This window comes from Streptomyces calvus (assembly GCF_006782915.1).
GTDB lineage: Bacteria > Actinomycetota > Actinomycetes > Streptomycetales > Streptomycetaceae > Streptomyces > Streptomyces calvus.
Genome location: NZ_VCNP01000008.1, coordinates 54749 through 112050 on the forward strand (window position 1 = coordinate 54749; position 57302 = coordinate 112050).

Below are 57302 nucleotides of genomic sequence, written 5' to 3' on the forward strand. Positions count from 1 at the left end.
AGCCGACAAAATTGTCAACAATTTCGTTCGCGATATTGCTGACGTGCGTGGGCGGGCTGCTCACGCCCGCACTGCCGGGCGGTTGTCCTGTCAAACGGTTGACATGACGCCGGGTGCCCGCAGAAGGTGAGCGGGCAGAACAGGGACCGGGCCGGAGAGAGGCTTTTCATGGTGGATGCGCTGGGTGTCGCCGTCGTCGGATTCGGCTGGATGGGGCGGGTGCACACCCAGGCGTACGCGCGCGTGCGGCACCACTATCCGCAGCTGGCCGTCCGGCCCGAGCTGGTCGCGGTCGCCGAGGAGGTGCCGGGCCGGGCCGAGGAGGCCGCCGCGCAGTTCGGCTTCGCCGCCACCACCCGCGACTGGCGCGAGGTGGCCGCCGATCCCCGGGTGAAGGCCGTCAGCATCACCGCCCCGAACTTCCTGCACCGCGAGATCGGGGTCGCGATGGCCGAGGCGGGCAAGCACATCTGGATCGAGAAGCCGGTGGGCCTGAGCGTCGAGGACGCCCAGGCCGTCGCGGACGCCGTCGCCAAGGCAGGCGTCCAGGGCGCGGTCGGCTTCAACTACCGCAACGCGCCCGCCGTGGAGGCGGCCCGCGACCTGATCGCCTCCGGTGGGATCGGCACCGTCACGCATGTCCGCGTCCGGCTGTTCAGCGACTACGCGGCTCATCCGGAAGGCGCCCTGACCTGGCGCTACGAGCGGGAGCGCGGCGGCAGCGGAGTCCTCGGCGACCTGGCCTCGCACGGCGCCGACCTGGCCCGCTTCCTGCTCGGCGACATCGCCTCGCTGACCGCCGACACGGCCGTCTTCCTGCCCGAGCGGGCCCGGCCGACGGGCGCCACGGCCGGCCACGCCCGCGCGGCCGGCGGCGAACTCGGCCCGGTGGAGAACGAGGACTACGTCAGCTGTCTGCTGCGCTTCGCCTCCGGCGCGCGGGGCGTGCTGGAGGCCTGCCGGGTGTCGGTGGGCGAGCAGAACAACTACGGCTTCGAGGTCCACGGCACCAAGGGCGCGGTGTTGTGGGACTTCCGCCGGATGAACGAGCTCGGCGTCAGCCGCGGCACCACCTACCAGGACCAGCCCGTCAGCACCGTGTACGTGGGCCCGGGTCACGGCGAGTTCGGCGCCTTCCAGCCGGGCGCGGCGAACGCCATGGGCTACGACGACCTGAAGGTGATCGAGGCGTACCGCTTCCTGCGCTCGGTCGCCGAGGGCGTCCCGCACGGCGCGACCCTCGCCGACGCGGTGCACAGCGCGGCCGTGCTGGACGCGATGGCACGGTCCGCGCAGAGCGGCACCTGGGTCACCCCGTAGCCGTGGCGGGCATGTTGTAGGGGGTCACGACCTGGATCGCGGACGGCAGGGTGGGGCCCGCGGGCGGCAGCGCGCCGTGGGCCCGCATCACCAGGTGGCAGGCCTCGCGCAGGTCGTGACGGAGATCGTGGTGGAGCACGGCGGACAGCCGGTGCTCGCGCAGCAGTCGCGTGTTGTCGTGGTCGAGGTCGTGCGCGAGGAACACGGCGCACTCGCGCCCGGCGTCCTCGAAGGCACGCAGGGTGGCGATGTTGCCGCCGCCGATGGAGTAGACCGCCCGGATCTCCGGGTCCCGTTCCAGCGCGGCCCTGACCAGGTCGTACTGGGTGGCGTCCAGGCCCTGGCCCTCGGTGATCTCGACCAGTGTGCGCCCGGGCCGGCGGGCGCGCATGGCGCTGCGGAAGCCCATCTCGCGCTCCTCCTCGTTGCGGAAGAAGCCGCTGGAGAGGCTGGTGAGGACGTTGCCGGGCCGCTCGCCCAGCCACTGCTCCATGAGGTAGGCGGCGGTCGCGCCGGCGGCCCGGTTGTCGCTGCCGACGTACCCGATCCGAGCGCTCGCGGGCAGGTCCGTCACCAGCGTCACCACGGGAATGCCGGCCGCGGCGAGCCGTCCGACGGCGGCGGTGACCTCGGGCACGTCGGGCGCCTTGAGGATCACTCCCTGCGAGCCGCGCCGGCGGATCCGGTCGAGCACCGCGACCAGTGCGGCGGCCGGGCCGGTCTCGCGAAAGTGGTGGCGGGAGCGGACCACCGCCGGGTGCAGGGAGGGCAGTTCGGCCTCCAGGGCGGTGCGGACGGCGGTGGAGAACCGCTCCGGCGACTGCATCACGATGTCCAGCATGAACGTCCGGCCGACGAGACGGACCTGGGTGCGCTGCCGGTCGAGGTCGGCGATGGCCCGGTGCACCTCGCGCGCGGTGCTCTCCCGCACCCCTCCCCTGCCGTTGAGGACCCGGTCCACCGTGGCCTCGCTCAACCCTGCCTGACGTGCGATTTCCCGGATCGGGAAGGGGTGGCCCATGCGGTGGCTCCTGAGGGGTTTTTGATGGCTTCCTGCTGGTTGTTCGAGGGGTTTGTACTGACAAGAATGACAGAGCCGCGTCGCTCCGTGACCCGAAGGGACGGCCTCATGTCCGTATCCACTCCGCAGCAGACCCCCGCGCCGGCCGCCTGGCTGTCCGAGCGGGACTGCGACCTGGATGCCTTCCGCGCGCTGGTCGAGCAGTCGACCGACCTCGCCGCCCACCCGCACGCCTCGGCGGTGGAGCGCAACGTGCTGCTCTACGACGCCGACCGGCTCGCCCGCGCCGACCGCCGGGAGGTCCAGGCCGAGTTGGTGCGGGCCCTCGCCGACGGCCCCGGCGTCGTGGTCGTCCGCGGTGCCTTCCCCGACCCGGCGGTCGTCGACCGGACCACCGCCGTCTTCGACGCCCTGATCGCCGAGCAGCGCGCCTCGGGCGCCACCGCCGGCGACCACTTCGCCAGGCCGGGCGCCAACGACCGGGTGTGGAACGCCCTGGAGAAGGCCGCCCTGTACGACCCGCAGGCGTTCGCCGACTACTACGCCAACGACGTGATCGCCCTGGTCTCCTCGGCCTGGCTGGGCCCCGGATACCAGGTCACCTCCCAGGTCAACGTGGTCAACCCGGGCGGCGCCGCGCAGACCGTGCACCGCGACTACCACCTCGGTTTCCTCTCCAACGAGGTCGCCGCCGCCCACCCGGCGCACGTGCACCGCCTCTCCCCCGTGCTCACCCTCCAGGGCGCGGTGGCGCACTGCGACATGCCCGTCGAGTCCGGGCCGACGCTGTACCTGCCGCACTCCCAGAAGTACGGGCCCGGCTACCTCGCCTGGCGACTCCCGGAGTTCCGTGCGTACTTCGAGGAGCACCACGTGCAACTCCCCCTGGCCAAGGGCGACGCGGTGTTCTTCAACCCGGCGCTGTTCCACGCCGCCGGCGCCAACCGCTCGGCGGACATCCGGCGCATGGCCAACCTGCTCCAGGTGTCCTCCGCGTTCGGGCGGGCGATGGAGACGGTGGACCGCGAGGCGGTCACCGGCGCCGTCTACCCGGTGCTCCTGGGCCGCAAGGCCGAGGGAGCAGACGAGCGGTGGCTGGAGAACGTGATCGCGGCGAGCGCCGAGGGCTACCCCTTCCCCACCAACCTCGACAACGACCCGCCGGTCGACGGCCTCGCCCCGCCCTCCCAGGCCGACCTGGTGCGCCGCGCGCTGCGCGAGGGATGGACCGCGCGGACCCTGCGCAACGAACTGCGGGCCGGCGCCCAGCGGCGCGAGAGCTGAAAGGAAACCGGAACACGTCATGGGACTTCTCGACGACAAGGTCGTCCTCGTCAACGGCGGCAGTCAGGGCGTGGGGGCCGCCGTCGCCCGGGCCGCGGTCCGTGAGGGCGCGGTCGTGGCCGTCACCGGGCGGCGCCCGGAACCCGGCGAGGCGCTGGTGGCGGAACTGACCGCCGCGGGCGGCACGGCGGTGTTCGTCCGGGCCGACCTCGCGGACGCGGAGCAGGCGAAGGATGCCGTCGCGCAGGTCGTCACGGCGTACGGCCGCGTCGACTGCCTGGTGAACTCCGCGGGCCTCACCTCCCGCGGGACGCTCCTCGACACCACGCCCGAACTGTTCGACCAGCACATCGCCGTCAACCTCAAGGGCCCGTTCTTCGCCATGCAGGCCGCGGTCGCCGACATGGTGCGGCGCGAGGCGCCCGGCACGATCGTCAACGTCATCACCTCCTCGGCGCACGGCGGTCAGCCGTTCCTCGCGCCGTACGTCGCCGCCAAGGCCGGGCTCGCCGGCCTGACCCGCAACGCGGCGCACGCCCACCGCTGGGACCGGATCCGCATCAACGGCCTGAACATCGGCTGGACCGCCACCGAGGGCGAGGACGCCACCCAGCGCGCCTTCCACGGCGCCGCGGACGACTGGCGCGAGCAGGCCGCGGCACGGCTGCCGATGGGCAAGCTCGGCCAGCCGGACGAGATCGCCGACTTCGTGGTCCTGCTGCTGTCCGACCGCTCGGGCGTGGTCACCGGCTCCGTGATCGACTGGGACCAGAACGTCCTCGGCGGCCTCGACTGACGCACCCTCCCCCGTCTCCGCTCTCCGCTCGTACGACACCCGCAAGCAAGGAGCACCGTCCCCCATGCGCATCGGAATCCTCGGCCTCGGCCGTATCGGCGCCTTCCACGCCGAGACCCTGTCCCGGCTCGACGCCGTCGAGTCCCTCGTCGTCTCCGATCCGTTCGCGGATGCCGCGAAGGCCGCCGCGGAGCGGTTCGGCGCCGAGGTCGCCGACTCGCCCGAGGCGGTGCTCGCGGCCGGCGTGGACGGCGTGGTCGTCGCCGCCGCGACCGACGCCCACCCGGGGCTGATCCTCGCCTGCGTGGAGGCCGGCGTGCCGGTCTTCTGCGAGAAGCCCGTCGCCCGCACGATGGCCGAGGGCGTGGCGGTCCTCGAGGCGGTCGAGGGCCGCGACGTGCCGATCCAGATCGGCTACAACCGCCGCTTCGACGCGGGCTTCGTGGCCGCGCGGGCGGCCGTGCGGAGCGGGGAGCTGGGCACCCTGCACACCGTCCGCTCGACCACGCTGGACCCGGCGCCCCCGCCGGCCGCGTACATCGCCGCCTCCGGCGGCATCTTCCGCGACTGCTCGGTGCACGACTTCGACATCATCCGCTGGGTCACCGGCCGCGAGGTGAGCGAGGTGTACGCCGTCGGCGGCAACCGTGGCGCCGACTACATCAGGGAGGCGGGCGACGCCGACACCACCGGCGCGGTCCTCACCCTGGACGACGGCACCATCGCGGTGGTCTCCAACAGCCGCCACAACGCCCGCGGTTACGACGTGCGCATGGAGATCCACGGCTTCACCGACTCCATCGCCGTGGGCCTGGAGGACAAGCTGCCGCTGCGGTCGGTGGAGCAGGGCGTCGCCTTCCCGGCGGGCGTCCCGCACGACTTCTTCATGGACCGCTTCGCGGCCGCCTACCGTGCCGAACTCACCGCGTTCACCGAGGTGGTGGCGGGTACGCGGCCCTCGCCGTGCACCGTCGCGGACGCCCTGGAGGCCGGCTGGATCGCCGAGGCGTGCACCCTGTCCCTGCACGAGCACCGTCCGGTGACCGTCGAGGAGGTACGCCGGGCCTGAGCGGCCGTCCCCGGCCGCGCGGCCTCTCCCGGTCCCGTCCGGGCGGGTCGCCGGCCGGATCACTCGGGCGGGCGGCCCGGCTCGCGCGGCTCCCGGTCACCGGCGTGCGGTGCCCGGGTGGTGCGGGGCGGCTCCGCCGCCGGGCCGCCCGCCTCGTCGGCCGCCTGCCGCAGGAACGGCAGGATGCCGCGCTCCAGCAGGGCCGTGAGCCAGGCCTGCCGGGCCCGCTCCACCTCGGCGTACGGATCGTCGTTCCGCCCGGCGGGGAGGGTGCGGCGGTAGTGCCGTCGCCTCGGGCGCCGCAGCAGCGCGCCCAGGACCAGTCCGGCCGTGGCCGAGGCGAGGCACAGGCCGACGGTCACCAGACCCGGCGCGAGGTCGTGTTCCAGGCCGGCCGGCCCCAGGGCGAGGAGCAGCAGCGTCACCGCTGCCGCCCCCAGCAGCACGGCAGCCACCGCCGGGACGGACTTCCGGCGCGCCCGGCCACGAGGCGCGTACGGGACGGGCTGGGGCGCCGGTCGCCGGGCTGCGCCGGGCGGCGGGCTCGCCGCGCCCGCCGCAGCCACCCGTCGTGTCCGGGCATCGGCGGGCCCGCCCCACCCGAACATCCCCGCCGACGTCCGCAGTCGCTCCGCCCTGACCCGGAGGAAGTGCTGGTACTCGGCTGCCGCCACCGCCATGACGACCTCCCGGGCCTGGAGCGCCATGGTGCGCAGTTGCTCGGGTCCTGGCCACGGGCCGGCTGCGGGCTCCGAGGAGTGGGCGAAGGACGTCAGCGCCTGGTCGAGGAGCCGCTCGTACGCGATCCGGTCCTCACGCAGCAGGGCGGCGGGGTCGGCGTACCGCTCCGCGGGACGGACGGCGGAATCCGGAAGGGTGCGCGGGCCGAGGCCCGCCTCCCCAGGCCGCCGTTCGCTCACCTGCGGTACGGATGCGGGGGCGGTAGCGGACCGGTCGGGGCGGACCCGGACGCCGAGGAGGGAGACGAGCAGGCGCCGCCCGAGCGGGAGGTGCCGCTGCTGGACGATCGTGGGCGGCCGGTGCGCGGGACCGCCCGCCCCGACGACACCGGCGGCGGCCCGGCGGAACACGGACGGTCGCTCGGTCACGTCGAGCCCTCCTCTCCCAGCGCCGGGCCGCGGGTCAGCGGCGGCCGGTCGGCACCGCCGGCCGCGGTGTCGGCCCCGTCGCCGCCGTCCCCCGGCACGCCTCGGGACGGCGGGCGCGGCGGCTGCGGTACGGAGGCGGCGGACCGCGCCGACGAGCGGGGCCCGTCGGGCGCGCCCGTGCCGACGGCTCCGGCGGGCCCGGGCGGTTCGGGCGGCGCGGCGGGTGACGGTACGGTGCCGGGCGCCGCCTCCGTGCCCGGCGGGCCGGCGCCGATGGCCGCCTCGGTGGCGGGCGGGCCGGTCAGCGCCTCGCTGACCGACTGGACGCGGCCCAGCTGCGTCAGGATGACCGGCGCGGAGATGCCCACGACCAGCGCCGCGTACGCGCCGCTGATCTGGCCCGTGGTGCCGAAGAGCACCGCCGCTCCCGCGCCCATGGCGCTGTGCACCACGGCGGCGACGGAATCCCCGACCGGGTCGAAGTGGTCGGCGAAGCGCGGTGGCGGGTCCGCCTGTTCCGGCGGTGATCTGCGGTGGGCCCTGCGGTCCGCCTGCCAGTCGAGGAAGCGGATGTAGACGTCCAGCAGGCCCCTGAGCGCACCTCCGGCGGCGCCGAGGACGAGCAGCGTCGTCACCTCCACCGGATCTCCCGGGGGCTTCGGTTCGCTGGGTCCTCACCGGCTGCGCGCACGGCACGAGGGTAGGGCGTGGCGTACGGCGGCGCAAAGCCCCCACTCTCACCGGGAGTTGGTTCCGCTCACGCCACGGCGTCGCCCGTTCACCGGTACAGCGGCGGCTTCTCCACGAGGTCGACCTCGACCCGGCCGCCCTCCTCCAGCGCGCGCACGCCGGCCTCGCACACGGCCGCGGCGGCGTAACCGTCCCAGGTGCTCGGGCCGTCGACCTCGCCGCGGCGGGTGCTGTCGACCCAGGCCTGGACCTCGTCGTCGTAGGCCTGGGCGAAGCGTTCGGTCCAGTCCTGGGTGATGGTGCCGCCCCAGTGGCCGGCCGTGTGGGTGACCAGGGCGTGGCCGTCGCCGATGCGGGCGGTGCCGCGTTCGCAGACCGCTTCGGCCTGCACCTGGTAGCCGAAGCCGCAGTTGACGAAGATCTCGACGTCGGAGATCGCGCCGCCGTCGGTCTCCAGGAGGACGAACTGCGGGTCGCGCAGGCCCTCGGGGGCGCCGGAGGAGGGGGTGGGGCGCAGGACGGTGACGGCGGAGATCTCGTGGCCGAGGAGCCAGCGGGTGGCGTCGACCTCGTGCGCCACGGAGTCGCTGATGAGCATCGCGCTGGTGAAGAAGGGCGGGCTGGCGACGTTGCGGTGCCGGTTGTGCAGCATCAGCGGGCGGCCCAGCCGACCGGAGTCCAGCAGGGCCTTCAGGCGTACGTACTCGGCGTCGTAGCGGCGCATGAAGCCCACCTGGACGCGGCGGTGGCCGAGCGCCTGTTCGGCTTCGAGGACGCGCAGCGCGGAGGCCGCGTCGGGGGTGAGCGGCTTCTCGCACAGGACGGGCAGGTCGTGCTCGAACGCGGCGAGCAGGGCGGCCTCGTGGGCCGGTCCCGGGGAGGCGACGAGCACGGCGTCGACGTCGGCCGACGCCATCGCGGCGGCCGGGTCGGTGTGGGCGGTGCAGCCGTCGACGCCCGCGGCCACGGACTTGGCGCGCTCGGCGTCGACGTCCACGACGGCGGTGACCCGCGCGCCGTTGACGACCCGGTCGATCCGGCGTACGTGGTCGGCGCCCATGCGGCCGGTGCCGACGACGGCGATGCGCAGTGGCTCGCGCGGTTTCATCTCTCGCCTCCCCTCGGGACCGTCAGGCGCCGCAGGAGCGCAGGAACTGACGCGTGCGCACGGCGATCGGCAGCGGCTTGTCGGGCTCGCACGGGTACATGTCCTGCTCGACGATCGCGAACAGGTCCACGCCCAGCTTCTGCGCGGCCGTGAGGACCGGTCCCAGCTCGGGCACGCCGGCGGGCGGTTCGCACATCACTCCGCGCTGCACGGCCGGCCCGAACGGGACCTCGTTCTTGACCACGTCGGCGAGGATGTCCGGGTCGACCTGCTTGAGGTGCAGGTAGCCGATGCGCTCGCCGTAGGTCTCGATCAGCTTGACGCTGTCGCCGCCGCAGTAGGCGTAGTGGCCGGTGTCCAGGCAGAGGTTGACCAGGTCGGAGTCGGTCGAGTCGAGGAAGCGCTCGACGTGTTCCTCGGTGTCGATGTGGGTGTCGGCGTGCGGGTGGACGACGATGTCGAGCCCGTACGTCTCCTTCACCTCGCGGCCGAGGCGTTCCATGCCCCCGGTGAGGTGGCCCCACTGCTCGGTGGTGAGCTCGGGGGCCTCGAGGATCTCGGCGGTCTTGTCGTCGCGCCAGAACGACGGGATGACCACCAGGTGCTTCGCGCCCATGTCACGGGTGAGGGCGGCGACCCGGCTGACCTGCTCCCAGGTGCTGTCCCACTCGGACGGGCCGCGGTGCAGGCCGCAGAAGATGGTGCCGGCGGAGACCTTGAGGTTCCGCCGGCTCACCTCGTCGGTGAGGCGGGCGGCGTCGGTCGGGAGGTAACCGTAGGGGCCGAGTTCGATCCAGGAGTAGCCGGCCTCGGCGACCTCGTCGAGGAAGCGCTGCCAGGGCACCTGCTGCGGGTCGTCGGGGAACCAGACGCCCCAGGAGTCGGGGGCGGAGCCGACCCGGATGCGGTCGAGCGCGAGGGCCATGTCAGGACTTCCCTTCCGGTGTTGCGGCCGCGGGGGCCCGGAGGTCGCCCTCCTCGGGCAGTTCCTCGGTGTCGACGCCGCCGACCTGCGCCAGCTCGTGCTTGAGGGCGGCCAGTTCGGCGCCGCCCGCCATGTGGTTGGTGAGTTCCTCGAGGCCGACCTCGCTGCGGGCGGCGCTCAGTTCGAGTGTGCCGAGGCGCAGCACGCTGAAGTGGTCGCCGACCATGTAGGCGTGGTGGGGATTGTGGGTGATGAAGATGACGCCGAGGCCGCGGTCGCGGGCCATGGCGATGTACTTCAGCACCACGCCGGACTGCTTGACGCCGAGGGCGGCCGTGGGCTCGTCCAGGATCAGCACGCGGGCGCCGAAGTAGACCGCGCGCGCAATGGCGACGCACTGGCGCTGGCCGCCGGAGAGGGTGCCGATGGGCTGCTCCAGGTCGTCCAGGACGATGCCCATGTTGCGCAGTTCCTCGTCGGCGGTCTTCTTCATCCGCTCGATGTCGAGGCGGCGCAGCGGCCAGGGGCCCTTGGTCATCTCGGAGCCGAGGAAGAAGTTCCGCCAGACCGGCATCAGCGGGACGACCGCGAGGTCCTGGTAGACGGTGGCGATGCCCTTGTCGAGGGCCTCGCGCGGGGTGGAGAAGCGCACGGGTGCGCCATCGACGAGGAACTCGCCCTCGGTGTGCTGGTGCAGCCCGGAGATGATCTTGATGAGGGTGGACTTGCCGGCGCCGTTGTCGCCGAGGACGCAGGTCACCTTGCCGGGGTGGACGGTGAGGTCGACGCCGTGCAGGGCGCGGATGTTGCCGTAGGACTTGCCGGCGGAGCGGAGCTCGACCAGGGGGTGCTCGCCGCCGGGCGCGGTGTCCTCGGTGCCGGCGATGTGGCTGCCGGTGGTCTTGTCGGTCATTGCGGTCACCTCCGGGTCGCCGTGCGCTGGACCCACAGATTGATGAGGACGGCGCCGAGGAGCATCACGCCGAGGAAGGCCTTGAACCAGTCGGGGTTCCAGCCGGCGTAGACGATGCCCTGCTGCACCATGCCGAACATGAAGGCGCCGAAGACCGGGCCGATCGCGCTGCCGGCGCCGCCGGTCAGCAGGCAGCCGCCGATGACCGCCGCGGCGATGTAGATGAGTTCCTGGCCCACGCCCTCGCCGGACTGGACGGTGTTGAAGGAGAACAGGTTGTGCATGCCGACGAACCAGGCGCCGAAGCCGACGAGCATGAACAGCGAGATCTTGGTGAAGGTGACGGGGACGCCGACCGCGCGGGCGGAGTCCTTGTTGCCGCCGACCGCGAAGACCCAGTTGCCGTACTTGGTGCGCAGCAGCACCCAGGTGGCGAGGGCGGCGAAGACGAGCCACCACACCACGGTGATCTTCACCTGGACGCCGGCGACCTCGAAGCTGGACGCGAAGATCGCCTTGGCCTGGTCGAAGCCGTCCATGTCGCCGATGCTGTCGGTGGCGACGTTGCCGGTGACCAGCTTGGTCACCGCGAGGTTGACGCCCTGGAGGATCAGGAAGGTGCCGAGGGTGACGAGGAAGCTCGGCAGCCCGGTCCTGACCAGCATCCAGCCGTTGAACGCTCCGATGCCCAGGGAGACCGCCAGGGCGACGATCACGCCCATCCACACGTTCAGGGTGAGCTGGTAGCTGAGCATGCTGGCGGTCAGCGCCGAGGCCACGACGGCGACACCGGCCGAGAGGTCGAACTCGCCGCCGATCATCAGCAGGGCCACGGGCAGTGCCATGATGCCGATGACCGACGACTGGTACAGGATGTTCGCCATGGAGCTGCCGTCGCGCACCGGCGGCGCGGCGAACAGGAAGAACACCACGACGGCCACGGCGCCGAGGAACACGCCGACCTCGGGCCGGGCGAGCAGGCGCAGCGGCAGCGGGCGCCGCGCGGTGCGGCCGTCGGTCTGTTGCGGGCCGGGGGCCGGCGGTGTGTTCACCGCCGGCTCAGCCTGTTGGGCCATGCTCATCACCGAGTGCCCTTCGCGGCGTACTCGGAGACCGCGTCGACGTTGGACTTGTCGACGAAGGCCGGGCCGGTCAGCACCGGCTGCTCGCCGCCGCCGCTGTAGTTGCCGTTGTTCTTGTAGAGCCAGAGGCCGTCGACGGCGAGGTAGCCCTGGAGGTAGGGCTGCTGGTCCACGGCGAACTCGATGTCGCCGGCCTCGATCGCCTTGGTGAGGTCCTTGTTGAGGTCGAAGGTGGCGACCTTCGCCTCGCTGCCCGCGTCGCCCACCGACTGCACGGCGGTCGGCGCGAAGGGGGCGCCGAGCGTGATGACGTGGTCGATGGCGGAGTCCTGCTTCAGCTTGGCGGTGATCGTCGACTTCACCGACGGCATGTCGGTGCCGTTGACGTTGAGGATCTGGGTGTTGCCCTCGAAGGTCTTCTTCACGCCGTCGCACCGCTGGGTCAGGCCGACGTTGCCCTGCTCGTGGATGACGCAGACGGCGTTCTTCGCGCCGACCTCGTTGAGCTTCTTGCCGAACGCCTCGCCGGCCACCGACTCGTCCTGGCCGAAGAACTCGAGCAGTCCGAGGTCCTTCCAGTCGCTCAGGCCGGAGTTGAGGCCGACGACGGGGATGCCGGCGGCCTTCGCCTTGGCTATGACGTCCTTGAGCGCGTCGGGCTTGGCGAGGGTGACGGCGATGCCGTCGACCTTCTGGTCGATCGCGTTCTGCACCAGGGTGGCCTGGCTGCCGGCGTTCGGGTCGGCGGAGTAGACGAGCTTGACGTTGTCCTTGGCGGCCGCGGCCTCGGCGCCCTTGCGGACGATGTCCCAGAAGGTGTCGCCGGGAGCCTGGTGGGTGACCAGGGCAACCGTCATGCGCGGCGTGTTCGCCTTGCCCGCCGAGGCGTCGGCACCACCCTCCTCGGCCTTCTTGCCGCCGGAACCGCTGGAGCAGCCGGCGAGGGCCAGGGCGGCTGCCGCCGCGACCGCGGTGAACGGCGCGACTCTGCGGAGGCGGATGTGAGAAGAGCGGTCCATCTGTCCTGCACCTCACTGTGCTACGCGGGGGAAAGGGCGGGAGTCCGAGGATCCGGTGCCCGGAGCCTCGGGAGTCCGGGTGGTGTGCCATGGAACACGGCGGTCGTGCTGGGACGCGATCCAATCCCCAGAACCGCCTGCTGTCAATACTTTGTTAAGACATCATTTCACGAGCTAGTCCGAATGTAAGTACAAACTATTGACATCGCCGCCCTCCGAGACCTACACCTGGGAGGCAGCAGGTCCCTGGAATGCTCGTCCCCACCGTGGCAGGGCGTCCTGGGACCCGCATCCCCAGCACCTCGAGGAGCGTCGATCGATGGCCGACTCACCACAGTATTTCGACCTGATCACCATGGGCCGCATCGGGGTCGACCTTTACCCGCTGCAGACCGGCGTTCCGCTGTCCCAAGTGGAGACATTCGGGAAGTTCCTGGGCGGTTCCGCGGCCAACGTGGCCGTTGCCGCCGCCCGACTGGGCCGTTCCGCGGCACTCGTCTCACGCACCGGCGCAGATCCGTTCGGCAGCTACCTGCACGACGCCTTGCGGGAGTTCGGCGTCGACGACCGCTGGGTCACGCCGGTCGCCGCGTACCCCACTCCCGTCACGTTCTGCGAGATCTTCCCGCCGGACGACTTCCCCCTGTACTTCTACCGCCGCCCCAAGGCCCCCGACCTGGAGATCCACCCCGGCGAGCTGGACCTGGCCGCCGTCCGCGCGGCCGGGATCCTCTGGGTCACCGGCACCGGTCTGAGCGAGGAGCCGAGCCGCTCGGCCACCTTCACCGCGCTGGAGGCCCGGAACCGGGCCGGCACCACCGTGTTCGACCTCGACTGGCGCCCGGTGTTCTGGCGCGACCCCGAACAGGCCCGCCCCTACTACCGCGAGGCCCTGCGGCACGCCACGGTCGCGGTCGGCAACGTGGCGGAGTGCGAGGTGGCCACCGGGGAGCGTGAGCCCGGGGCCTGCGCCGAGGCGCTGCTGGCGGCCGGCGTGGAGCTGGCCGTGGTGAAGCAGGGGCCGAAGGGTGTCCTCGCCGTGCACCGCGACGGCACCCGGGCCGAGGTGCCGCCGGTGCCGGTGGAGGTGGTCAACGGCCTCGGCGCGGGCGACGCCTTCGGCGGCTCGCTCTGCCACGGGCTGCTCTCGGGCTGGGACTTGGAGCGGACCGTGCGCCACGCCAACGCGGCCGGTGCCCTCGTCGCCTCGCGCCTCGCCTGTTCGTCCGCCATGCCGACCGTACCGGAGGTCGCGGACCTCCTCGCGCGGGCCGCGTCGCCGCACGCGGCGGGCCTGCCGAGCCAGCCCTGAACGGAGCCCTTCGTTGAACCTCAGCATTCCCGATCTGACCGCGGTCCGGGCCCGCAACCCGGAGGCCGTCGCCGAGGCGGCCGCCCGGCGGGCCCGTCGTCCGCTGATCGGCGACAGCGGCCGGCTGATGATCGTGGCCGCCGACCACCCCGCCCGGGGCGCCCTCGGCGTCGGCGGCCGGTCCCTGGCCATGGCGGACCGCGCCGACCTGCTGGAACGTCTGTGCATCGCCCTGTCCCGGCCGGGCGTGGACGGGGTGCTGGCCACCGCCGACATCCTGGAGGACCTGCTGCTGCTCGGGGCCCTGGAGAACAAGGTCGTCATGGGTTCCATGAACCGCGGCGGCCTGGCCGGGGCGGACTTCGAGATGGACGACCGCTTCACCGGCCACCGGGCCGAGGACATCGCCCGGCTCGGCTTCGACGCCGGCAAGCTGCTGCTCCGCGTGGACTATGCCGACCGTGGCTCGCTGACCACCCTGGAGTCCGCCGCCCGCGCCGTCGACGCCATGGCGGAGCACCGGCTGCCGGTGTTCGTGGAGCCGTTCATCTCGCACCGGGTGGACGGCCGCGTCCGCAACGACCTGTCGGCCGAGGCGGTCACCCGCTCCATCGCCATCGCCTCCGGTCTGGGCGGCACCTCCGCCTACACCTGGCTGAAGCTCCCGGTCACCGACGACGTCGACGACATGGAGGCGGTGCTGCGCACCTCGACGCTGCCCGTGGTCCTGCTCGGCGGCGAGGTCGGCGACCAGGAGGCGGCGTACGAGCGGTGGGGCAAGGCGCTGCGGCTGCCCACCGTGCAGGGCATGGTCGTGGGGCGCTCGCTGCTCTATCCGGCCGACGGCAGTGTGGAGACGGCGGTCGACACGGCCGTCGGCCTGTTGTGAGAAGCCCGTTCGAAGACGGAGGCATGGCATGACGTATCACCTTCCCGCGGGCAAGGCCCGCTCCGGCCCCCACCTCGTCGACGTGACCCCCGAGACGGCGGGCTGGGGCTATTCGAGCCTGCGCGTGCTGGAGCTGCCGCCCGGTGGCACGCACGCCTTCGACACCGGCGACAGCGAGTGGATCGTGCTGCCGCTGAGCGGCGGCTGCACCGTCACCGCGGCCGACGACTTCGGCCACGAGAGCTTCGAACTCACCGGCCGCACCGGCGTGTTCGACGGCGTCACCGACTTCGCCTACGTGCCGCGCGACGCCCGCGCGACGGTGTCCTCGGCGGCCGGCGGACGGTTCGCGCTCACCGGCGCCCGCTGCACCCGCCGGCTGCCCGCCCGCTACGGTCCGGCCTCCGCCGTCCCGGTGGAACTGCGCGGCACCGGCAACTGCTCCCGACAGGTCAACAACTTCGGCGCGGCGGGCGTGTTCGAGTGCGACAAGCTGATCGCGGTCGAGGTCATCACGCCCGGCGGCAACTGGTCCTCCTTCCCGCCGCACAAGCACGACGAGCACCGGCCGGGCGAGGAGTCCGTGCTGGAGGAGATCTACTACTTCGAGTTCGCCGGCCACGACGGCACGCCCGGCCTCGGCTACCAGCGGGTCTCTCCCTCCGGTCCGGGCCGGGAGACGGACGTGCTGGCCGAGGTCCGCGACGGTGACGTGGTCCTCATCCCGGACGGCTGGCACGGGCCGTCCATGGCCGTGCCCGGCCACCACATGTACTACCTCAACGTCATGGCCGGCCCCGAGGCCGAGCGCGCCTGGCTGATCTGCGACCACCCCGACCACGCCTGGATCCGCGGCACCTGGCCGGACCAGCCGGTCGACCCCCGACTGCCCCTCTACACCGCCCCGGAGAGGTCCGCATGAGCGCCGCCACCCGCCGACTGACCACCGCCCAGGCACTGGTGCGTTTCCTGGCCGTCCAGTACACCGAGCGGGACGGCGTGCGGCGCCGGCTGATCGCGGGCACCTGGGGCATCTTCGGCCACGGCAACGTGGCGGGCGTCGGCCAGGCGCTGGTCGAGTGCGCCGACGTCATGCCGTACCACCAGGGCCGCAACGAGCAGGCGATGGTGCACGCCGCCGTCGGCTACGCCCGCCAGCTGAACCGGCTCTCGGCGCAGGCCGTGACGACGTCCATCGGGCCCGGCGCGACGAACCTGGTGACCGGGGCCGCCCTGGCCACCGTCAACCGCCTGCCGGTGCTCCTGCTGCCCGGCGACTACTTCGCCTCGCGGGTCGCCGACCCGCTGCTCCAGCAGCTGGAGCACCCGGTGTCCGCCGACGTGTCCGTCAACGACACGCTGCGGCCGGTGTCGCGGTACTTCGACCGCGTCACCCGCCCGGAGGCGCTGATCCCGTCCGCGTTGAACGCCGTGCGGGTGCTCGCCGACCCGGCCGAGACCGGCGCGGTGACGCTGGCCCTGCCGCAGGACGTGCAGGCGGAGGCGTACGACTGGCCGGAGGAGTTCTTCGCCGAGCGTGTCTGGCACGTCCGCCGTCCCGCCCCGGACCCGGTGGAGCTGGCGGCGGCGGTCCAGGCCGTACGGGCCGCTCGGCGGCCGCTGGTCGTGGCGGGCGGCGGCGTCCACCACAGCGAGGCCGAGGAGGCACTGAAGTCGTTCGCGGACGCCACCGGCATCCCGGTCGCCTCCACCCAGGCCGGCAAGGGCTCCCTGCGCCACGACCACCCGGCCGACCTCGGCGGCATCGGCCACACCGGTACGGCGGTCAGCGACGAACTGGCCCGCACCGCCGACCTGGTGATCGGCGTCGGCACCCGGTACACCGACTTCACCACCGCCTCCGGCACCCTCTTCCAGAACCCGGACGTGCGCTTCCTCAACCTCAACATCACCGGCTTCGACGCGCACAAGCTGGCGGCCCGCACCCTGGTGTGCGACGCGCGGACCGGTCTGGAACAGCTCACCGAGGCGCTGGCCGGACACCGGGTCGACGAGGCGTACGTGTCCGCGTACCGGGCCGGCAAGGAGCGCTGGGAGCGGGTCGTCGAGACCGCCTACCGCGCCGCCGACGACAACGCCGTGCCGACGCAGACGCAGGTGCTGGGCGCGCTCGACGACGTCGTGGGCGACGAGGACGTGGTGATCAACGCGGCCGGTTCGCTCCCCGGCGACCTGCACAAGCTGTGGCGTGCGCGCAGCCCGCGCCAGTACCACCTGGAGTACGGCTACTCCTGCATGGGTTACGAGATCCCGGCGGCCCTGGGCGTGCAGCAGGCGGCTCCCGGAACGCCGGTGTGGGCGCTGGTCGGCGACGGCACCTACCTGATGATGCCGACGGAGATCGTCACCGCCGTCCAGGAAGGCCTGCCGGTCAACCTGGTGCTGATCCAGAACCACGGCTACGCCTCCATCGGCGGTCTGTCCGAGGAGACCGGCGGCGAACGCTTCGGCACCGCCTACCGGCACCGGGCCGCCGACGGCACCTTCACCGGCGCCCCGCTGCCCGTGGACCTGGCCGCCAACGCGGCGAGCCTCGGCATGGACGTGGTGCGCGCCAAGACGGTACGGGAACTGCGGGACGCGCTGGCCGGCGCCCGCGCCTCCGACCGGCCGACGTGCGTGTACGTCGAGACGGACCCGGCCCCCACCGCTCCGCCGGCCGAGGCCTGGTGGGACGTGCCGGTCGCCGAGGTCGCCGGCCGCGAGGCCGCCGTCCGGGCCCGCGAGCGGTACGACGCGAAGGTCGCCGACCGCCGCCGCCACCTGTAGCACCGCCCCGCCCTCACTCCCGTCCGCGTCCGCACCAGGAAGGTACGTCCATGGCGAAGACCGGTGACCCCGCACGTGCCGCGGCCGAACCCGCGCTGAGCACGCTGGACTTCGCCCTGGACCGGGGCAGTCCGGTGCCGTTGTACTACCAGCTCGCACAGCAGCTGGAGGCGGCGATCGAGAACGGGGTCCTCGCCCCGGGCAACCTGCTGGGCAACGAGGTCGACCTGTCCGTGCGCCTCGGCCTGTCCCGTCCCACCGTCCGCCAGGCCATCCAGTCCCTCGTCGACAAGGGACTCCTGGTCCGGCGGCGCGGGGTGGGCACCCAGGTGGTGCACAGCCAGGTCAGACGTCCGCTGGAGCTGAGCAGCCTCTACGACGACCTGGAGGCCGCCGGGCAGGCCCCGGCCACCCGGGTGGTCCGCAACGAGACGGTCCCGGCGTCCGCCGACGTGGCGGCGGCCCTCGGGCTGGCCGAGGGCGCCGAGGTGGTCCTCCTGGAGCGACTGCGCAGCACCCACGGCCAGCCGGTCGCCCTGCTGTGCAACCTCCTCCCGCCCGGCCTGCTGGCCCTCGACAGCGCCCGTCTGGAGTCGACCGGCCTGTACCGGATGATGCGTTCGGCCGGCATCACGCTGCACAGCGCCCGCCAGACCGTCGGTGCCCGCTCGGCCACCGCCGACGAGGCGGCCCGCCTGGACGAGAAGGAGGGCGCGGCGCTCCTCACCATGCAGCGCACGGCCTACGACGACACCGGGCGGCCGGTGGAGTTCGGCACCCACATCTACCGCGCGTCCCGGTACTCGTTCGAGTTCCAGCTGCTGGTCAGGCCCTGAGGCGCGGGCCGACGGCTCAGTGGGCCGCGTCCAGCCGGGCGCGCTGCTCCGCCGACAGCTCCAGGTCCACCGCGGCCAGGTTCTCCTCCAACTGGGCGAGCGACGACACGCCGGTCAGCGGGAGGATCGGCATCGTGTGGCCGATCTGCCAGGCGAGCACCACCTGGTTCGGCGTGGCACCGGTCTCCCGGGCGATGTCGTGCAGCACGGCGAGGCGGGCCGGGGTGCCCGGGTGGTCGTAGTCGCCGGGGATCCGGTCGGGGCGGGTGTAGGCGCCCTTGAGCAGCGGTGAGTAGGCGACCAGGGTGAGGGCGGGCTCGGCCCGCAGGTAGCCGGCCAGTTCCGGGCCGGCGTGGCCGAGGCTGCCGTCGGGGAAGAGGGCGTCGGGGATGTCGGTGCGCGGGCGCAGCAGGCTGTGCTGGTACTGGAGGACCTCGTAGCCGGGCAGTCCGGCCGCCGCCGCGAGGGCCCTGGCCCGTTCCACCCGCCACACGGCCTGGTTGCTCACCCCGAGCAGCCCCACCGTGCCCTCGGCGACCAGCGCCCCGAAGGCCTCGACGGTCTCGCGCTGGGGGACGGTGTGGTCGTCGATGTGCGCGTACAGCAGGTCCAGCCGTTCCGTGCCGAGCCGTTCGCGGCTGCGTTCGGAGGACTCCCGGATCACCTTCGCGGACAGGCCCTCGGGGTTGTCGGTGAAGCTCGTGCCGGGGGCGAGGGGGCGGGCGCCGAGCTTGGTCGCGACGACGATCCCGTCGCCGACGCCGCGGCTGCGCCGCCAGCGGCCGAGCAGTTCCTCGCTCTGCCCGCCCTGGCCGCCGTCGACCCAGAAGGCGTAGTTGTCCGACGTGTCGATGAAGTTCCCGCCGGCCTCGACATAGCGGTCGAGCAGCGCGAAGGAGGTCTTCTCGTCGGTCACCGACCCGAACAGCATCGCGCCGAGCGCGAGCACGCTCACCCGGCGGCTGTGCGGGCCGGTGCCGATGGTGCGGTACTTCATGGCTGGTGTCCCTCCTGTTCGGCGCCCCCTGGTCGGGGCAACCGAACGGGAGTCTTCCTGTTGGAGCGCACGCGAAGTCAAGCGTGGCGGGGCGCCTGGGGATTCAGCGGGCGAAGGGGCCCTCCAGGGCCGCCCACTGGAGCAGCATGATGGTCTTGGCGTCGTTGATCTCTCCGGTGCGGATCATCTCCAGGGCCCGCCGGAAGGGCAGTTCGAGGATCTCGATGTCCTCGCCCTCCTCGTCCAGTCCGCCGCCCTCGTGGGTGCGGGTGGCGGCGCCGTAGGCGGCGGCGTAGAAGCTGACGCGTTCGGTGACCGAGCCGGGGCTCATGTAGACGTCGAAGACGTGCTGGACGGGGCCGATGGTGTGGCCGGTCTCCTCGACGACCTCTCGGCGCACGGCGACCTCCGGGTGCTCGTCGGCGTCGTCGAGCAGACCGCCGGGGGTCTCGATCAGCATGCCGTCCGGGTGGCCGTTGACGTACACCGGGAAGCGGAACTGGCGGGTGAGCAGGACGGTTTCGCGTTCGGCGTCGTAGAGGAGCATGGTGGCGCCGTTGCCGCGGTCGTGCGTCTCGCGTTCCTGGGTGCTCCAGGTGCCGTCGGCGTGTTGGAATTCGAAGGTCGTGGTCCGCTCCACGTACCAGTGGCTGGAGAGCAGTTGCACGTCGCGGATGCGGACGCGGGGGTTGCCGGTGAGGTCGCGACCGGTGCGGTCGAGTCCGGTGCGGCCCCGGCGGTCCGGGGTGTCGACTCCGGCGGTCATCGCCGGGCCGCCTCACGGGAGGACGCGCACGGGCAGGTCGTGGGACAAGTGGTCATGCCCGCCTTTATATCCGGGGCGCGACGGACGTGGCTTGATCTCGTCGCCTGCCCGGACGGCGGGTCCGTGATCAGCGGAGGCAAAACAGCACTTCAGACCTCAACCTCCGCGCTTTTCGGGTGAGTTGGGCGATTGGTCCGTGTGATTGACATGCACAGGGTGCTCTTTGTTAGGACCTCGGCTGCCGACTGCCGTCCGGCAGCCGGTCCTTGGTCCCTCGAAAGGGAAACCGATGCACAGACCACGGGCCGCACGGCTCCTGGCCTCGAGTGCGGCGCTGGCGGTCCTCGCGACCGTCGCGCCGATGACACCGGCGTTCGCGGCGCCACCCGACACAGGTCGGCTCACCACGGGACTCCGGGACTTCTTCTCGGGCCGGGACACCGATCCGCCTGCCCCGCCGGAACTCCCCGACACCGACGTCCCCGCCGACGACAAGCTCGCCAAGCCGAGGAACGCGCCGAAGGCCAAGCGCGTCGAGGAGCTGACGGAACGGCGGACGCCGCACTCCCGTCACTGGCGCATGTCGGACGGGCGGATCCAGTCCGAGGTCTCCGCCACGCCCACCGCGTACCGCAAGGGCAAGGGCGAGGACGCCGAGTGGAAGCCCATCGACACCGCGGTCACCGACACCGGCCGCAAGGGCTTCGAGAAGGCCAACACCACCAACCTCGCCCGCACCTACTTCGGTTCGCGCCCCGGTGAGCTGGTCCGCTTCGAACTCGACGAGGGCCACTGGGTCGCCATCGGCCTGAAGAAGCCCGGTGCCGCGAAGCTGACCCCGTCCGTCGACGGCAACAAGGTCACCTACCGCAACGCCCTGGGCCGGGGGATCGACCTCTCCTACACCGTCGGCAACGGCAGCGTGAAGGAGGACATCGTCCTCAACGAGCGTCCCGAGGACACCCCGTCCTTCGAGTTCACGCTCACCACGGGCGGTCTGACCGCGAAGTCGGAGAAGAACGGCACGATCTCGCTGTACGGCGAGAACTCCCCCGTCGGCACTCCCGCGCTGGTGATCCCCGCGCCGTTCATGACGGACGCGAAGAAGGACACCGCCTCGGCCTACGGCACCGCCGGCACCGACGCCGTCCGCCAGGTCCTCACCGGCGGGGATGGATCGTACGGCGTCACCCTGAAGCCGGACGCGAAGTGGCTGGCGGCGCCGGAGCGCCGCTACCCGGTGACGGTCGACCCGACGGTGACGATCGCGCCGACGCCGTCGCAGTCCGCCGACGCGATGATCTCCTCGGACGATCCGAGCGCCAACTACGCCGACCTCTGGCGCCTCTCGGTCGGCAACACCAGCACCGGCTCCTCGCGTGCGCTGCTGCGGTTCGGACTGTCCGGCATACCCGCCGGCACGCGGCTGGATTCGGCCGAACTGAAGCTGTACTACGACCAGACCCACACCACCGGCGCCACCGAGGTCCGACTGGAGGCGCACCGCGCCACCACGGCGTGGACCGAGTCGGGCGCCACGTGGGCCAACGCGAACGGCATCACCGGTGAGCTGTCCGGCACGTCGGTCGTCGTCGACGACGGCGACTCCGGCACCACGGCCGCCCGGGGCGCCTGGCCCACCTCCGGCAACACCTCGTACACCCAGTACGCCGTCGGCCAGGACTACCGGTACAACAAGGACACCACGGCGGGTGACACGTACACCTGGCAGCCGAGCCTCCCCGAGGACGGCGAGTACCAGGTCGACGTGCACTACGTCCCGGCCTCCGACCGCGCCGCCGACGCGCCTTACACGGTGGCGTACGACGGCGGCAGCAGGACGTACCAGGTCGACCAGCGGGCGGGCACCGAGGGCGTCTGGAAGCCGCTGGGCAAGCACCCGTTCAAGGCCGGCACCACCGGCCGGGTCGTGCTCGGCGACGGCCCCGCCTCGACGTCCACGGCCGTCCTCGCGGACGCCGTGCGCTTCACCAAGGGCGGTGTGGTCACCAAGCAGCCGCAGGCGGTCAACACCTGGCACTCCTTCCCGGTGACCAGAACCGTCCAGCAGTGGCTCGACGGCACGTACGACAACCACGGCTTCGTGGTGAAGGCCGCCGACGAGTCGGCCAGCGCGCCGAAGGGCGGCCCGCGTTACGAGGCCGCCGAGTACGCCTACAAGGGCGAGGTCGCCAACTATCCGAAGCTGGTCCTCACCTGGGGCGACCAGGGCGTCGACGTCGACCCGCCCAAGGTCGTCCACTCCACCGGTGCCGAGCTGAGCTGGCCCGCGTACACCGACCCGTCGACCGCCCCGGGCGACGACATCGTCGAGTACCAGGTCCACCGCAGCGTCTTCCAGCACTTCACGCCGTCCTCGCAGACCCTGGTCTCGCCGGTCCCCAAGGACACCCGCGCCTACACGGACACCTCGGCCCGGCCCACCCCGGCCGACTCCGCCGAGGAGTTCGGCGACGCGTACTACTACATGGTGGCGGTGAAGACCCGCAGCGGACAGGTCCTGCCGTCCGCCACGGAACTGGTCCGGCTGCCGAAGGCCGGCCGCACCACGGTGGTGCTCCAGTCCGGGCAGAGCGACACCACGCTCTCCTCCGCGCAGCCGACCACCGGTCACGACACGCTCACCGACGCGGGGGTCTCCCACCCGTGGCTGTCGGTGGGCAACAACTCGGCCACGTACGGCACCACCCGCGCGGTGCTGAAGTTCCCCTCCGTCGCCGACATCCCGGGCAACGCCCGGGTCCTCGAGGCGCAGCTGAACATGTGGGGCTTCCAGACCTCCACCGACTCGAGCGGCGCCGTCTACGAAGCGCACGGACTGACACGTGACTTCGACGAGGCGACCGCGTCCTGGACGAAGGCGGACGCCACCACCGCCTGGACGACGGCCGGTGGCGACATGGACGCGGCCGTCTCCGACACGGTCGGCACCGTCACCAACGACCCGGCACGGCAGTCCTGGTACATCACCTCGCTGGCGCAGAGCTGGATCTCCGACCCCTCCGGCAACCACGGCGTGGCGGTCAGGCTGCGCGACGAGTCGACGGCGGGCCCGCGGGAGCGGACGCTGTTCCTCTCCTCGGAGGCCGAGGAACCGCAGCTGCGCCCGCAGTTGGTCGTCACGTATCTGACGAAGTCGACGGAGGCGACGTACCACGCCCCGTACACGCCGTCCCGGATGATCCCGGGTGACGAGTACACCGTCGACGTCACGCTCACCAACACCACCACCAGCACCTGGGCGGCGGGCAGCCACGCGCTGTCCTACACGTGGTCGCTCCCGGACGGCACCGACGCCACCACGGGCGGCAACCAGCTGCAGACGGCGCTGCCGGGCGAGGTCCTGCCCGGCGACTCGGTCACCGTGCCGGCCAGGCTCAAGGCCCCGATCAACTCGGACTCCGGCAACAAACGCCTGGACTACGTGCTGAAGTGGGACCTGAAGAACACCACCACCGGCACCTGGCTGTCCGGCGCCGAGGGCATCGCGCCGCTGGCGCAGAACATCCGCACCGAGGACCCGACCTCCAACCAGCTCGGCCTGGAGAAGTTCTACTCCTACGCGGGCAAGAACACCGGTGCCGGCTCGTCGCTGATGACGAACCTGTACGCGGGCAACAGCGTCTGGCAGTACAACGCGTTCTCCAACCCGGGCCGCGGCATCGCCACCTTCGCCCGGTTCGCGTACAACTCGCAGGACACCTCCGACACGGTCCTCGGCCACGGCTGGTCGGCCCAGGCCGCGATGCCGCTGCGCCTGGGCGCCGCGCTGGACTTCCATCCCAACCCCGACCCGACCGAGGTCACCCTTCCCGACGGCGACGGCACCGCGCACGTCTTCCGCAAGCAGGACGACGGGACGTGGCGGGCCCCGGCGGGCGTGCACTACCTGCTGCGGCAGGGCACCGGCACGGACTGCGTGCCGAACAAGGACGGCGACCCGAGGGCCTGGTCGCTGACCCGCCCCGACCGCACCCAGTTCTTCTTCGACTGCGACGGCTACCTGACGTCGATCGTCGACAAGAACGGCAACACGCAGACGTACACGTACGCCGAACGCCGGTCGAACAACAAGCCGGTCAAGTTCCTCACGTACATCGAGGACCCGTCCGCGCGTCAGACCCTGACGGTCGAGTACTACACGAAGGCCGACACCAACAACCCGAAGATCATCGACCACGTCAGGTCGATGACCGACGTCTCCGGGCGGAAGATCACCTTCGGGTACTCCGACCAGGGCCTGCTCACCACCCTCACCGACGGTGCGGGCAGTGCGCAGCCCAAGGTGTTCCGCTTCACGTACGACATGGAGCAGGGCAACAAGAACGCCAAGCTGGTCGCCGTCACCGACCCGCGCGGCAACTCGACCTCGCTGGACTACTACTACCCGAGCGAGGGCGACGACCCGAAGTTCCACTGGAACACGCAGACCATCACCGACCGCCTCGGCCATGACACGGGGTACGTGTACACCGACCCGGACGGCACGGCGGGCTCGTTCGTCCAGACCCGGGTGACCGACGCCGAGGGCAACGCCACCGTCCAGTCGCTCGACGGTTACGGCCGGCCCAACACCATCACCAACGCCAAGTCGGAGACGACGAAGCTGGGCTGGGACGCGGACAACAACGTCACGCGTCTGGAGGAGGCCAACGGGGCCGTCACCACCTGGGCGTACGACCCCAAGACCGGTTACCCGCTGGAGCAGAGGGACGCCGAGGCCAACAAGAACGGCACCGAGGCGCGGACGTTCACCTACTCCTACGGTCTGAACGGCCACATCGCCGACCTCCACCAGAAGACGTCGCCGGAGGGCCGCGCCTACCGGTTCGGCTACGACACCAAGGGCAACCTGACCTCGGTCACCGACCCCAAGGGCGTCGCCAGCACCGAGATCGGCGGTGACTACACCAGCCGCACCGAGTACGACGCGTACGGCCGGGTCACCAAGGAGATCGACGCCAACGGCCACGACACCGAGTACCGGGACTACGACCCGGTCGGCTACCCGGAGACGATCCTCGACCCCCTCGACCACCCCTCGCGGTTCGAGTACGACGTCCGGGGCAACGTCACCAGGGTCGTCAACGCCAAGGACGCCGAGGTCACCCAGACCTACGACGTCTACGGCCGGCCGCTGGAGAAGAAGGAGCCGGTCAAGCAGAGCCAGGGCCGGTTCGTCGTCACGCCGGCCCCGGAGTACGACGCCAACGACAACATCACCACGGCCTACGCGCCCAACGGGTCGGAGACGACCTCGGTGTACGACAAGGCCGACCAGGTGACCGAGACGGTCGCCCCCGGGGACGAGGCGACGGATCCGGGCCGCACGACCACGACGACGTACGACAAGGTCGGCAACGTCCTGACGGTGACCGAGCCCCAGGGCAACCTGACGGCGACCGCCGGGGACTTCACCACGACGACCCGCTACGACACGGTGTACCAGCCGGTCGAGGCGGTGGACGCCGAGGGCCACCGGGCCACCTTCGAGTACGACAGCGTCGGCAACGTCGTCAAGGTCGTCGACCCGCGGAAGAACGCCACCGCCGACCCCGACGACTACACCACCAGGTACGAGTACGACCTGAACCACCGGGTCGTGCGGACGATCGACGCGCTCGAGTGGGCCACCTCCGTCCGGTACGACAAGGACGGCCTCCAGGTCGCGTACACGGACGCCGAGGGCAACGAGTCGCTCGCCACGTACGACGAGCGCGGCGCCCTGGTGGAGTCCAAGTCGCCGGTGAGCGAGAACGGTTCGGGCGAGATCACCTACCGGACGACCCGGTACGAGTACGACCAGGTCGGCAACCAGACCAAGACGATCACTCCGCGCGGTGTCGCCACGACGGACGACACCACGGACTTCACCGCGGAGACCGTCTACGACGAGCTGAACCGGGTCAAGGAGGAGCGTTCGCCGTTCGACAAGGACGACGTCCGCTACTCGTCGCCCGACTCGACCTTCTACTTCTACGACGAGGTCGGGAACCTCAGCCAGGTCTCCGCTCCGCCGTCGGACGGGCAGTCGGTCCGCAACGTCACCAAGTACACCTACTTCGACAACGGGTGGACGGAGACCACCACCGACCCGTGGGACATCACCACGTCCTACGACTACAACGAGCTCGGCCAGCAGACCAGGAACACCCTGACCTCGGCGGGCGGTTCCCAGCAGCGCACCATGCTGTGGGAGTACTACCCGTCCGGCAACGAGAAGGCCCGCTCGGACGACGGTGTCCCGGTCGGCCGGCACGTCGTCCTGGTCGACAGCTCGGACTTCAACAACACCGCGACCCAGGGCAACTGGTCGCGGACGCAGGCCGAGCAGGAGTACGGCTACGACACCTACTCGCACGCCGCCGGTGACGGCTCCGCCTCGTTCTCCTGGCAGCTCAACATCCCGCAGGACGGCACGTACGAGGTCTTCGTGCGGCACCCGAGGATGACGGGTGCGGCCACGGACGCGAAGTTCCGGGTCGACCACGACGGCGGCAGTGCCACGAAGACGGTCGACCAGACGCAGCGCACCGGTGAGTGGATCTCGCTCGGCTCGTACGCGTTCGTCGAGGACGGCCCGCAGAAGGTCACCGTCACCGACGCGGCGAACGGCACCGTCCTGGCGGACGCGGTGAAGCTGGTCCGCTCCAACTCCGGCGACACCGACGACGAGAAGAAGTCCTTCACCTACAAGTACAACGCCAACGGCAACAAGGTGGAGGTCAGGGACCTCTCGCCGGGCGCGAAGATCGACACCTACCGGATCGCGTACGACGGTCTCAACCAGATCACCAAGGTCGAGGAACTCGCGGCCGGCACGGTGAAGAACACCACCGCGCTGACCTACGACGAGAACGGTCACCCGCTCACGTCCACCCACGACCTGACCTGGTCCAAGATCGAGTACGACGAGCGGGACCTGGTCAGGAGGGTGACCAACGCCGATTCGCCCACCGCGGGCAATCAGCAGATCACCACGATGACCTACACCGGCCGCGGGCAGCTGCTGAAGCAGACCAAGCCCAACGGCAACACGCTCGACATGGCGTACTACCTCGACGGCGCGGTCAAGCAGTCGCTCGAGAAGACGTCGGGCGGCACGGTGGTGGCCCAGCACGACCTGGAGTACTCCCTCAACGGGCACCGCTCCAAGGACACGCTGAAGCTGATGAACGCCGACGACAACTCGGCCTACATCAACAACACGTACTCCTTCACCTACGACCCGCAGGACCGGATCACCGAGGTGGACAAGGCCGGTGACGACCCGGCGACCGAGTCCTACCGGTACGACCGCAACAGCAACGTCGTCGAGCAGACGGTCGACGGTGCCACCACGACCCAGCGGTACGACCGCAACCGGCTGCTGTCGGCGACGACCAACGGCGTCACGGCGACGTACAACTACGATCCGCTGGGCCGTCTCGACACGGTCAGCGCCGGCGGCCAGACCAGCGAGAAGTACTACTACGACGGTTTCGACCGCACGGTGAAGGTGCGGGCGGGCGTGGGCGACGCCGCGGTGACCACGTCGTACGTCTTCGACCCGTTCGACCGGACGGTCTCCCAGACCACCACCGGCACCGAGGGCAGGACCACGGCGTTCACCTACCTCGGCCTGGACAGCACGCTCCTGCGTGAGGCGGTCGACGGCAAGCCGGACAAGGACTACCAGTACCTGGCCGGTGGTCAGCGCTCCACCCAGGTCAAGCACAAGGACGACGGCACGAAGGAGTACTCGCACTTCGTCACGAGTCCGCGCGGCGACGTCGAGGCGATCACGAAGGAGGACGGCAGGACCCGCGCCACCTACGGCTACACGGCCTACGGCTCGGCCGACGAGTCCCAGATGACCGGCGCGGACAAGCCGGGCACGGACGGCGGCGAAGAGGGGGCGAAGGACGACTACAACTCCTTCCGCTTCAACTCCTCCCGCTGGGACGGCCCTTCGGGCACGTACGACATGGGCTTCCGCAACTACGACCCGGGCCTGAACCGCTTCCTGACCCGGGACTCGTACAGCGGTGCCATGTCGGACATGGCGCTGGCCACCGACCCGTTCACCGGCAACCGTTACGCCTTCGCCGGCGGAAACCCGATCACGTTCGTCGAACTCGACGGCCACCTGTTCGGGCTCTCGCTGTCCGACATCGGCCACGCGGCGCTCGACGTCGTGGGTCTGGTCCCCGTGGTCGGCGAGGTCGCGGACGTGGCCAACGGCATCTGGTACGCCGCCGAGGGCAACTACGCCGACGCCGCGCTCTCCATGAGCTCGGCGATCCCGTTCGCCGGGTACGCGGCGACCGCGGTGAAGGCCGGCAAGTACGCCAAGAAGGGCATCGACGCCGTCGACTCGGCGAACGACACCCGCAAGACGGTGGACAACGCCGGTGACGTGGCGACCCCGCCGAAGCCCAAGGCGGAGGAGCCCGCCGCTCCGAAGAAGCCCGAGGCGAGTTGCCCGGTGGGGCAGAGCTTCGTGGCGGGCACCCGGATCGTGCTGGCGGACGGCGGCTCGAAGGCCATCGAGTCGCTGGAGCTGGGTGACGAGGTCCTGGCCACGGACCCCGAGACCGGGGACACCCGGGCCCGGACGGTGATCGACACCCGCAGCCACGACACGGACGAGCCGCTGGTCACCCTGACCGTCGACCGGGACGGCGAGGACGGGAAGGCGAAGCCGGGCAAGATCACGGCGACGGCGGGCCACCCGTTCTGGCTGCCGGACTACGGTCAGTGGGTCGAGGCGGGTGACCTCGAGTCCGGGATGTGGCTGCGCACCGCGTCCGGCACCTGGGTCCAGATCACCGCGATCGACCAGGCGCACCGCTCCGAGCGCGTCCACAACCTCACGGTTTCGGGCGTCAACACCTACTTCGTGCAGGTCGGCGGGACCCAGGTCCTCGTCCACAACGCCACGAACTGTGAAGTCCAGGCCGAACTGGCCCAGATGCGCAAGGACATGGGCATGAAGTCGGTCGCGGACGAGGACGCGGCCCATGCCCTGAACAGCAAGACCAAGAGGAACACGCTCGGCCGGCTGGACTTCGACGGCGGCCGACCGTCGGTCTACGGGCAGAACGGCCGGTTCGAGCGGCCGGTCCCCTTCCCCGGGAAGGGACACCGGATGACCGCCACGTCCTACGAGGACCACGCCGAGGGCGACATGGTCACCCAGGCTCTGGCCAAGGGACTCAAGGGCGGCAACGCGAAGATGTACACCGACCGCGGCACCTGCAACTTCTGCAGGAACTCCATTGCCGGGTACGCGGAGCAACTCGATCTGGACAGCCTGGAGGTCTATGGTCCGTCCGGTCTGCTGGGCCGGTACACCAAGCAGGCCGGCAAGGTCGAATGGTTCTGATTCCCCGGAGACAGGGGCCCGGCGGCCCCTGTCCCTGACATAGGACCGTGGGCCGGTTCCCGACCGATCGGGAGCCGGCCCACGGCATGACCGGCTGTTTCATGAAAGGTAGGCTTTTTCCATGTTCGACGTGGCGGCTGAGCTGAGGGGCGGGGTCAAGGGCCCTCGGCACGCCTGGGATTTCCTTCGTGCCTTCGCCGCGGAGTGGGTCGGCGTCCCCGTCGCCGCAGGGCACGGTTCACCGACGGAGGACCTGGACGCGGCCGAACAGGAACTGGGTTTCGTCCTGCCCTCCGCTCTCCGCGAGGGCTTCCTCCTGCTGGGCTCGCGCGACGACCTGACGAGGAACCAGGACCCGCTGCTCCAGCCGACGGGCCTGTTCGTCGAGGACGGGGTGCTGGTGTTCCGCCGGGAGAACCAGGACTGCGCCTGGTGGGGCATCTCGCTGGACGAGGTGGAGCAGGACGACCCGCCCGTCGTCGTACAGTCACCCGACGGCTGGATTCCGTTCCTGGACCGGATGTCCACCGCCTGGGTGGAACTGGTCCTGAGCGAGACCCTGTTCGCCGACGCCGCACCGGGGCGCGGGCTGCACGACGCCTGTGAGCTGCCGTCGAGTTCCCTGTCGGCCCTGGAGGCCGCGTTCACGCGGGTGGACGTCCCGGACTACCCGATGTGGGTGGGCCCCGACGACTCGCCGGTCCGCTGGTACGCCGGGCCGGGATGCCTGTTGCGGCGGGACGGTCTGGAGGATCTCAGCTGGCTGTACGTGCGCGGTTGTACGGACGAGGTGACGGAGGGCATCCGGCGCACCGTCCCGGGGCGCTGGGAGCGCGGCTCCTGACCGACGTCCTCCCGGGGGCCGCGCACGGTCCCCGGAAACGGCCGAGAGGCTGTGTCGGTGTACTCCGACACAGCCTCTGACCTGCGACTTCGCAAAGTCGGGACGACAGGATTTGAACCTGCGACCCCTTGACCCCCAGTCAAGTGCGCTACCAAGCTGCGCCACGTCCCGGTGCGCTCACGTGCGGTGAACCGCGTGATCGCGCGAAGAGAACTTTACCCCACACCGGGCCCCGCGCCGAAGCGGGCCCGGGCGCGGGACAATCGGCGTATGGGCAGCATGGACAGCACTTCTCCCGGCAGGCCGGCCGCCGCGCGGGACCGGGACGACGAGGGGCGGGCGCGTAACGCACGGCCGCGGGACGGTCTCGGGCGGCCCCTGCCGTACGGCGCGCCGGGTGTGCCCCGACAGCCGGAGGGCGTGGTGCGGCGGCCGGAGGAGAGCGTGGCGGAGGCGCAGCGGCTGCTGGACGAGGGGAAGCCGTTCCACGCGCACGAGGTGTTCGAGGACGCCTGGAAGTCCGGGCCGGAGGGCGAGCGCGAGCTGTGGCGGGGGCTGGCCCAGCTGGCCGTGGGGCTCACGCACGCCGCGCGGGGCAATGTCACCGGCGGGGCGCGGCTGTTGCGGCGCGGTGCGGGCTCGGCGGAGAAGTGGGCCGCGGGGGCGGATTTCCGGCCGTACGGAATGGATCTGGCGGGGGTGATCTCCTGGGCGCGGGAGCTGGCCGCGGAGGTGGAGCGGGGCGGCGGCGTCCCGGTCGACGCGGCGGCGCGGGCGCCCCGGCTGCGGGGAGCCTCCTGACCTCCACCGGGGGCCGGACTTCGGAGACCGGACTTCCTGAAGACCGGCCTCCGCTGAGAGGCTCTCCTCGGGACCGGACTTCCTGAAGACCGTTTCCGCTGAGAGGCCTTCCTCGGGACCGGCCCTTCCTGGAGACCGGCCTTCCTCGGAGAGAGGCCTTTCTTGAAGAGCGGCCGGCGGAGTGACCGGATGCGGTGCACACCGCGCGGGCGGCGTGCGGCAGACTCGGGGCGTGCGAGAGATTCATGTCATCGGTATCGGCGCGGGCGACCCCGACCAGCTGACCCTGCAGGCCGTCAAGGCGCTGCGGGACACGGATGTGTTCTTCATCCTGGACAAGGGCGAGGCGAAGGCGGACCTGACCCGGCTGCGCCGGGACATGCTGGAGGCACACGTACCGGACCGGGCGTACCGCGTCGTCGAGGCGCGCGACCCGGAGCGGGACCGGACGGCCGGCGGGACCGCCTACTCCCCCGCCGTCGGGGACTGGCGCAGCGCCCGCGCGGACATCTACGAGCGGCTGATCGCCGAGGAGCTCGGCGAGGACGAGACCGGCGCGTTCCTGGTGTGGGGCGACCCGGCGCTGTACGACAGCACGCTCGGCATCCTGGAGGAGGTCCTGGCCCGCGGGGCCGTCTCCTTCACGTACGACGTCGTCCCCGGCATCAGCAGTGTGTCGGCGCTCGTCGCCCGGCACCGGACGGGCCTCAACCGGGTGGCCCGCCCGGTGCAGATCACCACGGGCCGGCGGCTCGCCGAGGGTTTCCCGGAGGGCGTGGACGACGTGGTGGTGATGCTGGACGCCCACCAGACCTTCCGTGAGCTGGCCGGACAGGACGTCCACATCTACTGGGGCGCCTACATCGGCACGCCGGACGAGATCCTCGTCTCCGGCCCGATCGACGAGGCCGCTCCGCGGATCGAGCGGCTGCGCGCCGAGGCCCGCGAGCGCAAGGGGTGGATCATGGACACGTATCTGCTGCGCCGGGGACCGGCCGAGGGCTGAGTCCGCGGTCAGGGCCGGAGAGCGGCGTCCAGCAGGCGCAGGGCGGCCGGCACGTCGGGGACCGCGGCGACCCCGTCCGGCAGCGGCGGGCGCCGGACGACCACGACCGGCAGGGCGAGGTCGCGGGCCGCGGCGAGTTTGGCGGAGGTGGCCGCTCCGCCGCTGTCCTTGGTGACCAGGACGTCGATGCGGTGGTCGCGCAGCAGGGCCGTCTCGTCGGCCGTGGTGAAAGGGCCCCGGGCCAGCAGGACCCGTGTGTGCGGCGGCACGGGCGGCTCGGGCGGTTCCACCGACCGGACCACGAAGTGCAGTGAGTCCAGGTGGGCGAAGGCCGCGAGGCCCAGGCGTCCGGTGGTGAGGAGGACCCGCTGTCCGAGCCGGGGCAGCAGGTCGGCCGCGGCCTCCAGCGAGGGCACCGGGTGCCAGCGGTCCCCGGGGCCCGGTCGCCAGCCGGGGCGGCGCAGCACCACCAGGGGCAGTCCGGTGGCGGCCGCGGCCGTTGCCGCGTTCGCCGTGATCCGCTCGGCGAACGGGTGCGTCGCGTCGGCCACGGCGTCCACGCGCTGTTCGCGCAGCCAGCCGGCCAGTCCCTCCGCCCCGCCGAACCCACCGACGCGCACCTCGCCCGCGACCGCGCCGGGCCGGGTCACGCGCCCGGCCAGCGAGGTGGTCACCCTGGTTCCGGGGCGGGCGGTGAGCGCGGCGGCCAGTTCGCGTGCCTCGGTGGTGCCGCCGAGGACCAGGACGTGGGGGGACATGGCGCCGAGCGTACGAGAGCGGGACGTCCCGTACGGCACCGGCCCCGGACCTCCCGCGCGGCGGCGCCGGGACACCGCGTCCGGGCGGTCGGCGCGTCGCCGGGGACGCGACGGTGATCAGCATCCGGCATACGGCCGCACACATGTGCGCCCACGCCCTACGATGACGCCGGCGACTGGAGGAAGCATGGCCGTGGACTTGAGCAGGCAGGGCTACCGCGTTCAGCGGTGGGCGGCGCGGGGGGCGCTGGCCGCTGCCGTGCTCGCGGTGGCGACCCCTCTCGTCTACGGCGGGCTGCGCGGCCTGCTCCTGCTGGTCTGCGGCGTCGCGGGCCTGGCGCTCAGCGCGGCCGCGGTGTGGTGGACGCTGACCCTGCGCGGGCCGCTGCGCTGGGGGGCCGCGCTGATCGCCGTGTGCGTGCCCGTCGGCCTGATCGCCCTGTTCGCCGCCACCCTGTTCTGGGCGCTGCTGGCGTCCCTGGTCCTGTGGGTGCTGGCGGTGTGGAGCGGCCGGTTCGCGCTGCGCGGGACGGGTTCCGAGCGGGCGCGGACGCGGGAACGGCGGCTGCCGCCGCCCAGGCGTCCGGTGCTGATCATGAATCCGCGGTCCGGCGGCGGCAAGGTGGGGCGGTTCCGGCTGCGGGAGAAGGCGGAGCGGCTCGGTGCGCGGGTGGTGCTGCTCGACCCGGGCAAGGAGCACGACGTGACCGCGCTGGCCCGGGCCGCCGTGGCGGACGGCGCGGACCTGCTGGGCGCCGCCGGCGGCGACGGCACCCAGGCGCTGGTGGCGGCCGTGGCCGCCGAGCACGACATCCCGTTCCTGGTCATCAGCGCGGGCACCCGGAACCACTTCGCCCTGGACCTCGGCCTGGACCGCGGGGACCCCGCCGCCTGTCTGGACGCGCTCACCGACGGTGTGGAGCTCCGCGTCGATCTGGGGTTCGCCGGCGAGCAGCCGTTCGTGAACAACGCCTCCTTCGGCGCGTACGCGGCGATCGTGCAGAGCCCCGCCTACCGCGACGACAAGATCGGCACCAGTCTGAACATGCTGCCCGACCTGCTCACCGGCCAGCAGGGGCCCCGGCTGGTCGCGCGTGCCGGGGACACGACGCTGACGGCGCCGCAGGCCGTACTGGTCAGCAACAACCCCTACCGCACCGGCGACCCCTTCGGACTCGGGCGGCGGGAACGGCTCGACTCCGCGGTGCTCGGCGTCCTCGGCGTCCGGCTGGAGGGCGCGGTCGGTGCCGCCGCGCTGCTGCTGAACCCGGATCCGAGCGGGCTGACCATCCTGACCGCCCCGGAGGTGGTCATCGAGGCGGACCGCACGGAGATCGAGGCCGGGATCGACGGGGAGGCGATGGTGCTGCCCGCGCCCGTCCGCTGCCGTATCGCACCGGGCGCGCTGCGCGTCCGGGTGCCGCGCAGGCGGCCCGGAGTCACCAGGACGCCGCCGCGCCTCGACTGGCGGCGGCTGCGCAAGCTGGCGGCGACGGTGGGCCGTACCGCGGCGCCGAGCCGGCTCCACCGCCCGTACGTCGCACCGCACCCGCCCACCGCACCGCCGGCCCCGGCTCCTCCGCAGGCACCCGACGTGTCGGGAGTCCCCGCCGCGCCGACCGAGCCGCCGCGGTCCGGCGCGCCACAGGAGACGGCCGGGCCGCGTTCACCGCACCAGTAGCTGCACGCCGCCCACGACCGTCGCCGCGATCACCAACTGCTCGAAGAGCCGCTGGTTGATCCTGTTCACGGCCCACTTGCCGAGCAGCGCGCCGGGCACCACGAACAGCACGAGCGCGGCGTCCAGCAGCAGCGAGTCGGCGTCGATCAGGCCCAGTCCTGCGCTGAAGGGCAGCTTCGAGGTGTTGACGATCAGGAAGAAGAAGGCCGAGGTCCCCAGGAAGCCCAGCTTCCGGAAGCCGGCGGAGAGCAGGTACATCGACATCACCGGGCCGCCCGCGTTGGCGACCATGGTGGTGAAGCCGCCGAGGACGCCGTAGGAGCGGGCCTTGGCCCGGCCGGCCCGGGTGGTGATCGCCTGAGGCTCCTCCTCGGCGTCGGCCCGGCGCCGCCGCCACACCGTCACTCCGGCCATCAGCAGCAGGATCGCCCCGATGGAGGTGCGTACGGCGCCGTCGTCCGCCCACATCAGGAACACGGTGCCGACGGCGACGCCCGCCGCGACCGCCGGGAACAGCCGCCACAGCGTGGGCCAGTGCGCGTGCCGGCGGTAGGTGAGGACGGCGAGCAGGTCCCCGGCGATCAGGATGGGCAGCAGGACGCCGGTGGAGGCGCGGGCGGGCAGGACGGCGGCGAAGATGGCGAGGCTGACCGTGTTGGCCCCGCTGACGGCGGTCTTGGAGAAGCCGACCAGCAGGGCCGCGAAGGCGAGCGCGGCGAATTCCCAGCCGTTGAGGTGCCAGAGCGTCATCGTGTTCATGCGAAGGCCGATGCTATGTGCAGGCAACCGGCGCCCGTAAGGACGTCTCGCCTGATGGCCGCCGTGCGCGCCGTGCTCGCCGTGCCGGAAACCGCGCCCACACCTCACAGGGGCCGACACCGCACCCGCGCTCGGTGCCGTCCTGGGTGTGCTGCCCCGGGACGTTGGCGACGTGCCGCCCCGTGGTGCTCGCCCTGCCGCGCGCAACCCCCGACGGCCGCCGCGCAGCCGGTTCAAACGGACCTGGCCCTCCTCCCGCTCATGGCGGGCATGGTGACCGGTTCGATGCAGATCGGCACCCGGCTGATGACCCGGCTTCGGTCTGACCACGGAGGCTGTTGCACGGGTAGCAGCCCCGCCGTGAGGAAGCTTGTCGTCACAAGATTTCGGAGCCTCGCATGCGCCGAAAGCGTCGCTTCGCTGCACGTGCCTGTCGCCGACTGCGCCCGTATCCACTGGTCCTGCGCACGAAATCAGCACGGAGGGCGCCGCGCGCGGTCGGGCTCGGCGCCCTCCACCATCCTGCGTCGGTTCGTGCGTTATGACCAGGGCAGGACCAGGGCACCCCAGGCGACGAAGGGGCCGAGGGCGACGATTCCGCCGGTGTAGCCGATGATTTGGCGGTAGAAGCGGCGGGTGTCCACCCCGCGGGCGTTGCTGAGGACGAGTGCTCCGTTGGTCGAGAAGGGGGAGGTGTCGACGATCGTCGTGGAGACGGCGAGTGCGGCGATCAGTCCGGCGGCGTTGAGGTGGCTGGAGAGCAGCAGCGGTACGGCGATGGGGATGATCGCTGTGAGGATCGCGGTGGAGGAGGCGAAGGCGGAGGTGATGGCCACGGTGAAGCACAGCAGCAGGGCAACGATGACAGGGGCGCCCAGGTTGGCGGCGTGTTCGGAGACCTTCTCGATGATGCCGGCCTTCTCCAGCATCGCGATGTAGGTCATCATGCCCGCGACCAGAAGCAGGGTGGACCAGCTGACGCCGTCCACGGCCTTCTCCTGCCGCGTCATGTCCACCAGGGCCAGCAGGGCGCCGGCAGCCAGCGCGAGGAAGCCGATCTCCAGGTGGAGGCCGAGCGCGCCGACGACGAGGGCCACCAGGCAGGCGAGGGTGAGCCACTGTCGCCAGTCGGGCCTGCCGGAAACGGCGAGGTTCTCGTCGTCGGCTGCCTCCGCGGCGCCCTCGACCAGCGGTGCGGGACGCTTGGCGAGCAGGGCGTAGGTGAGGATCGAGAGCACCAGGTTGATCACGAAGCTGGCGCTGAACAGCGCCACTGCGGAGATCTGCAGATCGGTCTTGTCGATGAGGCCGAGCACCAGCGCACCGGAGACGGCCAGCGGGGAGAACGCGCCCGCGTGCCCGCCGCTGATCACCATCATGCCGACGACCAGCGGGTTGAGCTTGTAGCGGTAGGCGAAGTTCATGCCGATCGGCGCGAGGATCGCGACCGCGGCCGGGGTGAACGTACCGAACGCCGTCAGCAGGGCGGCCACCAGGAACAGCACCCAGGGGATGAGCGCCACCTTGCCGCCTACCAGGCGCACCCCGGCCGCGACGAGCCAGTCGATGGTGCCGTTGCGGCGGGCGACGGAGAACAGGTAGGTGACTCCGACGATGGTGACGAAGAGCTTGGCCGGGAACCCCTCGAAGATCTCGTCCTCGGTGAGGCCGAGCGAGGCGGTGCCGACCGTGAAGGTGGCGACGAAGGCGAGGATGCCCAGGTTGATCGGCAGCACGGTGCCGACCACGAACATCACCAGCAGAGCGCCTATGGAGATCACTTCAGCAGACATCTTTGTCCTTGGTGCGGTGGGGACGGGGTGGCGCGCCCCGAGGGCGCGAGGTTATCCCGGTGTGGACGGCTGGGAGCCGGGCCGACCGAGGTGATGTACGTCGCGGCTCAGGCGGCTTGCGAGCCGACCGCTTCCGGTACGTAGATGCGGGCGTCGGCGAGAAGACGGGCCGCGCGCTGCACGGTGACCCGGTGCGGCAGGCCGTCCCTCACATCGGTGCAGCGGACCGCGACGACGCCGGCGGGAGTGCCGAGGCGCAGCCACTCGTCGGTCGGGCCGCCGGTGGCCCGGGAGACAACGGACCCCTCGAGCAGCCCGGCCGCCGCGACGGCGACGGCAGAGGTCAGGCCGATCGCAGGGTGCGGGGCGTTCATGCTGAGCATGCGCACCGACACGTCGTAGTCCTCGGCGGCAACCCAGTCACCGAGGGTGGTGGGGTACGGGACCGGCGGGCCGACCAGGCCCACCTTGGGCACCGCATCACCCGGTTCCTCGCCCGGCTGGAGCAGCCCCATCAGGGGAGCGGCGGTATGCCGGACGGTGCGCAGCCACGGGACGTCCGCGCTCATCCGCTCCAGTGACTCGGCACCGGTACGCCCGGCACTGGCGGCATCCACGAGGACGACCGGAGCTCCCGCGGTCACCATGCTCACGCGTACCGGCTCGGCGGCGCCGACCCGCAGGTCCTGGGCGCTTCGGCCGGTGGGGAGCAGTGAGGCAGTGGTAGCGGCGGGGCCGCGGAAGGTGAGGCCGACCGCGACCCCGCCGGCACGGGTGCCGGGTACCGTCTGGCGGCCGAAGTGGTGCACCACGCCCCCCGTGGTGTCGACGGTCCCTTCGAGGACCGCGCCGGTATTGGTGTTGCGCATCACCACGCGCGTCCGGTCGCCGGTGATCGGAACCATTCCTCTGCTCACCGCGTACAGGGCGACGCCGGTGGCGCAGTTGCCGCAGTTGCTCGTCCACTCCACCGAGCCCGTCCCGATGCCGACCTGGGCGAACAGGTAGTCGACGTCGACGCCGGGCTCGGAGGAGGCGCTGACCACGGCCGCTTTCGAGGTGGTGGGGGTCGCCCCACCCACCCCGTCCAGCTCCATCGGATCGGTGGCGCCGTACGCGGCGACCAGCAGTCTTTCCAGGTCGCCGCGGTCGGCAGGGACATCGACCTGGTTGAACAGCCAGCACTTGCTTGTGCCGCCACGCACCAGGGTCGCCGGAATGTGCACGTCTGAGACTCTTCCTGATCAACGGAGGTAGGGAGGGCCGAGAAGCGGTTACGGACGCATTGCGGGCGGGTGAACCGCTCGGCGATTGCGGAGACCTTCGCAGAGGCGTGACTTCGGAACAATCACCGTTCGCTTCACCTGGGTTTAGCTCAGCTAAAGTCGGAGGCATGCTCAACGTGCGCCGTCTGTTGCTGCTCACCGAGGCCACCGAACGCGGTTCACTCACTGCGGCGGCGGAGGCTCTCGGCATGACCACCTCCGCGGCCTCCCAGCAGATGTCGCTGTTGGAGCAGGAAGCAGGGCAGCCCCTCATCGAGCGGCTGCCACGCGGTGTCCGCCCCACCCCGGCGGGTGCCGCGCTGGCCGAACGCGGTCAGGCCATCCGCCGGGAACTCCGTGCCGCACAGGCCGACTTGGATTCCTTCACCGCCCTCGACCAGGGCACCTTGCGGCTCGGTTCCTTCCCCACGGCGAGCGCGTCCCTGCTGCCGCTGGCGCTTACACGTTTCCGACGGCGTCACGCCGGCATCCGCATCGAGGTACGCGCCGGAGTCCTCGCACAGCTCAGGGAGATGCTGCACACCGGCGAGGTGGAGCAGGGGCTGCTCTGGGACTACGAATGGAACCGCCTCGACGATCCGGCGCTCGCGCTCACCCACCTGCTGGACGACCCCACCGTGTTGGTCGTCCCTGCCGACTCGCCCCTGCGCACCCGTCCCTCCGTGCGCCTCGGCGACCTCGCCGACCAGGAGTGGATCATCCGTGCCGACAACCACCCCGTCGCCGACGTCCTGCGCCGAAGCTGCCGCCAGGCGGGCTTCGAACCGCGCATCGCCTACTCATCGCACGACTACCAGGAGGCGCAGGCCATGGTCGCCGCCGGCCTCGGCATCGCGCTCGCACCCCGCCTGGCCCTCACCAGCCGACGCAGCGACGTACGCCTCCTGCCGTTCGCCTCCGGCGTCCAGGCTCCCACCCGCCGCATCCTCCTCGCCCGCGCCGCGGCACGCCCCGCCACCCCACCCGCCCAGGCGATGGCCCGGGTCCTGCGCACGGTGGCGCAGCGATTCACGGTCTCAGACCTGCAACGGGCCCAGCTCGGGGCGGTCCGGCGGGGCTGACGGTGCGGCCACGAGCCGCCTCCCCGAGCAGGGGTTCCACTGGTCGCCGGAAGAACATCCGGCGGGCCCATGCGGTCCGGACCACGCCACCCGGAGCAAACGGACGGCCAGCCGTCGGCCGGTAGACGAGTGCCGACGTCGACCATGGCGCAGCAGGCGGTCCTCCGCCCAGGCTGGTCGTTCCCCGAGGCCGGAAAGCAGTGGACCGACACGGGAGATCCACGAACGACGCGACCTGAAGGGCCGTGCGGCGGGCGGGACACGCACTGTCCCGGTGCATCCAGCACACACGCGCATGCTTCGGCAGCACATCAACGACGAACTGCTCAAGCCGGGTGACCTGCTGTTTCCAGGCGCATCGGGCGACATCCCGCCGGTTCCGTCACCCGCCGGGCGCGGCCAACGCCCGTCAGGCCGTACTCCCCTCGCGCGTCTTCGAACCGGCCACCGAACGGCGCGTCCACGGCAAGCTGGGCATCAGCCCCCGCTGGACGAGGCACCGGCGGCCGCAGACCAACGGCAAGGTCGAACGCTTCCACCGCACCCTGCCCGACGAACGGGCCACCAGCGGCCCTGCACCTCGGACACCGAACGCCAGGCCGCGTTTCCCGACTGGCTGGACTGGTACGACTACCACCGACCCCACACCGGCATCGACGGCCACCCACCAGCCAGCCGCGTCACCAACCTGTCCGGACAACACACCTAGTGCCGCTCGACGAGCACCGCGCTGCCCTGTCCCACGCCGACGCACATCGTCGCCAGGCCCCGGTCGGCGCCGGTGCGGCGCATGCGGTGCAGCAGGGTGGTGAGGATGCGGGCGCCCGAGCAGCCCAGCGGGTGGCCCAGGGCGATCGCGCCGCCGCTGGGATTGACCAGGTCGGGGTCGATGCCGAGCTGGTCCACGCAGGCCAGCGCCTGCGCGGCGAAGGCCTCGTTGAACTCGGCCTCCTGGAGGTCACCGATGCTCCACCCGGCGCGCGCCAGCACCTTGCGGGTGGCGGGGACCGGGCCGATGCCCATGACGTCGGGGTGGACGCCCGCGGAGGCGCCGGCGACGTAGCGGCCCAGGGACTCCAGTCCCAGCTCGTTCAGGACCTCCTCGCTGACGAGGACCAGTCCGGCCGCACCGTCGTTCATCGGGGAGGCGTTGCCCGCGGTGACCGAGCCGCCCGCGCGGAACACCGGCTTCAGCCGGGCGAGCTTCTCGATCGAGGTGTCCTCGCGGACGCATTCGTCGGTGTCGACGACCACCCCGTCCTGGCGGTGCACCGGCAGGAGTTCGTCGTCGAAGTGGCCGTTCTTGCGGGCGTCGGCGGCCCGCCGGTGGCTGCGCAGGGCGAACTCGTCCTGGCGTTCGCGCGGGATGCCGTACCGCTCGGCGACCTCCTCCGCCGTCTCGCCCATGGCCAGCAGGCCGTGCAGGTCCTTCATCGCCGGGTTGACCAGCCGCCAGCCGAGGCGGGTGTCGGCGGTCTCCATGCGGTGCGGCAGCGCCTCGTCGGGGCGGGGCAGGACGAACGGGGCGCGGCTCATCGACTCGCTGCCGCCCGCGATCACGATGTCGGCCTCGCCCGCGGCGATGGTGCGGGCGGCGGTGGTGACGGCCTCCAGCCCGGAGGCGCACAGCCGGTTGACCGTGGCACCGGGGACGGACTCGGGCAGCCCCGCGAGCAGCGCGGCCATGCGCGCGACGTTGCGGTTGTCCTCGCCGGCCTGGTTGGCGGCGCCCCAGTAGACGTCGTCGACGCGGGCCGGGTCCAGTGCGGGCACGTCGGCGACCAGGCCGCGGACTACGACGGCTGCGAGGTCGTCGGGGCGTACGGAGGAGAGGGATCCGCGCAACTTGCCGATGGGGGTGCGGCGGGCGGCCGCGAAGTGAACGGGACGCACTACAGGACTCCTGACCCGGACCGTTGACGGTGCTCGACCGGCGAGCACCTCAATTAGCACTGCTAGTTTTCGACTATAGACCGCCGCACGGCCCCGGGAAAGGTCCCCCGCGGTGGCGGCTGCCTGCCGCTCCGGCCCTCGGCACCGGGTTTGTGGCCGGGGGCCCGGGGCACCCGCGCGTTCGTGGACATCCCATCGACAAGGAGGATCGGCACTTCATGACCGTCGTGAGGAGCACCCTGCCCGACGAGGCCCGCCGGATATCCTGCGAGGCCCTCCAGGACACTCTGGTCGACCTGCTCGGACTGTCACTGATCGCGAAGCAGGCGCACTGGAACGTCGTGGGCCCGCGGTTCCGTTCCGTCCACCTCCAGCTGGACGAGGTGGTCTCGGCCGCGCGCGCCCAGGCCGACACGGTGGCGGAGCGGGCCGCCGCACTGGGCGTGCCGCCGGACGGCCGTCCGGAGACCATCGCCAAGGTGTTCTCCCTGCCCGCGCCGAAGGAGGGCTGGCTGCGCGACTCGGAGGCCGTGGCGGTGATGACGGAGGCTCTCGGCACCGCGGTGTCACGGCTGCGCGAGCGCATCGACGCCACCGAGAAGGCCGACCTGGTCACCCAGGACCTGCTGATCTCGATCACCGCGGAACTGGAGAAGCAGCGCTGGATGTTCGAGGCGGAGAACTTCCCCGGCGAATCCTGATCCGCACAGCGGCTCCCGATCCGCACGCCGGGTCCCGATCCGCACGCCGGGTCCCGATCCGCACAGCGGGTCCCGATCCGCACAGCGGGTCCCGATCCGCACGTCGATTCCGGGTCCTGATCCGTACGTCGGGCCTTGATCCGCACGTCGGGTCCTGAAAGCACACGCACCACAAGGGGCACATCATGAGCGACGCCCTCGAGATCGACGCGCTGTGGGACGACTTCCACCGCGTGGTGAACATGACCTCCGTGGAACTCGCGGCCTGGCTGCGGGTGAGCGACGCCGACGAGAGCGCCGAACCGCTGCCGGACCGGGCGGGCAGCGAGACGGGGCGGCACGTCCTGGCCATCCTGCAGAAACGCCGCACCGACCTCACCGAGGACGACCTGCAAGTGATGGAGGAGGTCGTGGACACCGTCACCGCGCAGACCGACCCGGAGAACGAACCCGCGGCCGAGGACACGCCCCGCCGGCACCGGCTGATGACGCTCGGCCACGACCCGCTCAAGGCGTAGCCGTGTCCGGCCGGGACGAGCGGGCCGTGCTGCGCGCCCTGGTCGACGCGCACGGCCGGACCTACGCGGAGGAGGCGGGCATCCGGCTGGAGGACACGCCGCAGCCGCTCTACCGGCTGCTGGTGCTGGCCCATCTGCTCAGTGCCCGCATCAAGGGGTCCATCGCCGTGGCCTCCGCCCGCGCCCTGTACGAGGCGGGACTGCGCGATCCACGCCGGATGGCCGCCGCCGACCGGCAGGAGCGGGTGGACGCGCTGGGCCGGGGCGGCTACCGGCGCTACGACGAGCGCACCGCGACGCAACTGGGCGACGGCGCCGAGCTGTTGACCGAACGCTGGGGCGGCGACCTGCGCCGGCTCCGCAAGGAGGCGGACGGCGGGGTCGCCGAACTGCGCAGGCTGCTCCAGGAGTTCCCGGGCATCGGCCCGGCCGGCGCCGACATCTTCCTGCGCGAGGCCCAGCGCGTCTGGCCGGAGGCCGCCCCGTACCTGGACGCCAAGGCACTCCAGGGCGCCGAACGGCTGAAACTGCCGAAGGACCCCGACCGGTTGCTGTCACTGGCGCACGGCACGGAACCGGCCGTCCTCGCGGCCGCGTTGGTCCGCGCGGCGATCGACGACGACGTCGCCGAGGACGCCCGGAGCCGGGCCGCCTCCTCCTCCTGAGGGCCGTCCACCGAACCGTCCCCTCCTGTTCGCGGGACAATGTGATCACCGCGCGGCACAATGGCCGGGCGGCCTGAAGTGGTCGTACCGGCAAGGGAGAGGGAGAGACCGTGAGTGAGAGCCACACCCCGCCGAGCGGCTCGGCGAGGCTGAACACCGGTGTGGCGCACAACGCGCGCGTGTGGAACTACTGGATCGGCGGCAAGGACAATTACGAGGTCGACCAGCAGGTCGGCGAGCACGTCGCCTCGATCAACCCGGTCGTCCGGGACATCGCCCGCGCGGACCGGGAGTTCCTGGGCCGGGCGGTGTCGTATCTGACCCGTGAGCGCGGCGTGCGGCAGTTTCTGGACATCGGCACGGGCCTGCCGACCGCGGACAACACGCACGAGATCGCGCAGCGCATCGCGCCGGAGTCGCGCATCGTCTACGTGGACAACGACCCGATCGTGCTGGTGCACGCCCGCACGCTGCTGACCGGCACCGCCGAGGGCGCCACCGACTACATCGACGCCGACGTGCACGACCCGGACGCCATCCTGGAGCGCGCCTCCGCGACCCTGGACGTCACCCGGCCGGTCGCGGTGATGATGCTCGGCATCCTCAACTTCGTGCTGGACACCGACAAGGCCCGCGACATCGTGCGCCGGATCATGGCAGCGGTGCCCTCCGGGAGCTTCCTGGTCCTCACGCACCCCACGTTCGACCCGGAGGTCGGCGGCGAACTGCAGGTTCCCGCCATGGAGTTCTGGAACGAGAACGCCACTCCCCCGATCACGGCCCGCGGCGCCGCGGACATCACCGCGTTCTTCGAGGGTCTGGAGCTGGTCGAGCCGGGCCTGGTGTCGTGCTCGCAGTGGCGTGCGGCCTCGGACTCCGCCGTGGCGGTGCCGCAGTACGGCGCGGTGGCCGTCAAACCCTGACCGGTGGGGCGGCCGGCGGCGTGGGGGCCGCCACACGCGGTGAGCGGCTGCCCCCATGCTCCGACCCCGGAAAGTATGATCTAGCAATGTCTGACATGACCGAGACCACACCGGGCTGGCTGTCCTCCGACGACCTGGAGATGGCGCGCGCCCACATGCCGATCCTGTACGTCGAGGCCGTCCCCGTGCGGGTCGACGACAGCGGTGAAGTCACCAGCGTGGGTCTGCTGCTGCGCATCGGGCCGGACGGCACGGTCAGCCGGACTCTGGTCTCCGGCCGGGTGCTGCACCACGAACGCGTCCGGGACGCCCTGCTGCGCCATCTGGAGAAGGATCTCGGCCCGGTGGCGCTGCCCCGCGTGCCCGCGTCGCTCCAGCCGTTCACGGTCGCCGAGTACTTCCCCACCCAGGGCATCACTCCCTTCCACGACCCCCGTCAGCACGCCGTGTCGCTGGCGTACATCGTGCCGGTGACCGGCGACTGCCGGCCCCGGCAGGACGCGCTGGACCTGGTCTGGTTCAGCCCGCAGGAAGCCGTGTCGCGGGCGGTGCAGAGCGAGATGCCGGGCGGGCACGGCGTGCTGCTGAAGCAGGCGCTGGCGCACGCCGGCTGCGTCATCTGACGGCACCGGCCCACCCGCCGGAATCGGTCGGTTCGCATCGTCCCGGGCCGACGGCCTCCGGTCGTCCCGGGCCTCCGGTCGTCCCGGGCCGACGGTCTTCGGCCCGGGCCGGTCGGCAGCCACCGCACCTCCCGGCCGGGCTGAGACGGACCCTAGGCGCTGCTCTCCGGGTGGGTGAGGTTGGCCCCGGTCGACGGGTCGAAGACGTGCGCCTTCGCGAGGTCGATCCGCAGGTCCACGGGCGCTCCCTCGCGGGCGCGCGTGGCGGCGTCCAGCCGGGCCACGATCTGCTGCCCGGCCCCGGCTCCGGTGTCGCGCGCACCGGAGTCGGTGGCCAGTTCCTCCAGTTCGGCGGTGGTCACCGGCCCGCCCTCGGCGGTGAAGTAGACGTATGCGTCGGAGCCCAAGGACTCCAGCACGTCCACGGTGGCGGTGACGACCGGGCCGCCCGTCTCCCGCGCCAGGCTGGCGTCCTCGAACGCCTCGGGACGCAGCCCGACGATGACCTCGCGGGGCGCGCTGCGCTCCTCCAGCGCCCGGCGTACACGGTCGTCGAGCGGCAGGGCACCGAGCGGGGTGCGCAGGACGCCCTCGGCGAGGGAGGCGTTGAGGAAGTTCATCGCCGGTGAGCCGATGAAGCCCGCGACGAACAGGTTGCGCGGCATGTCGTACAGCTCGGCCGGAGTACCGATCTGCTGGACCAGGCCCTGTCGCATGACGACGACCCGGTCGCCGAGGGTCATCGCCTCCGTCTGGTCGTGGGTGACGTAGACGGTGGTGGTGCCGAGGCGGCGTTGCAGCCGGGAGATCTGGGTCCGCATCTGCACGCGCAGCTTGGCGTCGAGGTTGGACAGCGGCTCGTCCATCAGGAACGCCTTGGGGTCGCGGACGATGGCCCGTCCCATGGCCACCCGCTGGCGCTGGCCGCCGGAGAGGTTGGCGGGCTTGCGGTCCAGGAACTCGCCCAGGTCGAGCACCCGGGCGGCCTCCTCGACCTTGCGGTCGATGGTGGCCTTGTCGACCTTGGCCAGCCGCAGCGGGAACCCCATGTTCTCCCGCACGCTCATGTGCGGGTACAGGGCGTAGCTCTGGAACACCATCGCGACGTCGCGTTCCTTCGGCGCGAGGTCGTTGACGACCCGGCCGTCGATGCGCAGGGTGCCCTCGGTGATGTCCTCGAGCCCGGCGATCATGTTCAGCGTGGTCGACTTGCCGCATCCGGACGGCCCGACCAGGATCACGAACTCGCCGTCGGCGATGTCGAGGTCCACGTCCCGCACGGCGACGGAGCCGTCGGGATAACGCTTGGTGACTCCCTCTAGGACGATCTCGGCCACGGGCGGTGCCTCCTTGCCTTCAGTGTCATCCCTTGACCGCCCCGGAGGTCAGTCCGGCGACGATGCGCCGCTGGAAGAGCAGGACGAAGATGATGATCGGGACGGTGATCACCACGGCCGCCGCGGCGATCGACCCGGTGGGCTGCTGGAACTGGGAGCTGCCGGTGAAGAACGCGATCGCGGCGGGCACGGTCCGCGCGGACTCGGTGGAGGTCAGCGAGATCGCGAACAGGAAGTCGTTCCAGCAGAAGATGAACACCAGGATGGCGGTGGTGAACACGCCCGGCGCGGCCAGCGGCACGATGACCAGCCGGAACGCCTGCGCGGGCGTGGCCCCGTCCACCTTGGCGGCCTTCTCCAGGTCCCAGGGGATCTCCCGGAAGAACGCCGACAGGGTGTAGATCGCCAGCGGCAGCGAGAAGGTCATGTACGGGATGATCAGCCCCGGCCAGGTGTCGAAGATGCCGATGATCCGCTCGATGTTGAACAGCGGCGACACCAGCGAGATCGGCGGGAACATGGCGATGAGCAGCGACATGCCGATGAGGAGCCGCTTGCCGGGGAACCGCAGCCGGGCGACCGCGTAGGCGGCCATGGTGCCGAGGATCACCGCGATCACGGTGGCGATCAGGGCGATGCCGATCGAGTTGATCAGCGCCCTGGTGAACTCCGAGGTCTCGAAGATGCCCCGGTAGTTGTCCCAGGTCCAGTCCCGCGGGATGTAGTTGCCGTCGGTGAGGGTGGCGGGGTCCTTGAACGACAGCGCGGCGATCCACCACACCGGGAACAGGGCGTACAGCACCACCACGATGTTGACGACGGCCCATCGGGTCGCGTGTGTCTTGCCCACGGCGGCCATCAGCGCTTCACCTCCGCGCCCGGTGCGGCCGCGCCGAACAGCTTGACGAAGGTGAAGGCGATGATCCCGACGCAGAGGAAGATCAGGACCGAGATCGCCGACCCGATGCCCAGGTTCAGCGCGGTGAACAGGTTGTCGTAGCCGAGGATCGACAGGGATCCGGTGCCCTGGGCGCCCGCGGTCAGGACGTAGATGTTGTCGAAGATCCGGAAGGCGTCCAGGGTGCGGAAGAGCAGCGCGACCAGGATGGCGGGTTTCATCAGCGGCAGCATGACCCGGGTGAAGCGCTGCCAGGGGCTGGCGCCGTCGACCATGGCCGCCTTCAGGGTCTCCTCGGGGACCAGGGCGAGGCCGGCGAGCAGCAGCAGCGCCATGAAGGGGGTGGTCTTCCACACCTCGGCGAGGACGATCAGCCACAGCGCCGGCCACTGCTCGGTGAGCGGGGCCTCGCCGCTGGGCAACAGCTCGGCGAGGTAACCGAGTTCGGGCGTCCAGGCGTACTGCCAGGAGAAGGCGGCGACGACGGTGACGATGCCGTACGGGATGAGGACGGCGGTGCGGACCGTGCCGCGCAGGAAGAGCGTCCGGTGCATCACCAGGGCGAGTCCCATGCCGAGGACGAGCTCGATCGCCACGGACACGGCGGTGACGAACAGGGTGACCCAGAAGGCGTCCCACCAGAACGGCGAGGACAGCACCGCCCCGTAGTTGTCCAGCCCGACGAACTCGGCCCGGGCGGGGAAGCGCAGGTCGTAGCGCTGGAGGGAGAGGTAGACGGCGTAACCGATGGGGTAGGCGGTCACGGCGATCATGACGAGGACGGCCGGTGCGCACAGCAGCCAGCCCAGCCGGCGCTCCTGCTGGGCGCCGGCCGACCTGGCCCTTCCGCCCTTGCCCGGCTTCGGTTCAGGCCTCGGCTTCGGCTCCGCCATCGTGCTCACGGGATCACACCCTCGGATCGCAGGGCCTCGTCGATGTGCTCCCGGATGGTGTCGACCGCGCTCTCCGGCTTGATGCCGGACGGCGGGGACAGGGTGTGGGAGACGGCGATCGACACGTTCTGGTAGGCGGGGGTGAGCGGCCGGACGCTCGCCGACTCGAGCGCGGCCAGCACCTCCTTGGAGAAGGGGTACTCCCTCATGAACGCCGGGTCGTCGTACAGGGCGCGCAGCGTGGGCGGCAGGCCGCCCTCGAGCGCGGCGGTGAGCTGGTTCTCCCGGTTGCGCAGGCACAGGGCGGCCTCGAAGGCCAGGTCGGGGTGGCGGGAGTAGGCGCTGACGGCGAGGTCGATGCCGCCGATGGTGGGGCGGGCGGGACGGTCGGCGTCGACGCGGGGGTAGGGCGCCCAGCGGAAGTTCTCGAACAGCTCGGGGTTGTTCGCCTTCATCGACGGATAGACGAACGGGTAGTTGAGTTCGAAGGCCGCCACGCCGGACTCCATGGCCAGGCGGTTCTGGTCCTCCATCTGGTTGGGCAGGGAGGGGTCGGCGGCCGGGGAGTTGGCGAGGTCGCGCATGACCGAGGCGGCGCGTACGGCGGGCGGTCCGAGGGCGGGCTCGGTGGCGGCCGGGTCGAGGATCGCGCCGCCGGCGCTGTTGACGAGGCTGTTGAACCAGACGGTCAGGCCCTCGTACTGGGCGCCCTGGATCTCCACGTAGTGCGGTTTGCCCTGCCGGGCGAGGTCGCGGGACATGCCGATCATCTCGGCCCAGGTCGTCGGCGGGGTGGGCACCAGGTCCTTGCGGTACCACAGGAGCTGGGTGTTGGTGTTGTACGGGACCGCGTAGAGCTTGCCCTTCCAGGTGCCGGTCTGCAGCGGGACGCGCAGCGTGCCCTCGGTGGCCCGGCGCTTGGCCTCGCCCGTCCACTCCCGGATCCAGCGGGCCTCGGCGAACTCGGCGGCCCAGGTGACGTCCAGGCCCAGGATGTCCAGGGAGTCGTCCTCGGCGGCGAGCCTGCGCACCATCTGCTGGCGCTGGCCGTCGGCCGCCCGGGGCAGTTTGTGGTAGCTGATGCGGTAGCGCCCGCCGGACGCCCGGCTGCACCGGTCGGCGGCCTGCTGCAGGGCGCCGGAGTCGTCCGGGAAGTTGTACCAGTTGAGGGTGGGGCGGCCGGTGTCCTCGTCGCCGCCGCAGGCGGCGAGTGCCGACGCCAGCAGAGTCAGCGCGACCAGCGCCCGCGTCCGTCGCACCACGCGCTCCACACCTCGCTTCCGGGTCGCGGCGCGGGTGCTCCCGGCCCGCGGCATCGCCTACCCGGCGAACGTTAAGCATGACAAGTTGTGACATCAAGGACATTCACGACGACTCGCCCAGGGTGATGGGCGCGGTCGTTCAGCCGCCGGAGCCGCCCGGCACCACCGAACCGGTCCCGTAGGCGACGACCACGGCCTGGGCGCGGCTGTCGAGGTCGTGGTGCGGTTCAGGTGGGCCCTGACCCTGACCTCGCCGATGAACAGCTGCTCGGAGATCTCGGTGTCGGACAGTCCTCGGGTGCGGCAGGCGCGGGCAGCGGACGCCGACCGGGACGGGCCGCCGGAGCAGTTCCGCCCGTTCACCCCCGGGTGACGCACGACTGGCCGTGTGCTGCCCCGTGGTCTCTCGCGGGGCCTCTCCCCGCCCGGGGCGGATCGTCAGCCCGCCGGTTGACGATCGCGGTACACCGTCGTGGCACTCCGGTCGCGCGCTCAACCGTGGTCGCCGGGCGGATCGCACGACCGTGGCTTCAGTGCGCGGATCACACGGCCGCGCGGGGCGCGGGGCAGCGCGGATCGGGGCTTCGACGGAAACGACGAAGAGGCCGTCCCGGGTTTCCCCGATACGGCCTCTGACCTGCCACTCAGCAAGTCGGGACGACAGGATTTGAACCTGCGACCCCTTGACCCCCAGTCAAGTGCGCTACCAAGCTGCGCCACGTCCCGTTGCCCGCCTGACCTGGGGATTCCCCCGGCCGAACGCGCACGGAAACCATACCGCACTCGGGGCGGTGATCGCGCATCCGTTTCCCGGAGCGCGACCCGGGCGACCGCTTGACCTCAAGTTTGGTCGAGGTTGCACGATCGCGGTATGACGATCACCGAGGAACGCACACCCGCGTACGGCTACACGGATCTGCCGGCCCTGATGGGGCTGATGACCGGCGACGAGAAGCACGGCCCCGCCGCGACGTCCACGCTGGACGTGCTGTGGGTGCTCTACGACCGGGTGCTGCGGGTCGACCCGGAGCGGACGGACGACCCGGAGCGCGACCGGTTCCTGCTGTCCAAGGGACACGGGCCGATGGCGTACTACGCCGTACTGGCCGCCAAGGGTTTCCTGCCGGTGGAGTGGCTGCCAGACTTCGGCTCCTACGACTCCCCGCTCGGCCACCATCCCGACCGCGTGCTGGTGCCGGGCGCGGAGATCGGCAGCGGATCGCTGGGGCACGGGCTGCCGATCGCGGTCGGTACGGCGCTCGGGCTGCGCGCCCAGGGGCTCGACGAGCCGCGGGTGTGGACGCTGATCGGCGACGCCGAACTGGACGAGGGCAGCAACCACGAGGCGATCGCCTTCGCCGGACCCGCCGGCCTGGACCGGCTGCATACCGTCGTCGTCGACAACGCCTCCGCCTCCTACGCCCGGCCCGGCGGGATCGCCGCCCGGTTCGAGGCGGCCGGCTGGTCCGCGCACACGGTGGACGGCCGCGACCACGACGCGCTGTACGCCGCCTTCACCGCGCCCCATCCGGGCCGGCCGCACGCGGTCGTCGCCCGGGTCGAGCCGAAGAACGCGTGAACCCCTCTCCCGTCCCGACAGTGAAAGGACATCTCTCCGTGGACACCATGCGCGATCGTTTCGCCCCTGTCGTCACCCGGCTGCTCGACGAGGATCCGCGGGTGGCGGTGGTTCTCGCCGAGATCGGCGCGGACGGCTTCGCCGAGGCGCGCCGCCGGCATCCGGACCGGGTGGTCAACGTGGGCATCCGGGAGCAGCTGCTGGTCGGCGCGGCCGCCGGGATGGCGCTGACCGGGCTGCGGCCCGTGGTGCACACCTTCGCGAGCTTCCTGGTCGAGCGGCCGTTCGAGCAGGTGAAGCTGGATCTGGGGCACCAGGGCGTGGGGGCGGTGCTGGTGAGTGCCGCCGCCTCCTTCGACTGGCCGGCCGGCGGGTACACGCACATGGCGCCGGGCGACGTGGCGCTGCTGGACACCCTGGACGGCTGGACCGTGCACGTGCCGGGGCATCCGGACGAGGCCGGGACGCTGCTGCGGCAGGCGGTGGCCGCCGGTGACGACAAGGTGTACGTGCGGCTGTCGACGCAGTCCAACGCGCGCGGGCTGCCGGTGGACGGGCAACGGTTCGTCACCGTGCGGGAGGGGCGTTCCGGGACGGTGGTCGCCGTCGGGACGACGCTGGACGCCGTGCTCGACGCCACGGAGGGCCTGGACGTCACCGTGCTGTACGCCGCCACCGTGCGCCCCTTCGACGGGGCCGGTCTGCGCCGCGCCACGGAGGCGGCCGGGACGGACGTCGTGCTCGTCGAGCCGTATCTGGCGGGTACGTCGACGGCGGCGGTGAACGACGCGCTCGCCGACGTGCCGCACCGGGTGCTGGGGCTGGGCGTGGGCCGGGCGGAGCTGCGCCGCTACGGAAGGGTCGACGAGCACGTGGCCGCGCACGGGCTGGACGCGCGGTCGCTGCGGGCGCGCATCACCGGCTTCATGGGCGCGGGCCGGCCGCTGCCGTCGAGGGCCTGAGGCGGTCGGTTCCTCCCGGGACGAGCGTGCTTCGGCGGCCGGAGCCCTCTCCGGCCCCGGCCGCCGGTCACGGTCCCCGATCACGCCGCGCGGCACCGGCGGCGCCCCGGGACGTCTCAGTCGGCCGACGGCAGACCCAGCCGGGGGTGTGCCTCCAGGAGCCGGGGCGGGGCGGCCTGACGCCAGGAGTCGGCGAGGATGTCCCGCAGTTCCGCCTCGTCCTCCAGCGCGGCGAGACGGACCCTGACCCAGGCGAACTGTGCCTCGTGGCCGGCGATCCAGAACTTCTCCGGTTCGGCGAGGGCCAGTTCGTCGCGCTCCTCCTTGGGGCAGCGCACGGCGATGGAGGTCTCGTCCTCGGGCAGCGTGGCGAACATCTTGCCCGCGACCCGGAAGGTGGGCATGCTCCAGGCCACCTTCTCCGTGGTGTCCGGCAGGGACAGGGCGATCCGTCGTACGTCTTCGGCATCCGGCATGGCAGGCACCGTAGCCGCCGCCACTGACAATCACCCGGTGGCGGGCGGTTCCGCACGCGCTCCCAGGCGCTTGTAGTAGATCGTCGTCGGCCGCAGCACCCCGGCCGGGTCCGCCGCGTAGTCGGGAACGGTGCCCGCGGGCGTCCAGCCGGACGAGCGGTAGAGGTGCTCGGCGGGACTGCCGGTCTCGGTGTCGAGGTGCAGCAGGGTGATGCCCCGCGCGGCGGCCTCCTCCTCCGCGACGGCCAGCAGCCCGCGGCCCAGCCCGCGGCCGCGGGCCGCCCGGTGCACCATCAGCTTCACCAGTTCGGCGCGGTGGGCGCTGTTGGGTTTGTCGGGGAGCGCGAGGCTGACGGTGCCCAGCACCCGTCCGGGTTCCTCGTACGCCGCCCACACGGCGAGCCGGCCCGCGGCGACGGCCTCGGACCGTTCCCGCCACCAGGCGACCGCCGCGGCGTGGTCGAGCGGGGCGAGGAAGCCGACGGAGGCGCCGCCCGCCACCGTGTCGGCCAGCAGCTCCCCCAGGGGGCCGGCGAGCCGGTGCAGTCGTCCGGCGTCCAGGCGCACGGTGTTCACGGCCGCACCACCGCCAGCACGTAGCGCGCCGGCGCGGGCCCCGGGCAGCGGAACCGGGTGGGGCCCCAGACGCGCAGTCGGAGGCAGTCGCCGTCGCCGAGGTGGTGCTCCACGTCCCGGTCCGTGACGGTGAGGGCGCCTTTCAGGACCCAGATGTGCTGTTCCAGGCCGGGTACGGGCGGCCGGTCGTAGGCGATGTCCGCGCCGGCGGCGAGCCGTCCCTCGACGAGTTCGCCGCGCAGTCCGCCGTGCGGCGGGGACACGGACCTGCGGACGAATCCGGAGGCCCGGTCCTCCCACACCGGCTGGTCGGCGGCCCGCACCAGCGGGGCGGGCTCCGCCTCGACCTCGCTGAGCAGTTGGGACATGGTCCGCCCGTAGACGGCGCACAGACGGTTCAGCAGGGCGGCGGTGGGGCTGGTCTCCGCCCGCTCGGCCCGGGACAGCGTGGACCGGCTGATCCCGCTGCGCTCCGCCAGTTCGCCGAGGGACCAGCCGTGCTCGCTCCTGAGTTCGGCGAGCCGCGCGCCGAGCCGGACATCCACGGGGTCGGGGGTCGGGTCCGGGGTCGCCCCGCCACCATCATGTCGTTTCACATCCGGGACGATATCCCGGATCAGGGACGGATGGCTGTGGTCCCGGTCACCGGCGGCCGCCGAACGCCGCCAGCGTGCGCTCCAGCAGGGGCAGCGCCCTCACCACCCGCCGGGACCTGATCAGCAGGTCCCACACGGGTTCGAACTTCTTCCAGCCGCCCGCGTAGGCGAGGTGCCGCATCCGCTCGTGCGCACCGGGCTGGGCCGCCGATCCCCGCCAGATGTTCGACCAGCGGTAGAAGTCCCGGTACGCCCGCCAGTAGCCGTCCTCCAGTTGGCGCGCCGTCATGCCCTTGGGTTCGTGGACGACATGACGGGTGTCGTACAGGTCCCAGTCGCGGTGCAGGATGCGGTTCTCGGACTCCAGTTGCTTCCACAGGCCGGTCGACGGGTACGGCGTCATGATGTGGAAGGTCGCCGTCTCGATGCCCTGGGCGACCGCCCACTCGACGGTCCGGTCGAAGACGTCCGGACCGTCCTGGTCGAGACCGAAGACGAAGCTGGCGTTGACCATGACCCCGGCGTCGTGCAGCCGCCGCACCGCGGCCGCGTAGTCGGCGCCGACGTTCTGGTTCTTGCGGCGCTCGGCGAGGTTGGCGTCGTTCACCGTCTCGAAGCCGACGAAGAGGCTGCGCAGGCCCGCCTCCACGGCGCGCTCCAGAAGCCCCGGCCGGAGTACGGAGTCGACCGTGGCCGCCGCCTGCCACAGCCGGCCCGTTCCGGCCATGCCGTCGAACAGGGCCTCGGCGAAGCGCCGGTTGCCGAAGAGGTGGTCGTCGAGGAAGTAGAGGTGGCGGCCGGGCAGGCGGTCGATCTCGGCGAGGGCGTCGTCGACGGCCTGGGTGTAGAAGGACTTGCCGCCCTCGAAGAAGGCGTCCTTGTAGCAGAAGTCGCAGTGGTGCGGGCAGCCGCGGGTGACGACGATCGAGTTGGGGACCAGGTAGAGGTGACGTTTGATCAGGTCGCGCCGCACCGGCGGGAGTCCGGCGAGGGTGCGGCTCGTGGAGTCGTAGCGGCGGGCGGGGGTGCCGTCGCGGAACTCCTTGAGGAACAGCGGCCAGGTGTCCTCGCCGGGGCCCGTGAAGATCGTGTCGGCGTGTGCGGCCGCCTCCTCGGGCAGTGAGGTGACGTGCAGTCCGCCCATGGCGACGTGCACGCCCCGGGCACGGAAGTGGTCGGCTATCTCGTAGCTGCGGCGGGCGGAGGTGATGTAGGGCTGGACGACCAGGAGGTCCGGGGTGTCCAGGGCCTCCAGGTCGATCCGCTCCACGTGTTCGTCGAGGAGGGTGACCTCGTCGTCGGGGTCGAGGTAGCCGGCGAGCGTCGCCAGGCCCAGGGGCGGGAAGAGCGAGTACTTGATGGGCCGGAACAGCGGACTGGTCGCCTCGGTCAGGGCCGGGAGAATCATCGTCACACGCATGACAGCCCAGACTGATCCCGGACGGTGGCCGGTTCCCTACGCCTCCTCGGCGGCCGCGCGGAGCGCGTCGAGGACCGGGCGGATCAGCGGGTGCTCCTCCGCGCCCCGGCGCACGGCGGCGAAGACCCGGCGGGTGGGCGCCACACCGTCGACCGGGCGGACGACCACGCCCGCGAGGTCCATGCCGCGCAGCGCGGAACGGGGCACCAGGGCGACGCCCACGTCCGCCGAGGCCAGGGCCACCACCGCGCGGAAGTCGTCCGAGGAGTGCTCCAGGCGTGGCTGGAAACCGGCGCTCTCACAGGCCAGGACGACCACGTCGTGGCAGGGGTTGCCGGGGTAGGGGCCGATCCACGGGTCCTTGGCGAGGTCGGCGAGCGGCACCTCGGCGCAGCCGGCCAGCCGGTGGGTGACGGGCACGACCGCGTCGAAGGGTTCGGCGTACAGCGGTACGTGGGTCAGCCGGGGGTCGTCGGCGGCGGGCGCGCCGCGGTACTCGACGGCCACGGCGACGTCGACCTGCCGGTCCAGCACCATCGGCAGGCTGGCGTCGCCCTCGGCGTCCTGGACGCGGATCCGGATGCCGGGCGACGTATCGGCGAGCCGGGCCACCGCGGGCGCCACGACCTGCGCGATCCCGGTGGCGAAGGCGGCGACCGTGACCGTGCCGGCCGCCCCCGACGCGTAGGCGGCCAGTTCCGCCTCGGCCCGCTCCAGCTGGGCGAGGACCGCGTTGGTGTGGCCGAGCAGGATCTCCCCGGCCGCGGTCAGCCGTACGCCCTTGGCGCCGCGTTCGACCAGCCGGTGGCCGGTCTCCTGCTCCAGGGCGGCGAGCTGCTGGGAGACGGCGGAGGGGGTGAGGTACAGCGCGGCGGCTGCCGCCGTGACCGTGCGGTGGTCGGCCACCGCACGGAGGATGTGGAGCCGCCGTGCCTCGATCATGGATCCGATTGTCTCAAATGCAGCGGTGCGCTCGGTTCAGCCGTCGAGCTCCGCCCGGGCCGCCACGAAGGCGTCCACCGCACGGTTCACGTCGTCGGCGGAGTGCGCGGCGGACAGCTGGACGCGGATGCGGGCCTGGCCCTGCGGCACCACCGGGTAGGAGAAGCCGATCACGTACACGCCGCGCTCGAGGAGCAGCTCGGCCATGCGTCCCGCGCGGGCGGCGTCGCCGATCATCACGGGGGCGATGGCGTGGTCGCCGGGGAGGATGTCGAAGCCCTCCTCGGTCATCCGGCGGCGGAACAGCGCGGTGTTCTCGGCCAGCCGGACGCGCAGGTCGTCGGCCGACTCCAGCAGGTCGAGGACCTTCAGGGAGGCGGCGGCGATCACCGGGGCGAGGGTGTTGGAGAACAGGTAGGGGCGGGAGCGCTGGCGCAGCAGGGCGACGATCTCCGCGCGGGCGGCGACGTAGCCGCCGGAGGCGCCGCCGAGCGCCTTGCCGAGGGTGCCGGTGATGATGTCGACGCGGTCCATGACGCCGTGCAGTTCGGGCGTGCCGCGTCCGCCGGGGCCGACGAAGCCGACGGCGTGCGAGTCGTCGACCATGACCATGGCGCCGTGCCGGTCGGCGAGGTCGCAGATCTCGTTCAGCGGGGCGACGTAGCCGTCCATGGAGAAGACGCCGTCGGTGACGATCAGCGTGCGGCGCGCGCCGCCCTCGGCGGCCTCCTTCAACTGGCGCTCGAGGTCGGCCATGTCGCGGTTGGCGTAGCGGAAGCGGCGGGCCTTGGACAGCCGGATGCCGTCGATGATCGACGCGTGGTTCAGCGCGTCGGAGATCACCGCGTCCTCCGGGCCGAGCAGCGTCTCGAAGACACCGCCGTTGGCGTCGAAGCAGGAGGAGTACAGGATCGTGTCCTCCTGGCCGAGGAACGCCGACAGCCGCGCCTCCAGCTCCTTGTGCACCTCCTGGGTGCCGCAGATGAAGCGGACGGACGCCATGCCGTAGCCCCAGCGGTCCAGGGCCTCGTGGGCGGCGGCGATCACCTCGGGGTGGTCGGCGAGGCCGAGGTAGTTGTTGGCGCAGAAGTTGAGGACCTCGCCGGGACGTCCGCCGGCGGTGACGTTCACGGTGGCGGACTGCGGGGTGCCGATGACGCGCTCGGGCTTGTGCAGTCCGGCGGCGCGGATCTCGTCGAGGGTGGCGCGCAGGTCGTCGCGCACGGAGTCGAACATGTCAGAAGCTCCTAGAGAGGCAGTTGGCTTACGCGGTCCAGTCGAGGATGACCTTGCCGCCCCTGCCGCCGGCCGCGTCGTCGAAGGCGGCCTCGAAGTCGCGGTAGGGGTAGCGGCCGGTGATCACCGGGGCGAGGTCGAGGCCGCCCTCCAGGAGCACCGACATGGCGTACCAGGTCTCGAACATCTCGCGGCCGTAGATGCCCTTGATGGTGATCATCGAGGTGACGATCCGGGCCCAGTCGACCGGGAACTCCTCCGCGGGCAGGCCGAGCATGGCGATCCGGCCGCCGTGCGTCATGTTGGCGATCATGTCCCGTACGGCCTCGGGGCGGCCGGACATCTCCAGGCCGATGTCGAAGCCCTCGCGCAGGCCGAGGGCGTGCTGGCCGTCGGCGATGGTCGTCTCGGCGACGTTCAGCGCGAGGGTCGCGCCGATCTTGCGGGCGAGTTCGAGGCGCTCCTCGCTGACGTCGGTGATGACGACGTTGCGCGCGCC

At 71.8% G+C, this 57302-nt stretch carries 49 protein-coding genes, 2 tRNA genes and 1 pseudogene (1 of these 52 cut by a window edge); 24 read left to right on the forward strand and 28 right to left on the reverse strand.

From position 1 onward, the window contains the following. Positions 1–168 precede the first annotated feature (168 nt). On the forward strand, positions 169–1320 hold the full coding sequence (locus FGW31_RS03140; RefSeq protein WP_142191760.1) for a Gfo/Idh/MocA family protein: 1152 nt from the start codon (positions 169–171) through the stop codon (positions 1318–1320). Here FGW31_RS03140 and FGW31_RS03145 read toward each other — a convergent pair. After that, the gene (locus FGW31_RS03145; protein ID WP_142191761.1) at positions 1310–2341 is read right to left on the reverse strand and encodes a LacI family DNA-binding transcriptional regulator; all 1032 of its coding nucleotides are present in this window, start codon (positions 2339–2341) and stop codon (positions 1310–1312) included. The two genes, FGW31_RS03140 and FGW31_RS03145, sit on opposite strands and share 11 nt — an antisense overlap. Before the next feature lie 108 nt (positions 2342–2449). Here FGW31_RS03145 and FGW31_RS03150 point away from each other — a divergent pair, with 108 nt between their 5' ends. From FGW31_RS03150 to FGW31_RS03160, 3 genes are all read left to right on the forward strand, one after another. Continuing rightward, positions 2450–3625 (forward strand): phytanoyl-CoA dioxygenase family protein, encoded by a 1176-nt coding sequence (locus tag FGW31_RS03150; RefSeq protein ID WP_142191762.1) that lies wholly within the window; start codon positions 2450–2452, stop codon positions 3623–3625. A gap of 19 nt (positions 3626–3644) precedes the next feature. Continuing rightward, a complete protein-coding gene (locus FGW31_RS03155) occupies positions 3645–4421 on the forward strand; it encodes an SDR family oxidoreductase (RefSeq protein WP_142191763.1) in 777 nt (258 codons plus the stop codon). 64 nt (positions 4422–4485) lie between these two features. Further along, on the forward strand, positions 4486–5490 hold the full coding sequence (locus FGW31_RS03160) for a Gfo/Idh/MocA family protein (protein WP_142191764.1): 1005 nt from the start codon (positions 4486–4488) through the stop codon (positions 5488–5490). A 59-nt stretch (positions 5491–5549) separates the two neighbouring features. Here the strand turns inward: FGW31_RS03160 and FGW31_RS03165 are convergent, their stop codons facing one another. The 7 genes from FGW31_RS03165 to FGW31_RS03195 all read right to left on the reverse strand — a co-directional run bounded on the left by FGW31_RS03165 (position 5550) and on the right by FGW31_RS03195 (position 12336). Then, positions 5550–6599, reverse strand: a complete 1050-nt coding sequence (locus FGW31_RS03165) for a hypothetical protein (protein WP_142191765.1) — start codon at positions 6597–6599, stop codon at positions 5550–5552. Then, positions 6596–7240: a hypothetical protein gene (locus tag FGW31_RS03170; RefSeq protein WP_142191766.1), complete on the reverse strand. Its 645-nt coding sequence runs from the start codon at positions 7238–7240 to the stop codon at positions 6596–6598. The genes FGW31_RS03165 and FGW31_RS03170 overlap by 4 nt, the downstream gene beginning before the upstream one ends. Positions 7241–7377: 137 nt before the next feature. Continuing rightward, positions 7378–8397 (reverse strand): Gfo/Idh/MocA family protein, encoded by a 1020-nt coding sequence (locus tag FGW31_RS03175; RefSeq protein ID WP_142191767.1) that lies wholly within the window; start codon positions 8395–8397, stop codon positions 7378–7380. Positions 8398–8419: 22 nt separating this feature from the next. Next, positions 8420–9322: a sugar phosphate isomerase/epimerase family protein gene (locus FGW31_RS03180; protein ID WP_142191768.1), complete on the reverse strand. Its 903-nt coding sequence runs from the start codon at positions 9320–9322 to the stop codon at positions 8420–8422. 1 nt (position 9323) lies between these two features. Next, positions 9324–10235 (reverse strand): ATP-binding cassette domain-containing protein, encoded by a 912-nt coding sequence (locus FGW31_RS03185; protein ID WP_142191769.1) that lies wholly within the window; start codon positions 10233–10235, stop codon positions 9324–9326. Between the two features lie 5 nt (positions 10236–10240). Next, positions 10241–11317: an ABC transporter permease gene (locus FGW31_RS03190; RefSeq protein ID WP_142191770.1), complete on the reverse strand. Its 1077-nt coding sequence runs from the start codon at positions 11315–11317 to the stop codon at positions 10241–10243. Continuing rightward, entirely contained in the window at positions 11317–12336 is a 1020-nt protein-coding gene (locus FGW31_RS03195) for a sugar ABC transporter substrate-binding protein (protein WP_142191771.1), read from the reverse strand. The genes FGW31_RS03190 and FGW31_RS03195 overlap by 1 nt, the downstream gene beginning before the upstream one ends. Before the next feature lie 319 nt (positions 12337–12655). On the opposite strand from FGW31_RS03195, the gene iolC reads away from it, so the two are divergent. Genes iolC through FGW31_RS03220 form a run of 5 tightly spaced genes read left to right on the forward strand, consistent with a single transcriptional unit; the run spans position 12656 to position 18163 of the window. Next, positions 12656–13648 carry a 5-dehydro-2-deoxygluconokinase gene (gene iolC, locus FGW31_RS03200; RefSeq protein ID WP_142191772.1) on the forward strand — a complete coding sequence of 331 codons (993 nt, stop codon included), beginning with the start codon at positions 12656–12658 and terminating at the stop codon, positions 13646–13648. Positions 13649–13661: 13 nt separating this feature from the next. Further along, complete coding sequence (locus FGW31_RS03205; protein WP_142191773.1) at positions 13662–14537, forward strand: Cgl0159 family (beta/alpha)8-fold protein; 876 nt, start codon at positions 13662–13664, stop codon at positions 14535–14537. Positions 14538–14565: 28 nt separating this feature from the next. Next, positions 14566–15459 (forward strand): 5-deoxy-glucuronate isomerase, encoded by an 894-nt coding sequence (iolB, locus tag FGW31_RS03210; RefSeq protein ID WP_142191774.1) that lies wholly within the window; start codon positions 14566–14568, stop codon positions 15457–15459. Next, positions 15456–17327: a 3D-(3,5/4)-trihydroxycyclohexane-1,2-dione acylhydrolase (decyclizing) gene (iolD, locus tag FGW31_RS03215; RefSeq protein WP_142191775.1), complete on the forward strand. Its 1872-nt coding sequence runs from the start codon at positions 15456–15458 to the stop codon at positions 17325–17327. Before iolB ends, iolD begins: the two co-directional genes overlap by 4 nt. Before the next feature lie 50 nt (positions 17328–17377). Further along, on the forward strand, positions 17378–18163 hold the full coding sequence (locus tag FGW31_RS03220) for a GntR family transcriptional regulator (protein WP_142191776.1): 786 nt from the start codon (positions 17378–17380) through the stop codon (positions 18161–18163). A gap of 16 nt (positions 18164–18179) precedes the next feature. Here the strand turns inward: FGW31_RS03220 and FGW31_RS03225 are convergent, their stop codons facing one another. Continuing rightward, complete coding sequence (locus tag FGW31_RS03225; protein ID WP_142191777.1) at positions 18180–19160, reverse strand: aldo/keto reductase; 981 nt, start codon at positions 19158–19160, stop codon at positions 18180–18182. 103 nt (positions 19161–19263) lie between these two features. Beyond that, a complete protein-coding gene (locus tag FGW31_RS03230; protein ID WP_142191778.1) occupies positions 19264–19926 on the reverse strand; it encodes an NUDIX domain-containing protein in 663 nt (220 codons plus the stop codon). A 289-nt stretch (positions 19927–20215) separates the two neighbouring features. Here FGW31_RS03230 and FGW31_RS03235 point away from each other — a divergent pair, with 289 nt between their 5' ends. Both FGW31_RS03235 and FGW31_RS03240 read left to right on the forward strand, forming a co-directional pair. Beyond that, positions 20216–29314 carry a golvesin C-terminal-like domain-containing protein gene (locus FGW31_RS03235; RefSeq protein WP_142191779.1) on the forward strand — a complete coding sequence of 3033 codons (9099 nt, stop codon included), beginning with the start codon at positions 20216–20218 and terminating at the stop codon, positions 29312–29314. Positions 29315–29435: 121 nt separating this feature from the next. After that, positions 29436–30158: an SMI1/KNR4 family protein gene (locus FGW31_RS03240; protein ID WP_142191780.1), complete on the forward strand. Its 723-nt coding sequence runs from the start codon at positions 29436–29438 to the stop codon at positions 30156–30158. A gap of 97 nt (positions 30159–30255) precedes the next feature. Here the strand turns inward: FGW31_RS03240 and FGW31_RS03245 are convergent. Beyond that, positions 30256–30329, reverse strand: a tRNA-Pro gene (locus FGW31_RS03245). Between the two features lie 99 nt (positions 30330–30428). Here FGW31_RS03245 and FGW31_RS03250 point away from each other — a divergent pair. Further along, positions 30429–30959 carry a DUF309 domain-containing protein gene (locus tag FGW31_RS03250; RefSeq protein ID WP_142191781.1) on the forward strand — a complete coding sequence of 177 codons (531 nt, stop codon included), beginning with the start codon at positions 30429–30431 and terminating at the stop codon, positions 30957–30959. Positions 30960–31191: 232 nt separating this feature from the next. Beyond that, positions 31192–31965 carry a precorrin-6A synthase (deacetylating) gene (gene cobF / locus FGW31_RS03255; protein WP_142191782.1) on the forward strand — a complete coding sequence of 258 codons (774 nt, stop codon included), beginning with the start codon at positions 31192–31194 and terminating at the stop codon, positions 31963–31965. 8 nt (positions 31966–31973) lie between these two features. On the opposite strand, the gene FGW31_RS03260 is transcribed toward cobF, so the two are convergent. Further along, a complete protein-coding gene (locus FGW31_RS03260; protein ID WP_142191783.1) occupies positions 31974–32723 on the reverse strand; it encodes a cobalt-precorrin-6A reductase in 750 nt (249 codons plus the stop codon). Positions 32724–32910: 187 nt separating this feature from the next. Between FGW31_RS03260 and FGW31_RS03265 the strand changes: the two genes are divergently transcribed. After that, entirely contained in the window at positions 32911–34404 is a 1494-nt protein-coding gene (locus tag FGW31_RS03265) for a diacylglycerol/lipid kinase family protein (protein WP_233452363.1), read from the forward strand. Here the strand turns inward: FGW31_RS03265 and FGW31_RS03270 are convergent. From FGW31_RS03270 to FGW31_RS03280, 3 genes are all read right to left on the reverse strand, one after another. Then, entirely contained in the window at positions 34390–35163 is a 774-nt protein-coding gene (locus tag FGW31_RS03270; protein ID WP_142191784.1) for a sulfite exporter TauE/SafE family protein, read from the reverse strand. The two genes, FGW31_RS03265 and FGW31_RS03270, sit on opposite strands and share 15 nt — an antisense overlap. A 539-nt stretch (positions 35164–35702) precedes the next feature. Beyond that, a complete protein-coding gene (locus FGW31_RS03275; RefSeq protein WP_202432100.1) occupies positions 35703–36956 on the reverse strand; it encodes an SLC13 family permease in 1254 nt (417 codons plus the stop codon). A gap of 107 nt (positions 36957–37063) precedes the next feature. Then, a complete protein-coding gene (locus tag FGW31_RS03280; protein WP_142191785.1) occupies positions 37064–38182 on the reverse strand; it encodes a PrpF domain-containing protein in 1119 nt (372 codons plus the stop codon). A 167-nt stretch (positions 38183–38349) separates the two neighbouring features. Here FGW31_RS03280 and FGW31_RS03285 point away from each other — a divergent pair, with 167 nt between their 5' ends. Both FGW31_RS03285 and FGW31_RS35225 read left to right on the forward strand, forming a co-directional pair. Continuing rightward, a complete protein-coding gene (locus FGW31_RS03285; protein ID WP_142191786.1) occupies positions 38350–39303 on the forward strand; it encodes a LysR family transcriptional regulator in 954 nt (317 codons plus the stop codon). A gap of 476 nt (positions 39304–39779) precedes the next feature. Then, positions 39780–40012, forward strand: a pseudogene (locus tag FGW31_RS35225) (integrase core domain-containing protein); the annotation flags it as partial. Here FGW31_RS35225 and FGW31_RS03295 read toward each other — a convergent pair. Beyond that, positions 40009–41196 carry a thiolase family protein gene (locus tag FGW31_RS03295; protein ID WP_142191787.1) on the reverse strand — a complete coding sequence of 396 codons (1188 nt, stop codon included), beginning with the start codon at positions 41194–41196 and terminating at the stop codon, positions 40009–40011. The pseudogene FGW31_RS35225 and the gene FGW31_RS03295 overlap by 4 nt on opposite strands. A gap of 218 nt (positions 41197–41414) precedes the next feature. Here FGW31_RS03295 and FGW31_RS03300 point away from each other — a divergent pair, with 218 nt between their 5' ends. The 5 genes from FGW31_RS03300 to FGW31_RS03320 all read left to right on the forward strand — a co-directional run bounded on the left by FGW31_RS03300 (position 41415) and on the right by FGW31_RS03320 (position 44626). Continuing rightward, positions 41415–41897 (forward strand): Dps family protein, encoded by a 483-nt coding sequence (locus tag FGW31_RS03300; RefSeq protein ID WP_142191788.1) that lies wholly within the window; start codon positions 41415–41417, stop codon positions 41895–41897. A 185-nt stretch (positions 41898–42082) separates the two neighbouring features. Further along, complete coding sequence (locus FGW31_RS03305) at positions 42083–42415, forward strand: DUF3140 domain-containing protein (RefSeq protein WP_142191789.1); 333 nt, start codon at positions 42083–42085, stop codon at positions 42413–42415. A gap of 2 nt (positions 42416–42417) precedes the next feature. Then, on the forward strand, positions 42418–43080 hold the full coding sequence (locus FGW31_RS03310; protein WP_142191790.1) for an HhH-GDP family DNA glycosylase: 663 nt from the start codon (positions 42418–42420) through the stop codon (positions 43078–43080). Between the two features lie 110 nt (positions 43081–43190). Further along, positions 43191–44003 carry an SAM-dependent methyltransferase gene (locus FGW31_RS03315; RefSeq protein WP_142191791.1) on the forward strand — a complete coding sequence of 271 codons (813 nt, stop codon included), beginning with the start codon at positions 43191–43193 and terminating at the stop codon, positions 44001–44003. A 95-nt stretch (positions 44004–44098) separates the two neighbouring features. Beyond that, the gene (locus FGW31_RS03320) at positions 44099–44626 is read left to right on the forward strand and encodes an NUDIX hydrolase family protein (RefSeq protein ID WP_161176422.1); all 528 of its coding nucleotides are present in this window, start codon (positions 44099–44101) and stop codon (positions 44624–44626) included. A 152-nt stretch (positions 44627–44778) separates the two neighbouring features. Here FGW31_RS03320 and FGW31_RS03325 read toward each other — a convergent pair whose 3' ends face one another. The 4 genes from FGW31_RS03325 to FGW31_RS03340 are packed head-to-tail and all read right to left on the reverse strand — an operon-like array spanning position 44779 to position 49016. After that, entirely contained in the window at positions 44779–45963 is a 1185-nt protein-coding gene (locus tag FGW31_RS03325; RefSeq protein WP_142191793.1) for an ABC transporter ATP-binding protein, read from the reverse strand. 25 nt (positions 45964–45988) lie between these two features. Then, complete coding sequence (locus FGW31_RS03330) at positions 45989–46822, reverse strand: carbohydrate ABC transporter permease (protein WP_142191794.1); 834 nt, start codon at positions 46820–46822, stop codon at positions 45989–45991. Beyond that, positions 46822–47763 carry a carbohydrate ABC transporter permease gene (locus tag FGW31_RS03335; RefSeq protein WP_142191795.1) on the reverse strand — a complete coding sequence of 314 codons (942 nt, stop codon included), beginning with the start codon at positions 47761–47763 and terminating at the stop codon, positions 46822–46824. The genes FGW31_RS03330 and FGW31_RS03335 overlap by 1 nt, the downstream gene beginning before the upstream one ends. Next, positions 47760–49016 (reverse strand): ABC transporter substrate-binding protein, encoded by a 1257-nt coding sequence (locus tag FGW31_RS03340; protein WP_233452365.1) that lies wholly within the window; start codon positions 49014–49016, stop codon positions 47760–47762. Before FGW31_RS03340 ends, FGW31_RS03335 begins: the two co-directional genes overlap by 4 nt. Positions 49017–49233: 217 nt before the next feature. Between FGW31_RS03340 and FGW31_RS34885 the strand changes: the two genes are divergently transcribed. After that, positions 49234–49389 carry a hypothetical protein gene (locus FGW31_RS34885; RefSeq protein WP_185907417.1) on the forward strand — a complete coding sequence of 52 codons (156 nt, stop codon included), beginning with the start codon at positions 49234–49236 and terminating at the stop codon, positions 49387–49389. A gap of 279 nt (positions 49390–49668) precedes the next feature. Here the strand turns inward: FGW31_RS34885 and FGW31_RS03345 are convergent. Beyond that, positions 49669–49742, reverse strand: a tRNA-Pro gene (locus FGW31_RS03345). A 145-nt stretch (positions 49743–49887) separates the two neighbouring features. Between FGW31_RS03345 and FGW31_RS03350 the strand changes: the two genes are divergently transcribed. Both FGW31_RS03350 and FGW31_RS03355 read left to right on the forward strand, forming a co-directional pair. Then, positions 49888–50595 (forward strand): thiamine pyrophosphate-dependent enzyme, encoded by a 708-nt coding sequence (locus tag FGW31_RS03350; protein WP_142191797.1) that lies wholly within the window; start codon positions 49888–49890, stop codon positions 50593–50595. A 38-nt stretch (positions 50596–50633) separates the two neighbouring features. Then, a complete protein-coding gene (locus FGW31_RS03355; RefSeq protein WP_142191798.1) occupies positions 50634–51557 on the forward strand; it encodes a transketolase family protein in 924 nt (307 codons plus the stop codon). 116 nt (positions 51558–51673) lie between these two features. Here the strand turns inward: FGW31_RS03355 and FGW31_RS03360 are convergent, their stop codons facing one another. The 7 genes in view from FGW31_RS03360 to tdh are tightly spaced (at most 46 nt apart) and all read right to left on the reverse strand, a layout consistent with a single transcriptional unit that may run on beyond the window. Beyond that, positions 51674–52033, reverse strand: a complete 360-nt coding sequence (locus tag FGW31_RS03360; RefSeq protein WP_161174393.1) for an MmcQ/YjbR family DNA-binding protein — start codon at positions 52031–52033, stop codon at positions 51674–51676. Positions 52034–52063: 30 nt separating this feature from the next. Further along, positions 52064–52609 (reverse strand): GNAT family N-acetyltransferase, encoded by a 546-nt coding sequence (locus tag FGW31_RS03365; protein WP_142191800.1) that lies wholly within the window; start codon positions 52607–52609, stop codon positions 52064–52066. Next, on the reverse strand, positions 52606–53205 hold the full coding sequence (locus tag FGW31_RS03370) for a helix-turn-helix domain-containing protein (RefSeq protein WP_142191801.1): 600 nt from the start codon (positions 53203–53205) through the stop codon (positions 52606–52608). Before FGW31_RS03370 ends, FGW31_RS03365 begins: the two co-directional genes overlap by 4 nt. A gap of 46 nt (positions 53206–53251) precedes the next feature. After that, on the reverse strand, positions 53252–54625 hold the full coding sequence (locus FGW31_RS03375) for a B12-binding domain-containing radical SAM protein (protein ID WP_142191802.1): 1374 nt from the start codon (positions 54623–54625) through the stop codon (positions 53252–53254). A gap of 36 nt (positions 54626–54661) precedes the next feature. Continuing rightward, complete coding sequence (locus FGW31_RS03380; protein WP_142191803.1) at positions 54662–55567, reverse strand: LysR family transcriptional regulator; 906 nt, start codon at positions 55565–55567, stop codon at positions 54662–54664. A 36-nt stretch (positions 55568–55603) separates the two neighbouring features. Beyond that, complete coding sequence (locus FGW31_RS03385) at positions 55604–56803, reverse strand: glycine C-acetyltransferase (RefSeq protein ID WP_142191804.1); 1200 nt, start codon at positions 56801–56803, stop codon at positions 55604–55606. 28 nt (positions 56804–56831) lie between these two features. Beyond that, a protein-coding gene (gene tdh / locus FGW31_RS03390) for an L-threonine 3-dehydrogenase (protein WP_142191805.1) crosses the window boundary here: on the reverse strand, positions 56832–57302 show its end. 558 nt of this gene lie beyond the right edge of the window; only the last 471 of its 1029 coding nucleotides appear in the window; its start codon lies beyond the right edge, outside the window; the stop codon is at positions 56832–56834.

Excerpts from the sequence above, each read along its gene's own strand:
- FGW31_RS03140 (WP_142191760.1), top strand. The coding sequence starts at position 169 with ATGGTGGATGCGCTGGGTGTCGCCGTCGTCGGATTCGGCTGGATGGGG.
- FGW31_RS03145 (WP_142191761.1), bottom strand. The coding sequence starts at position 2,341 with ATGGGCCACCCCTTCCCGATCCGGGAAATCGCACGTCAGGCAGGGTTG.
- FGW31_RS03150 (WP_142191762.1), top strand. The coding sequence starts at position 2,450 with ATGTCCGTATCCACTCCGCAGCAGACCCCCGCGCCGGCCGCCTGGCTG.
- FGW31_RS03155 (WP_142191763.1), top strand. The coding sequence starts at position 3,645 with ATGGGACTTCTCGACGACAAGGTCGTCCTCGTCAACGGCGGCAGTCAG.
- FGW31_RS03160 (WP_142191764.1), top strand. The coding sequence starts at position 4,486 with ATGCGCATCGGAATCCTCGGCCTCGGCCGTATCGGCGCCTTCCACGCC.
- FGW31_RS03175 (WP_142191767.1), bottom strand. The coding sequence starts at position 8,397 with ATGAAACCGCGCGAGCCACTGCGCATCGCCGTCGTCGGCACCGGCCGC.
- FGW31_RS03180 (WP_142191768.1), bottom strand. The coding sequence starts at position 9,322 with ATGGCCCTCGCGCTCGACCGCATCCGGGTCGGCTCCGCCCCCGACTCC.
- FGW31_RS03185 (WP_142191769.1), bottom strand. The coding sequence starts at position 10,235 with ATGACCGACAAGACCACCGGCAGCCACATCGCCGGCACCGAGGACACC.
- FGW31_RS03190 (WP_142191770.1), bottom strand. The coding sequence starts at position 11,317 with ATGAGCATGGCCCAACAGGCTGAGCCGGCGGTGAACACACCGCCGGCC.
- FGW31_RS03195 (WP_142191771.1), bottom strand. The coding sequence starts at position 12,336 with ATGGACCGCTCTTCTCACATCCGCCTCCGCAGAGTCGCGCCGTTCACC.
- iolC (WP_142191772.1), top strand. The coding sequence starts at position 12,656 with ATGGCCGACTCACCACAGTATTTCGACCTGATCACCATGGGCCGCATC.
- iolB (WP_142191774.1), top strand. The coding sequence starts at position 14,566 with ATGACGTATCACCTTCCCGCGGGCAAGGCCCGCTCCGGCCCCCACCTC.
- iolD (WP_142191775.1), top strand. The coding sequence starts at position 15,456 with ATGAGCGCCGCCACCCGCCGACTGACCACCGCCCAGGCACTGGTGCGT.
- FGW31_RS03220 (WP_142191776.1), top strand. The coding sequence starts at position 17,378 with ATGGCGAAGACCGGTGACCCCGCACGTGCCGCGGCCGAACCCGCGCTG.
- FGW31_RS03225 (WP_142191777.1), bottom strand. The coding sequence starts at position 19,160 with ATGAAGTACCGCACCATCGGCACCGGCCCGCACAGCCGCCGGGTGAGC.
- FGW31_RS03230 (WP_142191778.1), bottom strand. The coding sequence starts at position 19,926 with ATGACCGCCGGAGTCGACACCCCGGACCGCCGGGGCCGCACCGGACTC.
- FGW31_RS03235 (WP_142191779.1), top strand. The coding sequence starts at position 20,216 with ATGCACAGACCACGGGCCGCACGGCTCCTGGCCTCGAGTGCGGCGCTG.
- FGW31_RS03240 (WP_142191780.1), top strand. The coding sequence starts at position 29,436 with ATGTTCGACGTGGCGGCTGAGCTGAGGGGCGGGGTCAAGGGCCCTCGG.
- FGW31_RS03250 (WP_142191781.1), top strand. The coding sequence starts at position 30,429 with ATGGGCAGCATGGACAGCACTTCTCCCGGCAGGCCGGCCGCCGCGCGG.
- FGW31_RS03260 (WP_142191783.1), bottom strand. The coding sequence starts at position 32,723 with ATGTCCCCCCACGTCCTGGTCCTCGGCGGCACCACCGAGGCACGCGAA.
- FGW31_RS03265 (WP_233452363.1), top strand. The coding sequence starts at position 32,911 with ATGGCCGTGGACTTGAGCAGGCAGGGCTACCGCGTTCAGCGGTGGGCG.
- FGW31_RS03270 (WP_142191784.1), bottom strand. The coding sequence starts at position 35,163 with ATGAACACGATGACGCTCTGGCACCTCAACGGCTGGGAATTCGCCGCG.
- FGW31_RS03275 (WP_202432100.1), bottom strand. The coding sequence starts at position 36,956 with ATGTCTGCTGAAGTGATCTCCATAGGCGCTCTGCTGGTGATGTTCGTG.
- FGW31_RS03285 (WP_142191786.1), top strand. The coding sequence starts at position 38,350 with ATGCTCAACGTGCGCCGTCTGTTGCTGCTCACCGAGGCCACCGAACGC.
- FGW31_RS03300 (WP_142191788.1), top strand. The coding sequence starts at position 41,415 with ATGACCGTCGTGAGGAGCACCCTGCCCGACGAGGCCCGCCGGATATCC.
- FGW31_RS03305 (WP_142191789.1), top strand. The coding sequence starts at position 42,083 with ATGAGCGACGCCCTCGAGATCGACGCGCTGTGGGACGACTTCCACCGC.
- FGW31_RS03320 (WP_161176422.1), top strand. The coding sequence starts at position 44,099 with ATGACCGAGACCACACCGGGCTGGCTGTCCTCCGACGACCTGGAGATG.
- FGW31_RS03330 (WP_142191794.1), bottom strand. The coding sequence starts at position 46,822 with ATGGCCGCCGTGGGCAAGACACACGCGACCCGATGGGCCGTCGTCAAC.
- FGW31_RS03350 (WP_142191797.1), top strand. The coding sequence starts at position 49,888 with ATGACGATCACCGAGGAACGCACACCCGCGTACGGCTACACGGATCTG.
- FGW31_RS03360 (WP_161174393.1), bottom strand. The coding sequence starts at position 52,033 with ATGCCGGATGCCGAAGACGTACGACGGATCGCCCTGTCCCTGCCGGAC.
- FGW31_RS03375 (WP_142191802.1), bottom strand. The coding sequence starts at position 54,625 with ATGCGTGTGACGATGATTCTCCCGGCCCTGACCGAGGCGACCAGTCCG.
- FGW31_RS03380 (WP_142191803.1), bottom strand. The coding sequence starts at position 55,567 with ATGATCGAGGCACGGCGGCTCCACATCCTCCGTGCGGTGGCCGACCAC.
- FGW31_RS03385 (WP_142191804.1), bottom strand. The coding sequence starts at position 56,803 with ATGTTCGACTCCGTGCGCGACGACCTGCGCGCCACCCTCGACGAGATC.